The 57,671-nt window shown below is 71.3% G+C and carries 44 protein-coding genes and 3 tRNA genes (1 of these 47 running past the window's edge); 27 read left to right on the top strand and 20 right to left on the bottom strand.

Annotated features, from left to right (window positions below; genetic code table 11):
* On the bottom strand, positions 1–2,151 hold the 5' portion of the coding sequence (locus tag ACIA8D_RS17800) for an AMP-binding protein (RefSeq protein ID WP_399233095.1). 432 nt of this gene lie to the left of the window's left edge; only the first 2,151 of its 2,583 coding nucleotides appear in the window; the start codon lies at positions 2,149–2,151; its stop codon lies off the left edge, out of view.
* Positions 2,151–3,629, bottom strand: coding sequence for an MFS transporter (locus ACIA8D_RS17795; protein WP_399233093.1), 1,479 nt, complete (start codon positions 3,627–3,629; stop codon positions 2,151–2,153). Before ACIA8D_RS17795 ends, ACIA8D_RS17800 begins: the two co-directional genes overlap by 1 nt.
* Before the next feature lie 285 nt (positions 3,630–3,914).
* On the opposite strand from ACIA8D_RS17795, the gene ACIA8D_RS17790 reads away from it, so the two are divergent.
* Positions 3,915–4,946, top strand: a complete 1,032-nt coding sequence (locus ACIA8D_RS17790; protein WP_399233090.1) for a hypothetical protein — start codon at positions 3,915–3,917, stop codon at positions 4,944–4,946.
* 158 nt (positions 4,947–5,104) lie between these two features.
* Here ACIA8D_RS17790 and ACIA8D_RS17785 read toward each other — a convergent pair.
* From ACIA8D_RS17785 to ACIA8D_RS17775, 3 genes are all read right to left on the bottom strand, one after another.
* Positions 5,105–5,178, bottom strand: a tRNA-Ile gene (locus ACIA8D_RS17785).
* A gap of 177 nt (positions 5,179–5,355) precedes the next feature.
* Positions 5,356–5,428: transfer RNA gene (locus tag ACIA8D_RS17780), tRNA-Asn, on the bottom strand.
* Positions 5,429–5,433: 5 nt separating this feature from the next.
* Positions 5,434–5,506: transfer RNA gene (locus ACIA8D_RS17775), tRNA-Asn, on the bottom strand.
* 181 nt (positions 5,507–5,687) lie between these two features.
* Here ACIA8D_RS17775 and ACIA8D_RS17770 point away from each other — a divergent pair.
* The 4 genes from ACIA8D_RS17770 to ACIA8D_RS17755 all read left to right on the top strand — a co-directional run bounded on the left by ACIA8D_RS17770 (position 5,688) and on the right by ACIA8D_RS17755 (position 11,358).
* Positions 5,688–5,999 carry a YtxH domain-containing protein gene (locus ACIA8D_RS17770; RefSeq protein WP_399233087.1) on the top strand — a complete coding sequence of 104 codons (312 nt, stop codon included), beginning with the start codon at positions 5,688–5,690 and terminating at the stop codon, positions 5,997–5,999.
* 67 nt (positions 6,000–6,066) lie between these two features.
* Positions 6,067–7,497: an FGGY-family carbohydrate kinase gene (locus ACIA8D_RS17765; RefSeq protein ID WP_399233085.1), complete on the top strand. Its 1,431-nt coding sequence runs from the start codon at positions 6,067–6,069 to the stop codon at positions 7,495–7,497.
* Positions 7,498–7,642: 145 nt separating this feature from the next.
* The gene (locus ACIA8D_RS17760; protein ID WP_399233083.1) at positions 7,643–9,382 is read left to right on the top strand and encodes an ABC transporter ATP-binding protein; all 1,740 of its coding nucleotides are present in this window, start codon (positions 7,643–7,645) and stop codon (positions 9,380–9,382) included.
* Entirely contained in the window at positions 9,382–11,358 is a 1,977-nt protein-coding gene (locus ACIA8D_RS17755) for an ABC transporter ATP-binding protein (RefSeq protein ID WP_399233082.1), read from the top strand. Before ACIA8D_RS17760 ends, ACIA8D_RS17755 begins: the two co-directional genes overlap by 1 nt.
* 76 nt (positions 11,359–11,434) lie before the next feature.
* Here ACIA8D_RS17755 and ACIA8D_RS17750 read toward each other — a convergent pair whose 3' ends face one another.
* From ACIA8D_RS17750 to ACIA8D_RS17730, 5 genes are all read right to left on the bottom strand, one after another.
* Positions 11,435–12,724 (bottom strand): RNA polymerase sigma factor, encoded by a 1,290-nt coding sequence (locus tag ACIA8D_RS17750; protein WP_399233081.1) that lies wholly within the window; start codon positions 12,722–12,724, stop codon positions 11,435–11,437.
* Between the two features lie 300 nt (positions 12,725–13,024).
* A complete protein-coding gene (gene dnaG, locus ACIA8D_RS17745; protein WP_399233080.1) occupies positions 13,025–14,935 on the bottom strand; it encodes a DNA primase in 1,911 nt (636 codons plus the stop codon).
* Positions 14,936–14,992: 57 nt separating this feature from the next.
* Entirely contained in the window at positions 14,993–16,258 is a 1,266-nt protein-coding gene (locus ACIA8D_RS17740; RefSeq protein ID WP_399233079.1) for an NAD(P)/FAD-dependent oxidoreductase, read from the bottom strand.
* Positions 16,259–16,336: 78 nt separating this feature from the next.
* On the bottom strand, positions 16,337–17,677 hold the full coding sequence (locus tag ACIA8D_RS17735; protein ID WP_399233077.1) for a deoxyguanosinetriphosphate triphosphohydrolase: 1,341 nt from the start codon (positions 17,675–17,677) through the stop codon (positions 16,337–16,339).
* A gap of 46 nt (positions 17,678–17,723) precedes the next feature.
* A complete protein-coding gene (locus ACIA8D_RS17730; protein WP_399233075.1) occupies positions 17,724–18,608 on the bottom strand; it encodes a sirohydrochlorin chelatase in 885 nt (294 codons plus the stop codon).
* 350 nt (positions 18,609–18,958) lie between these two features.
* On the opposite strand from ACIA8D_RS17730, the gene ACIA8D_RS17725 reads away from it, so the two are divergent.
* The 5 genes from ACIA8D_RS17725 to ACIA8D_RS17705 all read left to right on the top strand — a co-directional run bounded on the left by ACIA8D_RS17725 (position 18,959) and on the right by ACIA8D_RS17705 (position 25,045).
* Positions 18,959–19,633, top strand: a complete 675-nt coding sequence (locus tag ACIA8D_RS17725; RefSeq protein WP_399233073.1) for a vancomycin high temperature exclusion protein — start codon at positions 18,959–18,961, stop codon at positions 19,631–19,633.
* Positions 19,634–19,712: 79 nt separating this feature from the next.
* Entirely contained in the window at positions 19,713–21,815 is a 2,103-nt protein-coding gene (locus ACIA8D_RS17720) for a molybdopterin oxidoreductase family protein (protein ID WP_399233071.1), read from the top strand.
* Between the two features lie 182 nt (positions 21,816–21,997).
* Positions 21,998–23,545 (top strand): M4 family metallopeptidase, encoded by a 1,548-nt coding sequence (locus ACIA8D_RS17715; protein ID WP_399233069.1) that lies wholly within the window; start codon positions 21,998–22,000, stop codon positions 23,543–23,545.
* A gap of 228 nt (positions 23,546–23,773) precedes the next feature.
* Positions 23,774–24,325: a hypothetical protein gene (locus ACIA8D_RS17710; protein ID WP_399233067.1), complete on the top strand. Its 552-nt coding sequence runs from the start codon at positions 23,774–23,776 to the stop codon at positions 24,323–24,325.
* 63 nt (positions 24,326–24,388) lie between these two features.
* Positions 24,389–25,045, top strand: a complete 657-nt coding sequence (locus ACIA8D_RS17705) for a class F sortase (RefSeq protein ID WP_399233065.1) — start codon at positions 24,389–24,391, stop codon at positions 25,043–25,045.
* Between the two features lie 265 nt (positions 25,046–25,310).
* Here ACIA8D_RS17705 and ACIA8D_RS17700 read toward each other — a convergent pair whose 3' ends face one another.
* Entirely contained in the window at positions 25,311–25,709 is a 399-nt protein-coding gene (locus tag ACIA8D_RS17700) for an ATP-binding protein (protein WP_399233063.1), read from the bottom strand.
* Between the two features lie 148 nt (positions 25,710–25,857).
* Between ACIA8D_RS17700 and ACIA8D_RS17695 the strand changes: the two genes are divergently transcribed.
* Together ACIA8D_RS17695 and ACIA8D_RS17690 are read left to right on the top strand one after the other, a co-directional pair.
* On the top strand, positions 25,858–26,664 hold the full coding sequence (locus ACIA8D_RS17695) for a helix-turn-helix domain-containing protein (RefSeq protein ID WP_399233061.1): 807 nt from the start codon (positions 25,858–25,860) through the stop codon (positions 26,662–26,664).
* Positions 26,665–26,672: 8 nt separating this feature from the next.
* A complete protein-coding gene (locus tag ACIA8D_RS17690; protein WP_399233059.1) occupies positions 26,673–26,882 on the top strand; it encodes a DUF397 domain-containing protein in 210 nt (69 codons plus the stop codon).
* Here the strand turns inward: ACIA8D_RS17690 and ACIA8D_RS17685 are convergent.
* Entirely contained in the window at positions 26,851–27,633 is a 783-nt protein-coding gene (locus ACIA8D_RS17685) for a sulfite exporter TauE/SafE family protein (RefSeq protein ID WP_399233057.1), read from the bottom strand. The genes ACIA8D_RS17690 and ACIA8D_RS17685 overlap by 32 nt on opposite strands.
* A gap of 297 nt (positions 27,634–27,930) precedes the next feature.
* On the bottom strand, positions 27,931–29,385 hold the full coding sequence (locus tag ACIA8D_RS17680; RefSeq protein ID WP_399233054.1) for a ferric reductase-like transmembrane domain-containing protein: 1,455 nt from the start codon (positions 29,383–29,385) through the stop codon (positions 27,931–27,933).
* A gap of 211 nt (positions 29,386–29,596) precedes the next feature.
* On the opposite strand from ACIA8D_RS17680, the gene ACIA8D_RS17675 reads away from it, so the two are divergent.
* The 4 genes from ACIA8D_RS17675 to ACIA8D_RS17660 all read left to right on the top strand — a co-directional run bounded on the left by ACIA8D_RS17675 (position 29,597) and on the right by ACIA8D_RS17660 (position 35,244).
* On the top strand, positions 29,597–30,859 hold the full coding sequence (locus ACIA8D_RS17675; RefSeq protein WP_399233052.1) for an NAD(P)/FAD-dependent oxidoreductase: 1,263 nt from the start codon (positions 29,597–29,599) through the stop codon (positions 30,857–30,859).
* 1 nt (position 30,860) lies between these two features.
* Entirely contained in the window at positions 30,861–33,410 is a 2,550-nt protein-coding gene (nirB, locus tag ACIA8D_RS17670) for a nitrite reductase large subunit NirB (protein WP_399233051.1), read from the top strand.
* Positions 33,407–33,757 carry a nitrite reductase small subunit NirD gene (gene nirD, locus ACIA8D_RS17665; protein WP_399233049.1) on the top strand — a complete coding sequence of 117 codons (351 nt, stop codon included), beginning with the start codon at positions 33,407–33,409 and terminating at the stop codon, positions 33,755–33,757. The genes nirB and nirD overlap by 4 nt, the downstream gene beginning before the upstream one ends.
* A 242-nt stretch (positions 33,758–33,999) precedes the next feature.
* Positions 34,000–35,244 (top strand): LPXTG cell wall anchor domain-containing protein, encoded by a 1,245-nt coding sequence (locus ACIA8D_RS17660; protein WP_399233048.1) that lies wholly within the window; start codon positions 34,000–34,002, stop codon positions 35,242–35,244.
* Positions 35,245–35,324: 80 nt separating this feature from the next.
* Here the strand turns inward: ACIA8D_RS17660 and ACIA8D_RS17655 are convergent, their stop codons facing one another.
* From ACIA8D_RS17655 to ACIA8D_RS17645, 3 genes are all read right to left on the bottom strand, one after another.
* The gene (locus tag ACIA8D_RS17655; RefSeq protein ID WP_399233046.1) at positions 35,325–36,251 is read right to left on the bottom strand and encodes an oxidoreductase; all 927 of its coding nucleotides are present in this window, start codon (positions 36,249–36,251) and stop codon (positions 35,325–35,327) included.
* Positions 36,252–36,455: 204 nt separating this feature from the next.
* Positions 36,456–39,173: a pyruvate, phosphate dikinase gene (ppdK, locus tag ACIA8D_RS17650; RefSeq protein WP_399233044.1), complete on the bottom strand. Its 2,718-nt coding sequence runs from the start codon at positions 39,171–39,173 to the stop codon at positions 36,456–36,458.
* 417 nt (positions 39,174–39,590) lie between these two features.
* Positions 39,591–40,793, bottom strand: a complete 1,203-nt coding sequence (locus ACIA8D_RS17645; RefSeq protein WP_399233042.1) for an ROK family protein — start codon at positions 40,791–40,793, stop codon at positions 39,591–39,593.
* A 125-nt stretch (positions 40,794–40,918) separates the two neighbouring features.
* Here ACIA8D_RS17645 and ACIA8D_RS17640 point away from each other — a divergent pair, with 125 nt between their 5' ends.
* A complete protein-coding gene (locus ACIA8D_RS17640) occupies positions 40,919–42,274 on the top strand; it encodes an MGH1-like glycoside hydrolase domain-containing protein (protein WP_399233041.1) in 1,356 nt (451 codons plus the stop codon).
* The gene (locus ACIA8D_RS17635) at positions 42,271–44,223 is read left to right on the top strand and encodes a glycogen debranching N-terminal domain-containing protein (RefSeq protein WP_399233039.1); all 1,953 of its coding nucleotides are present in this window, start codon (positions 42,271–42,273) and stop codon (positions 44,221–44,223) included. The genes ACIA8D_RS17640 and ACIA8D_RS17635 overlap by 4 nt, the downstream gene beginning before the upstream one ends.
* Positions 44,224–44,337: 114 nt before the next feature.
* Here ACIA8D_RS17635 and dusB read toward each other — a convergent pair whose 3' ends face one another.
* Entirely contained in the window at positions 44,338–45,519 is a 1,182-nt protein-coding gene (gene dusB / locus ACIA8D_RS17630; protein WP_399233038.1) for a tRNA dihydrouridine synthase DusB, read from the bottom strand.
* Between the two features lie 133 nt (positions 45,520–45,652).
* Between dusB and ACIA8D_RS17625 the strand changes: the two genes are divergently transcribed.
* On the top strand, positions 45,653–47,122 hold the full coding sequence (locus ACIA8D_RS17625) for an MFS transporter (protein ID WP_399233036.1): 1,470 nt from the start codon (positions 45,653–45,655) through the stop codon (positions 47,120–47,122).
* Here the strand turns inward: ACIA8D_RS17625 and ACIA8D_RS17620 are convergent.
* Positions 47,117–47,995, bottom strand: a complete 879-nt coding sequence (locus tag ACIA8D_RS17620; protein WP_399233034.1) for a helix-turn-helix transcriptional regulator — start codon at positions 47,993–47,995, stop codon at positions 47,117–47,119. The two genes, ACIA8D_RS17625 and ACIA8D_RS17620, sit on opposite strands and share 6 nt — an antisense overlap.
* A 110-nt stretch (positions 47,996–48,105) precedes the next feature.
* Between ACIA8D_RS17620 and ACIA8D_RS17615 the strand changes: the two genes are divergently transcribed.
* From ACIA8D_RS17615 to ACIA8D_RS17605, 3 genes are all read left to right on the top strand, one after another.
* Entirely contained in the window at positions 48,106–49,536 is a 1,431-nt protein-coding gene (locus ACIA8D_RS17615) for an MFS transporter (RefSeq protein ID WP_399233033.1), read from the top strand.
* A 100-nt stretch (positions 49,537–49,636) separates the two neighbouring features.
* Positions 49,637–50,653, top strand: coding sequence for an aldo/keto reductase (locus ACIA8D_RS17610; RefSeq protein WP_399233030.1), 1,017 nt, complete (start codon positions 49,637–49,639; stop codon positions 50,651–50,653).
* 25 nt (positions 50,654–50,678) lie between these two features.
* Complete coding sequence (locus ACIA8D_RS17605) at positions 50,679–51,278, top strand: TetR family transcriptional regulator (RefSeq protein ID WP_399233028.1); 600 nt, start codon at positions 50,679–50,681, stop codon at positions 51,276–51,278.
* 346 nt (positions 51,279–51,624) lie between these two features.
* Here the strand turns inward: ACIA8D_RS17605 and ACIA8D_RS17600 are convergent, their stop codons facing one another.
* On the bottom strand, positions 51,625–52,080 hold the full coding sequence (locus ACIA8D_RS17600) for an ATP-binding protein (protein WP_399233027.1): 456 nt from the start codon (positions 52,078–52,080) through the stop codon (positions 51,625–51,627).
* Between the two features lie 173 nt (positions 52,081–52,253).
* On the opposite strand from ACIA8D_RS17600, the gene ACIA8D_RS17595 reads away from it, so the two are divergent.
* Together ACIA8D_RS17595 and ACIA8D_RS17590 are read left to right on the top strand one after the other, a co-directional pair.
* Entirely contained in the window at positions 52,254–53,111 is an 858-nt protein-coding gene (locus ACIA8D_RS17595) for a helix-turn-helix domain-containing protein (RefSeq protein ID WP_399233025.1), read from the top strand.
* On the top strand, positions 53,111–53,341 hold the full coding sequence (locus ACIA8D_RS17590) for a DUF397 domain-containing protein (protein ID WP_399233023.1): 231 nt from the start codon (positions 53,111–53,113) through the stop codon (positions 53,339–53,341). The genes ACIA8D_RS17595 and ACIA8D_RS17590 overlap by 1 nt, the downstream gene beginning before the upstream one ends.
* Before the next feature lie 94 nt (positions 53,342–53,435).
* Here ACIA8D_RS17590 and ACIA8D_RS17585 read toward each other — a convergent pair whose 3' ends face one another.
* Positions 53,436–54,818, bottom strand: a complete 1,383-nt coding sequence (locus ACIA8D_RS17585) for a glycine--tRNA ligase (RefSeq protein WP_399233022.1) — start codon at positions 54,816–54,818, stop codon at positions 53,436–53,438.
* Positions 54,819–55,006: 188 nt separating this feature from the next.
* On the opposite strand from ACIA8D_RS17585, the gene ACIA8D_RS17580 reads away from it, so the two are divergent.
* The 3 genes from ACIA8D_RS17580 to ACIA8D_RS17570 are packed head-to-tail and all read left to right on the top strand — an operon-like array spanning position 55,007 to position 57,635.
* Positions 55,007–55,960: a metal ABC transporter substrate-binding protein gene (locus ACIA8D_RS17580; protein ID WP_399233020.1), complete on the top strand. Its 954-nt coding sequence runs from the start codon at positions 55,007–55,009 to the stop codon at positions 55,958–55,960.
* Positions 55,961–55,977: 17 nt separating this feature from the next.
* Entirely contained in the window at positions 55,978–56,751 is a 774-nt protein-coding gene (locus tag ACIA8D_RS17575; RefSeq protein WP_399233019.1) for a metal ABC transporter ATP-binding protein, read from the top strand.
* Positions 56,751–57,635, top strand: coding sequence for a metal ABC transporter permease (locus ACIA8D_RS17570; protein ID WP_399233018.1), 885 nt, complete (start codon positions 56,751–56,753; stop codon positions 57,633–57,635). The genes ACIA8D_RS17575 and ACIA8D_RS17570 overlap by 1 nt, the downstream gene beginning before the upstream one ends.
* Positions 57,636–57,671: the final 36 nt, after the last annotated feature.

The raw sequence follows: 57,671 nt of genomic DNA, 5'->3' as shown, positions 1-57,671 counted from the left end.
CACGGGGATCGACCAGCCGACCCGGACGAAGATGTCGAAGGCGTCCCTCGGGTTCACCCGGTGGGAACCGGGGTCCGGCGGGTCGATCAGCAGGGCGCGGACGGGGCGGTCGCCGTCACGGTGCAGCCGGCGGGCCACTTCATAGGCGAAGACCCCGCCCAGCGAGAAGCCGGAGACGCAGATCGAGGCGTACCGTTCGGCGCCGTTGTCGAGGAGCACCCGGGCGAGTCCGTCGGCGAGGGCGTCCATGCCCTGGCTCGACAGCTCGGCCGGGGTCTCCATGGCCCACACGGTGTCGTCGGCCGGGAGCAGCCGGGACAGCGCCGCGTAGCGGGTGACCGCGCCCGACAGCGGCGGCAGGAAGACCCACAGCCGCTCCTGGCCCGCCGTCCGCATCGGGACGAGCGTCGTACCGGTGATGTGGTGCGCGGTGGGGATGCCGGACCGGCGGTCCGTGAGCAACTGCGCCAGGGAGTCGAACCGCGGCGACCGGTAGAGCTCGGCGGCGCGCAGTTGCACGCCCGTCATCTGCTGGACCTTCGAGATCAGCTCGATGGCCCGGATCGAGTCGCCGCCGGCCTCGAAGAAGCTCGCCGAGTCGTCCTGCGGCGGCGAACCGAGCACCCGGCTCCAGGCGTGCCGGAGCAGCCCGGTCACGTCCCGCGGATCGAGGTGCCGCGCCGCGTCGGCGTGCCGTGCCTCGGCCCGCCCGCGCAGCTCGGTCCTGTCGACCTTGCCCCGCGTGGTCAGCGGCAGCGCGTCGACCACGGTGAGCTGGGCGGGCAGCATGTAGTGGGGCAGCACGGCGGCGAGCTCCCGCATGATCTCCGAGGCATCCGCGGCCTGCGCGTCGCCGCCCGCGGCGAGCGTCACGAACGCCGCGAGCAGCCGGCTGCCGACGCCGTCGAACGCGACGGCGGCGGCGTCCTGCACGTGGGTCAGGCCCCGCAGGTGCGCGGCGACCTCGTCGAGCTCCACGCGAAAGCCGCCCTGCACCTTGACCTGGGCGTCGAGGCGGCCGTGCAGGGCATATCCGCCCTGGGGGTGTTCGGTGGCGAGGTCGCCGGTGCGGTACGACCACACCCCGTCGATCGCGCGGAACGCCGTCGAGGACGCCGCGTGTCCCAGATAGCCGCGGCCGACGGCGACTCCCTGGATGACGAGTTCGGTCGCGTTCTCGTCGGCGCCGGTCGGGTCGAGGCGGAAGGTGACGCCGTCGATGGGCTCGCCGATGGTGATCGGGGCGCCGGGCAGCAGGTCCTGGTAGCAGACGACGACCGCCGTCTCGGTCGGCCCGTATCCGTTGACGACGCGGGCCCCGTCCGCCGAGGCTCCGGCCCAGGCCGCCACCGCGCCCTGGGTGGGGGCCTCGCCGCCGGCCATCACAAGCCGCAGACCGGGCGCGAGGCGGGTGCGCACGGCGGCGAGCTCCGCGCCGAACTGGTTGAAGACCCCGGTGGGCAGGCTGACCACGGTGACGCCCAGGCGGTCGCAGTGCCCCAGGAACTCCTCCGCCCCGCTGTAGACGAACGCGTCGTCGCGGAAGACCAGTTCGCAGCCCGCCGCCATCGACGTACAGATCTGTTCGAGCGCCAGGTCGAAGGCGATGGAGGAGAAGAAGAGCCGGGTGTCGCGGGACGTGAGCCCGTACCACTCGGCGGTGCCCCGCACATGGTTGTCCAGCGCGGCCTGCTCGACCACGGCCCCCTTGGGGGCACCGGTGGAGCCCGAGGTGTAGCCGACGTAGGCCGCGCGCGACGTCCGGCGGGCGAGCCGCTCGTCCAGCGGCGGGCCCGGCCGCGGCCCGCGCTTGGGCCCGTTCTCGGTGATCACCGCGGCCGGGGCGCAGTCGTCGATGATCAGCTGCTTGCGGGCGGCCGGGAAGTCCGGCTCCAGCAGAGTGAACGCGGCGCGGGCCCGATGGACGGCGGCCATGGCCACGACCGTGTCGACGCCGACCGGCAGATCGATGACGACCACGCTCTCCTCGACCACGTCGAGGCGGCGCAGTTCCGCGGCCAACTCGTCGACGGCCGTGTCGAGTTCACGGTAGGTCAGTCGGCGCGGGCCGTGGCTGAGCGCGATCCGGTCGGGCCGCTCGGCGGCGTGCGCGGCGATCGCGGCACAGAGGGTCACGGGGTTCGGGGACATCAGGCATTCACCTCTTGGGACGTGGCAAGGGCCGGGGAGCGCTTGGCGGGGCGGGGCAGCAGGGCGAGGACGAGGAGGGCGGCGGTTCCCGCCACGGCGGCGCCGGTGAGCCAGGCCTGCGACAGACTGTGGCCGACCGCGTCGGTGAACCAGTGCGCGGCGTGGCCGAACCGGTCCAGCGCCTCCGCGTGGCCCTCGTGCACCGTCCGCGCCCCGACGGGCACCGCGGGTGTCGCGTGGGCGGTGTCGGAGGCGTAACCGGCCGAGAAGACGAGGCCCATCACGGCCACGCCGCCGGCTCCGAAGATCTGCTGGAACATGGCGTTCACCGAGGAGCCGACTCCGGCGTCGGCCGGTTCGAGCGTGCCGACGATCAGCGTGAGGGCGGGCCCGACGGACCAGCCCATGCCCAGGCCGCAGCCCAACAGGCCCACGGCGAGCAGCGGATAGCTCCCCTCGGTGGCGGCGACGGCGCTCACCGCGCAGCCCACGGAGGCACCGGCCAGGCCCGCCGCCACCAGCACTCGGGGCCCGGTCGCGGCCACCATGCGGACACAGGTGAAGGAGGCGACCGCGAGGCCCCCCGCGAGCGGCAGCAGGCCTGCGCCCGCCTGCAACGGGCTCCACCCCAGTCCGTACTGGGTGAACTGGCCGGCCAGGAACACGGATCCGAACAGCGCGAAGAACAGCCCCGACATGGCGACGACTGCTCCGGTGAACTGCCGCTTCCGCAGATAGGCCAGGTCGAACAGCGGCCGCCTGGTGCGCCGCTGGTGCGCGACGTAGCCGATGAGTGCGAGCACGGCGACGAGGCCGAGTCCGGAGCGTACGGGGGCGGGGACCCGGTCGTCGGTGGCGAAGATCACGGTGGCGGCGAGCGCCGAAACCCCGAGGAACAGCAGGAACGCCCCCGCGGGGGCCGGACGCCGGGTCGCCCCGGCGGGCCGGGACCGGTCGACGAGCAGCGCGTTTCCGGCCAGCGCGACGATGCCGACGGGGACGTTGATGAGGAAGATGGAGCCGTAGGCGAGGCGCGTGAGCAGGAGCCCTCCCAGCACGGGGCCGATCGCGACGCCGAGACCCACCACGGCGGGCCACAGCGCGAGCACCCGGCCCCGCCCGCGCGCGGTCAACTGCTGCGCGAACAGCCCGAAGATGCTGGGCACGACGAACGCAGCGCCGATTCCCATGCCGGTCCGGGAGATCACAAGGGCCGCGACCGAGGGCGCGAGCGCCCCCAGCACCGACGCCGCGGTGAAGACGCCGACGCCGATGGCGTACGAGCGGCGCGGGCCGATGCGGTCGACGATGCTGCCGGCGACGATGAGCGAGGCGGCGAAGACCAACATGTACGCGTCGATCGCCAGTTGGACATCGGGCGTGCCGGCATTCAGGGACGCGGAAATCTTGGGGACCGCGGTATTGATGATGGAATTGTCCGCGGACACCATGAACAGACTCAGATACGCGGTCGCCACCACACCAATGGTGCGCGAACGTTGATGTGGCTGGCGCGAGGCCGACGGCATGCGCTTCTTCTCTCGTTTACGGGAGCGGTGTCGTGCGGAGAATCGCGGCGTCGCGGCAGCTCCACGCCGGGAAGCTAACAGCCGATTTCTTCGCCGGTCCATCGTCGGTGACCGCGATCACACGCAATGCCCGACCCTTTCGACGCTGCCTCAAAAAGCTGGACGGGCCGCCGAATTACGCTTTCGCTACCGGCACGACGCGACCCTCGCGATCCCTTCACCCTGGAGTCCCCCATGACGGTTGAGGCTGTTGCCGCCCCCACGTGGACCATCGAGCCGGAGTTCACGTTCACCGACGCCGAACGCGAGGCCCTGGAGGCCGCGCTGAGTACGGTCACCGCGAACCCGTACCGCCTGTACGAGGCCCACCGCTTCCAGGTGGGGCAGCTCAGGGCCGAGGGCGCGGTGCCCGAGCGGTTCGTCCGCTACGTCGAGACCCTGGCCGCGCGCGACCGGGCGGCCGAGCCCGTCGTCGTCCTGAAGAATGTGCCGCACGACCGCGACGTACCGGTATTCGACTTCGACCAGCCGGTCCGCTCGAAGTACGAGGTGAAGAAGACCTTCGTCGCCGAGGGATTCCTGGCCCTGTTCGCCCTGCTCGCGAACACCCCTGCCATCGGATACGTGAACGTCAATGACGGGGACGTGTTCCAGGACATCTATCCGCAACGCCGTCTGCAGGAAAGCCAGTCACAGAAGGCGCTGAAGCAGATCCATTTCCACAAGGATCTCGCCAACCATTTCGTCCGGCCCGACCAGGTCTACATGGTGGGTATGCGCAGCAACCCCGTGAACGAGGTCTACACGTCGTTCGTGCGGAACATCGATGTGATCGAGTCCTTCTCCGCGGACGAGCTGGAGCTGCTGCGTGCCGCCGAGTTCTACACGCCCTTCGACGATCTGAGCACCATGGGTGGCGGCCGGGTGACGCTCGGCGAGGCCGATATGCACCCGATCATCGGCGGCCGCGGCCCGGAGGACCTCCGCTTCTTCGAGAACCGGACGGTCGGGGTCACCGACGCCGCGAAGGCGATCGTCCCCAAGGTCGCCGAGACCCTGCACCGCCTCAAGCAGCGCGTCTTCATCGAACCCGGCGACTTCGTCATCACCTACAACAACCACACGATTCACGCCAAGGAGGTCGTCGAGGTCGGCGACCCCGAGGCCCTGCAGACCCGCTGGATCATCAAGACCGTCAACGTCGACGACATGACCCCGCACCGCCCGCACCTCGTCCCCGGCACCGACCATCTGATCAACGGCTGACGGCCCGCCGGGCGCCACCAGGACACCACTGACCCCACCGGCTCCACCGGCCCCACTGGCTCCGCGAACGAGTGACAGATGGCCCGTCACGGTTTCCGTGACGGGCCATCAGGTTACGTACGAGCTGCTCGCATCGTTTCTGCGCCGCGTACGTGCGGTGGGGCGGGTGGGACTCGAACCCACGGCCGACGGATTATGAGTCCGCTGCTCTAACCGGCTGAGCTACCGCCCCGTCTCGGCGTGGCGCGTACAAGTGTGCGCGCCGTCTGCCGCAGCATAGCCGCTCATACGATCTCCTGCCTCGGATGGTCCGGCTCTGCACGACCATGAGGACTCCGTCCGCGCGCGGACGGTTCCACCAGGCAAGAAAAAGCCCCCCGGAGCGGACTCCGGAGGGACTTGTTCACTGCTCTCCCGACTGGACTCGAACCAGTAACCTGCCGGTTAACAGCCGGCTGCTCTGCCAATTGAGCTACAGGAGATCGAGCTCCCCCGACTGGACTCGAACCAGTAACCTGCCGGTTAACAGCCGACTGCTCTGCCAATTGAGCTACAGGGGAATGACCTCGTTGCTTCGAACGAACCCACCTGGGTACTCGCCAGGCGGCGTGCGCTCGCTGCGACACATACATTAGCGCAAGGTGGGGGGTGGTCCGCCAATCGGTACCCCTCAAGTGATCGACAAGCTCCTGAACGACCGCACCGACCACGAACGCCTCGCTACGGAAAGGGTGGCCGACCATGCGCTATCGGCTCACATTCATCGCCGGTCTGGCCCTGGGTTACGTACTGGGCACGAGGGCCGGACGGGAGCGCTACGAGAAGCTGAAGAAGTCCGCGCGCGAGATCGCCCAGAACCCGGCCGTGCGCAACACGGCGGAGTCTGCGGCGCAGCAGACGCGCAACGTCGCGGGCAAGGCCTTCCACTCGGTGAGCGAGAAGGTCGAGAGCAAGGTGCCGGACTCGGTCGCCGACCGGGTGCGGACGCTGCGCGAGCGCGGCGGCCCCGGCGACGAAGGGGCGACCGACGACTGGGGCACCAGCAACACCTGACGCCCCGGACCCCACGGCCCGCGCCCGACGGCACAGAAGCGTCCGCCGGTACGGCAGAATTTCAGTCATGGGGATAGTCGCCGGGCTGGACAGTTCGCCCGAATTTACGCGCATAGTCGTTTGTGACGCCGACACCGGGGCCGTGCTGCGGCAGGGGTACGCCCCGCACCCGCTGGAGGCACCGGAGGGCGGCGGGCGGCCGTCCGACGTCGATCCCCAGGCGTGGCTTCTCTCACTCGGCGAGGCCGCGGGCGGGGGGCTGCTCGAAGGCGTGCAGGCCATCGGGGTGTCCGCGCAGCAGAACACCGTGGTGCCGCTGGACGCGCAGGGCAACACCGTGCGTCCGGCCCTGGTCGGCGGGGACAAGCGGGCGCAGGTCGCGGCCGCGGACCTGGTGGACCGGCTCGGCTCGCGCGAGGCGTGGGCCGAGGCCGTGGGCAGCGTGCCGCAGGCGGCGCTGCCGGTGACCAAGCTGCGCTGGCTTGCCCGGAGCGAGCCCGAGAACGCCGAGCAGGTCGCCGCCCTGATGCAGGCGCACGACTGGCTCGTGTGGCAACTGCTCGGCCGGCCCGCGCGGCGGACCACCGACCGCGGGGGGGCCTCCAGCACCGGGTACTGGTCGGCGGCGAGCGCCGCGTGGCGGCCCGACCTCGTGGAGCTGGCGCTCGGCCACCAGGTGGCGCTGCCCGAGGTGATCGGCCCCGGCGAGGCGGCCGGGCGGACCCCGGAGGGCCTGGTCATCTCGGCCGGGACCGGGGAGACGATGGCCGCCGCGTTCGGGCTCGGCGTGCAGTCCGGGGACGCCGTGGTCTCGCTCGGGGCCTCCGGTTCCGTGATGGCCGTGCACCACGAGGCGCTCGTGGACTCCAGCGGATCCATCACCTCGCTCGCCGACGCCACCGGGATGCACCTGCCCGTGGTGCACACGTCGAACGCGGTACGGGCGCTGCGCGGCACGGTCGACATGATGGGGCTCGACGGCGGCCTCGAGGAGCTGTCCGAGCTGGCCATGAAGTCGACGCCGGGCGCCCACGGACTCGTACTCCTGCCCTATCTGGAGGGCGAGAAGACGCCGAACCTGCCGCACACCGCGGGGACGCTGAGCGGGCTGCGCCGGGAGTCGATGAAGCCCGAGCATCTGGCGCGGGCCGCGTTCGAGGGCATGCTGTGCGGACTCGCCGACGCCATGGACGTACTGCGCGGCCGTGGCGTGGAGATCCGGCGGGTGTTCCTGCTGGGCGCCGCCGCCGAGCTGCATGCCGTGCAGAGCGTGGCGCCGGCCCTGTTCGAGGCGCAGGTCGTGGTGCCGCAGGCCGCGGACTACGCGGCGATCGGCGCGGCCCGGCAGGCCGCGTGGGCGCTGAACGGGCAGCTGCCGCAATGGCAGGGCGCGGCCGCGCAGGTCTTCGAGCCGGGCGACGAGCTGCCGGTGGGCCGGGCGGTGCGGCAGCAGTACCGGGCGGTGCGGGACCAGATCCACCCCGGCGCTTTTGCCTGAGCCTTGGTTAATTCGGTTGAGGTAACGCGGGTGGAGTGTTCGACGATGGGGGTCCATGCGTACGTCGCCGCCCGGCGGCGCACGCGTCGATCCCCCTCCCCGAACACCGCTCCTCCCACTACCGCCGACCACCGAGAGACCGAGCGTGCTCATAAGACTTCTGCGGACCTACCTCAGTCCGTACAAGAAACCCATCGGGCTGCTGGTGCTGCTTCAATTCCTGCAGACCTGCGCCTCGCTGTATCTGCCCACCCTGAACGCCGACATCATTGACAACGGTGTCGTGAACGGTGACACCGGCTACATCCTGGAGTTCGGCGCCCTCATGCTGGGCGTCACCGTCGTCCAGGTCGTCTGCAACACCGGCGCCGTCTACTACGGCGCGCGGACCGCCGCCGCGGTCGGCCGGGACCTGCGGGCGGGGATATTCGACCGCGTGCAGTCCTTCTCGGCCCGAGAGGTCGGCCAGTTCGGCGCCCCGTCGCTGATCACCCGCACCACGAACGACGTGCAGCAGGTCCAGATGCTGGCCCTGATGACGTTCACACTGGTGGCCTCGGCGCCGATCATGTGTGTCGGCGGCGTCGTCATGGCGCTCGGCCTGGACGTGCCGCTGTCGGGCGTGCTGCTCGCCGTGCTGCCCGTCATGGCGATCGTCCTGTCGCTGATCATCCGTAAGATGCGGCCGCTGTTCCGGTCCATGCAGACCAAGCTGGACACGGTGAACCGGGTGCTGCGCGAGCAGATCACCGGCAACCGTGTGATCCGCGCATTCGTCCGCGACGACTTCGAGAAGGCCCGGTTCGGAGCCGCGAACCGGGAGCTGACCGACGTGTCGGTCGCCACCGGCCGGATCATGGCACTGATGTTCCCGTTCGTGATGACGATCGTGAACGTCGCGTCGATCGCCGTGGTCTGGTTCGGTGCGCACCGCATCGACAGCGGCGGCATGCAGATCGGTGACCTGACCGCGTTCCTCGCGTATCTGATGCAGATCGTGATGAGCGTGATGATGGCCACGTTCATGTTCATGATGATGCCGCGTGCCGAGGTGTGCGCCGAGCGCATCCAGGAAGTGCTCGGCACCGATTCGAGCGTCGTGCCGCCGCGGCCCGAGGACTCGGTGCGTGAACTGCGCCGCCACGGCCACCTGGAGCTGCGGGGCGCCGACTTCGGCTACCCGGGCGCCGAGGAGCCCATCCTGCGCGGCATCGACATCACGGCCCGCCCCGGTGAGACCACGGCGATCATCGGTTCGACCGGCAGCGGCAAGTCGACGCTGCTCGGCCTCGTACCGCGGCTGTACGACACCACGGCCGGCTCGGTCCACGTGAACGGCGAGGACGTCCGCGGGATCGACCCCGCGCTGATGGCGAAGACGGTCGGGCTCGTACCGCAGAAGCCCTACCTGTTCTCCGGCACGGTCGCCACGAACCTGCGCTACGGCAGCCCGGACGCCACCGACGAGGAGCTGTGGCACGCGCTGGAAGTGGCGCAGGCCAAGGGCTTCGTCGGCGAGCTGGAAGGCGGACTCGACGCACCCATCACCCAGGGCGGCACCAACGTCTCCGGCGGTCAACGCCAGCGCCTCGCCATCGCGCGCACGCTCGTGCAGCGGCCGGAGATCTACCTCTTCGACGACTCGTTCTCCGCGCTCGACTACGCGACCGACGCGGCACTGCGCCGGGCGCTCGGCGAGGAGACGGCGGAGGCGACCGTGGTGATCGTGGCCCAGCGGGTCGCGACGATCCGCGACGCCGACACGATCATCGTGCTCGACGAGGGCCGCGTCGTCGGCACCGGACGCCATCACGAGCTGATGGCCGACAACGAGACGTACCGGGAGATCGTTCTCTCCCAGCTGACGGAAGCGGAGGCCGCCTGATGAGTGGGCCCATGGGGCGAATGGCGGCCGGTGCGCCCGGTTCGCGTTCGATGGACTTCAAGGGGTCGGGCAAACGCCTCCTGAAGCGGCTCGCCGCACACCGCGCGGCGGTCATCGGGGTGCTCGTCTCCGTCGTGATCAGCGTCGGCCTCTCGGTGGTCGGACCGAAGATCCTCGGGCGCGCCACCGACCTGCTGTTCGGCGGGATCATCGGCGGGCGGATGCCGGCCGGGCAGACCAAGGAACAGGTCGTCGAGGGCCTGCGGGCCAAGGGTGACGGCGGCATGGCCGACATGCTCGGCAGCGTCGACTTCACCCCGGGCCAGGGCGTCGACTTCACCGCGATCGGCGAGGTGCTGCTGCTCGGCCTCGCCGTGTTCGCGGTCGCGGGTCTGACGATGATGATCGGCACACGGCTCGCCAACCGGACGATCAACCTGGCGGTGGGGCAGCTCCGCGCCGAGTTGCAGGACAAGCTGTCGCGGCTGCCGCTGTCGTACTACGACAAGCAGAAGCGCGGCGAGGTGCTGAGCCGGGCGACCAACGACATGGACAACCTCGGGCAGACGCTCCAGCAGACGATGGGGCAGATGCTCAACTCGCTGCTGACCGTCATCGGCGTGCTCGCGATGATGTTCTGGATCTCCTGGCTGCTCGCGCTGGTCGCGCTCGTGACGGTGCCGCTGTCGGTGTTCGTCGCGGCGAAGGTCGGCAAGCGTTCGCAGCCGCAGTTCGTGCAGCAGTGGCGGGCGACCGGCGCACTGAACGCGCACATCGAGGAGATGTACACCGGCCACAACCTGGTGAAGGTGTTCGGCCGGCAGCAGGAGTCCGCCGACCAGTTCGCCGAGCAGAACGAGGAGCTGTACCAGGCCGCGTTCAAGGCGCAGTTCAACAGCGGCATCATGCAGCCGCTGATGTTCTTCATCTCGAACCTGAACTATGTGCTCGTGGCCGTGGTGGGCGGTCTCCGGGTGGCCAGCGGCTCGCTGTCCATCGGGGACGTCCAGGCCTTCATCCAGTACTCGCGCCAGTTCTCGATGCCGCTGACACAGGTCGCGTCCATGGCGAACCTGGTGCAGTCGGGTGTCGCCACGGCCGAGCGGGTCTTCGAACTGCTCGACGCCGAGGAGCAGTCGGCGGAGCCGGTGCCCGGCGAGAAGCCGGACCACCTGCGCGGGCACGTCGAGTTCGAGCACGTGGCCTTCCGCTACGAGAAGGACAAGCCGCTCATCGAGGACCTGTCGCTCACCGCGGACCCCGGTCACACGGTGGCGATCGTCGGGCCGACGGGCGCGGGCAAGACCACGCTCGTCAATCTGCTGCTGCGGTTCTACGAGGTCACGGGCGGGCGCATCACGCTCGACGGCGTCGACATCGCGAAGATGTCGCGGGAGGAGCTGCGCGCCGGGATCGGCATGGTCCTCCAGGACACCTGGCTGTTCGGCGGGACCATCGCGGAGAACATCGCGTACGGGGCCGAATCAGAGGGTGCGGCGCGCAGCGCCTCCGGCAAGGGCGGTGGTGGGCGACGGGCGGGCGTCACCCGCGAGGAGATCGAGGCGGCGGCGAAGGCCGCGCACGCCGACCGGTTCATCCGGACGCTGCCCGACGGGTACGACACCGTGCTCGACGACGAGGGCACGGGTGTCAGCGCCGGTGAGAAGCAGCTCATCACCATCGCGCGGGCGTTCCTGTCCGACCCGGTGATCCTGGTGCTCGACGAGGCGACCTCCTCCGTCGACACCCGGACCGAGGTGCTGATCCAGAAGGCGATGGCTCGGCTCGCCTCCGGGCGTACGTCGTTCGTGATCGCGCACCGGTTGTCCACGATCCGTGATGCGGACACGATTCTCGTCATGGAGAACGGGGCGATCGTGGAACAGGGCTCGCACGATGCCCTTGTCGCTGCGGACGGGGCGTATCAGCGGTTGTACGAGGCGCAGTTCGCGCAGGCGGTCGCCGAGGTGGACTGATTCTGCTGCCCAGCCGGGGTTGCGGTCGCGGGGCTCTGCCCCGGGCCCCGCGCCTCAATCGCCAGCGGGGCTTGATTTAGTCCAGGTAACCCCTCAACTGGTCCGCGAACGCGTGGTCGCGGAGTTTGTTGAGGGTTTTCGACTCGATCTGGCGGATGCGCTCGCGCGTGACGCCGAAGATGCGGCCTATCTCCTCCAGGGTGCGCGGGCGGCCGTCCGCGAGCCCGTACCGGAGCTGGACGACCTTGCGCTCGCGCTCGCCGAGCGTGGAGAGCACCGCCTCCAGGTGCTCGCGCAGCAGCAGGAAGGCCGCCGATTCCACGGGGCTCGTCGCGTCGCCGTCCTCGATGAGGTCGCCGAGGGCGACGTCGTCCTCCTCGCCGACGGGGGCGTGCAGGGACACCGGCTCCTGGGCGAGGCGCAGCACCTCGCTGACCCGCTCGTGCGGCAGGTCGAGGTGGGCGGCGACCTCCTCGGGGGTCGGCTCGTAGCCGCGCTCCTGGAGCATGCGGCGCTGCACGCGGACGACCCGGTTGATCAGCTCCACGACGTGGACCGGGACGCGGATGGTGCGGGCCTGGTCGGCGAGGGCGCGGCTCATGGCCTGGCGGATCCACCAGGTCGCGTACGTCGAGAACTTGTAGCCGCGGGCGTAGTCGAACTTCTCGACCGCGCGGATCAGGCCGAGATTGCCCTCCTGGACCAGGTCGAGCATGGTCAGTCCGCGGCCCACGTAGCGCTTGGCGACGGAGACGACCAGACGCAGGTTCGCCTCGATGAGGCGGCGCTTGGCCATCCGGCCCATGACCACCAACCTGTCGAGGTCGAGGGCCAGTTGGGAGTCGAGGTCGGGGGCGTGGGCGAGCTTCTCCTCGGCGAACAGGCCCGCCTCCACGCGCCGCGCGAGCTCCACTTCCTCGGCCGCCGTGAGCAGCGGGATCCGGCCGATCTCGCGCAGGTACTGGCGGAACAGGTCGGAGGACGGGCTGCCGCTCTCGGTACGGGCGCCGCGCACCGGCTCGGGCGGGTCCACCGACCCCTGGGAGGACCCGGCCGGCTCCTCCGGCTCCGCCTCGGGCTGGTGCGCGACGCGGTTCTGCGCGGGCACCGAGGCCAGTACGTCGCCCTGCGGCACGGCCCCCTTGGGCGCGGCTGCGGGATCGGCGAGGGCCTGCGCTGTGCTGTCGCTCTGGGTGAGGGTCTGGGTCTGCACGGGGGCGACCTCCAAAGTGATCGCATCTGAGGCGTGCGGCAGGGGGGCGGGAACGGCAGCCACGCCGCCGTCCTTCCCGTACGCGATGAGCGGAACCGCGGGGGTGTCGGACCCGTTGTCCAGGCTCCGGCCGCGCTCCGAGGACTCAGGCACCGCAACCCAGTGTGGAGTACGACACAGTGCCGCCACGAGGGGCGTGCGTTGACTTTTTGAGTCCGGTGCGTGACCGGGCGGTTACCGTGCTGGACGGTTACCCACCTTTCCCCGGTCCGAACGACACCAAACGGCCCCCGTCGACCCACGCCTCGGGGCTCCGCCCCGGACCCCGCTGCTCAATCGCCGCAGGGGCTTGAAAGATCGCCTCAATCGCCGGCGGGGCTTGATAGATCAAGCCCCTGCGGCGATTGAGGCGCGGGGTCCGGGGCAGAGCCCCGAGGCCGGAGGACGGCGCGGCTAAAGAGCGTCGGCGCCCCGTTCGCGGAGCGCTTGGCCGTACTGCTGCAACACCCACAACTCGTTCTGCACCGCGGCCAGTTGGTGCGGGTCGCCGCCCGCGCCGAGGCGGGTGAGCGTGCCCTGGACGTCACGGATCCGGCGGTCGACGGCGCGCTTGCGCACGGTGACCAGCTGCTCTCCCGCGTACGCCTCGTCGACGGTCTTGCGGCGGATGGCCTCGACGGCGAGCTCGGTCACCATCGCCCGCACCGCGTCGTCGGGCGCCGCCTCGCGCACCGAGACCAGGTACTGCTGCGGGTCGTGGACGCCCTGCTCGGCGCCGCCCGCGTCCATGACGGCCTGCCGGACCGCCGCGTACGGGTCGGCCGTGAACTCGTCGACCCCGTACGCGTCGAAGGCCGGGGAGACCAACTGCGGGTACTGAAGCGCCAGTTTGAGCAGTTCGCGCTCGGTCGTGAACACCGGGTTGCGCAAGGTGAGCGCCGGTCCGCCGAAGGGCCGGGCCGGCGCCGCGGCGGGGGCGTCCTGCGGGCCGCCGCGTCCGGGGCCTGCGGGCGCGGGGCCTCGGCCGCCGCGCTCGCGGGCCCAGCGGGCGAGCTGCCCCACCCGCTTGACCACGAACTGGGTGTCCAGGATGCCGAGCATGCCGGCGAGCTGGACCGCGACCTCGTGCTGCGAGGCGCTGTTCTTGATGCGGGCGACGACGGGCGCCGCCTCGTCGAGCGCGGCGGCGCGGCCCGCGGGGGTCTCCAGGTCGTAGCGGGAGACGATCTGGCGCAGCGCGAACTCGAAGAGCGGGGTGCGGGGTTCGACCAGGTCGGCGACCGCCTCGTCGCCCTTGGCCAGGCGCAGGTCGCACGGGTCCATGTTGTCCGGCGCGATCGCGATGTACGTCTCGGCTGCGAACTTCTGGTCGTCCTCGAAGGCGCGCAGGGCTGCCTTCTGGCCCGCCGCGTCGCCGTCGAAGGTGAAGATCACGCGGGCCGAGCCGTTGTCCATCAGGAGCCGGCGGAGGATCTTGATGTGGTCGTTGCCGAACGCCGTGCCACAGGTGGCGATGGCGGTCGTGACGCCCGCCAGGTGGCAGGCCATCACGTCCGTGTACCCCTCGACGACGACCGCGCGGGAGGACTTGGCGATGTCCTTCTTGGCGAGGTCGATGCCGTACAGGACCTGGGACTTGCGGTAGATCGGCGTCTCGGGCGTGTTCAGGTACTTCGGCCCGTTGTCGTCCTCGCGCAGGCGGCGGGCGCCGAAGCCGACGACCTCGCCGCCGATGTCGCGGATCGGCCACATCAGGCGGCCGCGGAACCGGTCGATGGGGCCGCGGCGACCCTCCTGGGAGAGCCCGGAGAGCAGGATCTCCTTGTCACTGAAGCCCTTGCCGCGCAGGAAGCGCGTGAGGTGGTCCCAGCCCGCCGGGCTGTAGCCGACGCCGAAGTGCTGGGCCGCGGCCTGGTCGAAGCCGCGCTCGGCGAGGAACGCCCGGCCGATCTCGGCCTCGGGCGACTCCAGCTGGTCGACGTAGAACTGCGCGGCGACCTTGTGCGCCTCGACCAGGCGGATCCGCTCGCCGCGCTGGTGGGTGGGGTTGTACCCGCCCTCCTCGTAGCGCAGCGTGATGCCCGCCTGACCGGCGAGGCGCTCCACCACCTCGGAGAAGGAGAGGTGGTCGACCTTCATCACGAACGTGATGGTGTCGCCGCCCTCCTGGCAGCCGAAGCAGTGGAACAGGCCCTTGCTGGGGCTGACCTGGAAGGAAGGCGACTTCTCGTCGTGGAACGGGCACAGACCCTTGAGGTTTCCGCCGCCCGCGTTGCGCAGCTGCAGGTACTCGGACACCACGGCGTCGATCGGGACCGCGTCCCGAACCGCCTTCACGTCCTCGTCATTGATCCTGCCTGCCACGCGGCAAGTCTACGGTGCCCCTCTGACACTCCCGTCACCGCTCCACAAGGTCGTTTGTCACTGTTCGACAAGATCACCGAGGGGAACCGAGGGGTCCGAGAGCCGCTCGACGCCGGGCCGCGCCCCGGACCTGATCAGCCGCTGGATCTGCTCCGTGACGTCCCACACATTCACGTTCATCCCCGCGAGGACCTGCCCGTCCTTCAGCCAGAACGCGATGAACTCGCGCTTGCCGGCGTCCCCGCGCAGCACCACCTGATCGTACGAGCCGGGCGGCGCCCAGCCCGAGTACTCCAGGCCCAGGTCGTACTGGTCGGAGAAGAAGTACGGCACGCGGTCGTAGCTGACGTCCTTGCCGAGCATGGCGCGGGCCGCGGCCGGGCCGCCGTTCAGCGCGTTCGCCCAGTGCTCGACGCGCAGCCGGTCGTCGAAGAGCGGGTGCTGGATCGCCGCCACGTCGCCCGCCGCGTAGATGTCCGGGTCGGACGTGCGCAGCGTGGCGTCCACGGCGATGCCGCCGCCGTGCGCCCGGTCGGCCAGGTCGAGGCCCGCGGCCTCGGCGAGCGCGGTGCGCGGGGCGGCGCCGATGGCGGCCAGCACGTCGTGCGCCGGGTGCTCCTCGCCGTCGTCGGTGAGGGCGGCGAGGACCATGCCGTCCTGTCCGGTGATCTCGGTGAGCCGGGCGCCGAAGTGGAAGCGGACGCCGTGGTCGCCGTGCAGCTCGGCGAAGATCTGGCCGAGCTCGGGGCCGAGCACGGAGTGCAGCGGCGTGGCCTCGGGCTCCACGATGGTGACCTCCGCCCCGTACTCACGGGCGGCCGCGGCGACCTCCAGGCCGATCCAGCCGGCGCCGGCGATCACCAGATGTCCGTTGTCCCTGCCGAGCGAGGCCAGCACGTTCTTCAGGCGCTCGGCGTGGGCCAGGCGGCGCAGGTGGTGGACGCCCGCGAGGTGCGTGCCGGGGATGTCGAGGCGGCGCGGCTCCGCGCCGGTGGCGAGCAGCAGCTTGTCGTAGCGGACGACGGTGCCCTCGCCGAGCCGCACGGTCTTGTCGGCGCGGTCGATCGTGGTGACCGTCTGGCCGAGGTGCAGCTCGATGTCGTTGCTCGCGTACCAGGCCGGTTCGTGGACGAAGACGCTGTCGCGCTCCTCCTTGCCCTGGAGGTAGCCCTTCGACAAGGGCGGCCGTTCGTACGGGTGGTCCCGTTCGTCACCGATGAGGATCACCCGCCCGGTGAACCCCTCCGAGCGGAGCGTCTCGGCGGCCTTGGCTCCTGCGAGCCCTCCCCCGACGATGACGAACGTCTGGTCCGCGTCGACCACTTGATGCCTCCTCATTGCCATGCCGTCATATGCGAGCGTCCCGCACGCAGCGTAATGCGGGAAGGGGGCGTGGCCCGATCAGGGCATCTTTTCGTCACGCCCAGTGGTCGCGTCTCCCCCTCGATGATCCCCGCCGACGGTGAGCCGCGCATGAAGGGAACGCGCCGAGGCGTCGGTCAGCGAGGCCATCTGATCGACGATCACGCGCTTCTTCGCGCGGTCGTCGGGCGCGGCCACGAACAGCGCGCGGAACTGCGGGTCGAGTCCTTCGGGCGCGCGGGAGGTCAGGGCCTGCGCCAACTCGGCGACCACGACGCGCTGATCGGCCCGCAGCCGCTCCTGCTGGGGGCGCTGCATCACATACCGGTCGGCGACCGCCTTGAGCACCGCGCACTCGTACCGGGCGGCGCGCGGCACCACCAGCTCCGCCGCGTAGCGAGTCAAACGGCCCGTGCCGTGTCTCGCGCGTGTCGCGCCCTCCGCGGCGAGGCAGAACCGCCCGATCAGCTGGCTGGTCGCGTCCTTGAGCCGGGCCTGGGCGACCGCGGTGCCGTCGTAGCCGTGCGGCCACCACTCCTGGTCGAGGAGCCGGTCGAGGGCGGCGGCGAGCTCGGCGGGATCCGTGCCCTCGGGCACGTAGCGGCCGACGGCGACCGCGAAGATGTCGGCGCGCTCGGGCTCCGCGTGCAGCATGTTCGGGTCCAAGTGCCCTGCGTGCAGGCCGTCTTCCAGGTCGTGCACGGAGTACGCCACGTCGTCCGACCAGTCCATGACCTGCGCCTCGAAGCAGGTGCGGCGGCCCGGGGACGTCTTCCTGATCCAGTCGAAGACCGGCCGGTCGTCCTCGTAGACCCCGAATTTCTGGGACTCGGGATCACTGGGGTGCTCGCCGCGCGGCCACGGGTACTTCGTCGCGGCGTCCAGCGCGGCCCGCGTCAGGTTCAGACCCACGCTGGTCAGCTCGCCGGACTCCGCGCTGCGGATGAAGCGCTTGGGCTCGATGCGGGTGAGCAGGCGCAGCGACTGCGCGTTCCCCTCGAAGCCGCCGCAGTCCTCCGCCACCTCGTTGAGCGCCTGCTCGCCGTTGTGCCCGAAGGGCGGGTGGCCCAGGTCGTGCGACAGGCAGGCCGTCTCGACGAGGTCGGGGTCGCAGCCGAGCGCGGCGCCCAACTCGCGCCCCACCTGGGCGCATTCGAGGGAGTGCGTGAGGCGGGTGCGCGGGCTCGCGTCCCAGTGCCGGCTGCGGGTGCCCGGCGTGACGACCTGGGTCTTGCCGGCGAGGCGGCGCAGCGCCGACGAGTGCAGCACCCTGGCCCGGTCGCGCTGGAACGCCGTGCGCCCCGGGCGCTTGTCGGGCTCGGGTGCCCAGCGCTCGACGGCCGCCTCGTCGTACGTGTCACTGCCTACGCTGTCTTCCATGGCCCGACAGTACGGGCAGCCGCTGACAATCGGGACCTGCGGTGGCTCAGACGGACGCGGTACGCGCCACGTCGGCGTACGCGGCCGTGGCCGGGGCCCGGTCGTAGCGGTGCAGGACGAGGCGGGCCAGGGCCGAGTGGGTGCCCAGGGGCGCCGCCGCGATGCCGGGCGCCACCGCGGCGGCTTCCGAGGCGAAGCGGCCGGGGGCGGTGAAGTACGAGGCGACGGCGATCCGGTCGCGGCCGTGGGCGGCGAGGGACCGGGCGGCCGTGGCGATGTCGGGGGCGGCGGCGGACGCGTAGCCGGGGACCACGGGGACGCCGAGGCGGTCGGCGAGGAGCGCGGCCGTGCGGCGGACGTCGGCGGCGGCGCCCGGGTCGCGGGAACCGGCGGCGGCGAGGACCACTCCGCCGCGGCGGCGGTCCCGGTCGGTGGAGCGTCGCGGCCAGTCGGCCTCGACGAGCCGGTCGTGGAGCGCCTCGACGAGCAGCGGGTGCGGGCCGAGGGGGTCGGCGACGCGGGTGCGCAGGTGTCCCGCGGCATCGGCGGCCCGCGGCAGGTCGTGCTTGACGTGGTGGCCGCGCGAGAGGAGCAGCGGCACGAGGACGGCCCGCCCGGCGGGCAGCTCGGCGAGGGTGTCGTCGAGCAGCGGCTCGTTCAGCTCGATGTGGCCGAGGCGGACGGTGAGGCCGGGGCGCCGCTCGCGTATCCGCTCGACGAGCGCGGAGACGGTGGCCAGGGCCCGTGGGTCGCGGCTGCCGTGTGCCACGAGCACCAGGGCCGGGGGTTGCCGGTGGCCGCGCAGCGGGGAGACGTGGCTGAGTCTGCTGCCGAGCTGGTCGCTGATCATGGTGAGGAGTCCCGCCGTGCCGACTGTGTGATCCAGGTGGGTCGTGCCGTGGTCCGTGGGGCCGTACGACTCGTCCGTCATGGACAGATCGTGCCGGGTGGGGGTTGCCAAGCTGTTGCGGCCGGGTGACGGGGGGTTGCCGCGCGTTCACCGTTCGGCCCCGCCTCGGGTGAGCCGCACCGGCGTTGCGCCCTCGGGCTCCGCCCCGGACCCCGCGCCTCAATCGCCGGCGGGGCTTGATGTTGCCCACCCGCCGTACGGGCTGGATTTTTCCCACCCGCCGCAGGGGGACTTGCTCTTTCAAGCCCCTGCGGCGATTGAGCAGCGGGGTCCGGGGCGGAGCCCCGAGGCGTGGGGGCGGGGGCGTGAACCGTTGGAGGGGTGGGGGCGTCTGATTCAGCGTTGAGTCACGTCTGCCCCGGGGGACCCGAATGCGTCTGCCACGTACCAGGAAGGCCCAGCGCAGGACGGCGCAGGCGATCATGGCCGGCTGCGTGCTGGCGCTGCTGCCCGCGACCTGGTTGTTCACCTCCACCGGGGACCGGCTCAGGACGATGACGGACGTCCCCCGCACCGACGTGGCCGTGGTGTTCGGAGCCGGCCTGTGGAACGGGGAACCCTCGCCGTACCTGGCACACCGGCTCGACGCGGCAGCGGAGCTGTACCGCGCGGGAAAGGTCCGCGTCCTGCTGGTCACGGGCGACAACAGCCGTGCGGAGTACGACGAACCGGACGCCATGCGCGCGTACCTGACCCGCCACGGGGTGCCGTCACGCGCCGTGGTCAGCGACTACGCGGGCTTCGACACCTGGGACTCCTGCGTCCGCGCGAAGAAGATCTTCGGCGTCGACCGGGCCGTCCTGGTCACCCAGGACTTCCACGCGCGCCGCGCGGTGGCACTGTGCGGCGCCGCGGGCATCACCTCGTACGGGCTCGGGGTCGCCGAACCGCACGACGTGACCTGGTACGCGGGCGGGGCGCGGGAGCTGCTCGCCGCGTCGAAGGCGGCGCTCGACGCGACGGTGCGGCCGGACCCGCACTTCCTGGGGCCGCGGGAGCACGGAGTGCGCGAGGCGCTCGGCGCGTCGTCCTCACGCCGTCCGTAGGGCGGCCGGGAGGTGCTCTTCTCTGCCGCGTAACCGGGCGCGCGCCGACCGGCAACACACCCGGTGCACCCTCAAGGGCATGCTCAACACGACGGCGACGCCCACCCACTGCCCGTACTGCGCCCTGCAGTGCGGCATGAACGTGCTGCCGGGCCCCGCGGTCGAGGGCCGCGCGGACTTCCCGGTCAACCAGGGCGCGCTGTGCGGCAAGGGGCAGAGCGCCGCGTCCGTGCTCTCTTCCCGGGTGCGGCTCACGGAGCCGCTGGTGCGCGACCCCGACACGGGCCGGCTCGCACCCGCCACCTGGGAGGAGGCCCTCGACCGGGTCGCGGACGGTCTTGCACGCGCGCGTGCCGGGCACGGAGCGGACGCGTGCGGCGTGTTCGGCGGGGGCGGCCTGACGAACGAGAAGGCGTACGCGCTGGGCAAGTTCGCCCGTATCGTGCTCGGCACCTCGCAGATCGACTACAACGGCCGGTTCTGCATGTCGTCGGCGGCGGCCGCGGGGCAGAAGGCCTTCGGGCTCGACCGGGGGCTGCCGTTCCCGCTGGAGGACATTCCGCGCGCCGGCTGTGTGATCCTGGTCGGTTCGAACCTCGCCGAGACGATGCCGCCGGCGCTGCGCTATCTGTCCGAACTCAGGTCCAACGGCGGCACGTTGATCGTGATCGACCCCCGCCGCACCCGCACCGCGGAGCAGGCGGACCTGCATCTGGCGCCCCGCCCCGGCACCGACCTGGCGCTCGCGCTCGGGATGCTGCACCTGGTGGTGGCGGACGGCCGGGTCGACGAGGAGTACGTGCGCGACCGTACGCGGGGGTGGGAGGAGGCCCGGTCGGCGGCGATGGCGCACTGGCCGGAGTACGTGGAGCGGGTCACGGGGGTGCCGGTGCCCCAACTGCGGGCGGCCGCCTCCATGTTCACGGGAGCCGAGCGGGCGATGGTGCTCACCGCGCGCGGGCCCGAGCAGCAGTCCAAGGGCACGGACACGGTGGGCGCGTGGATCAACCTGGCGCTCGCGACGGGGCGGCCGGGCCGGCCGTTCTCCGGTTACGGGTGTCTGACCGGTCAGGGCAACGGTCAGGGCGGCCGCGAACACGGCCAGAAGGCCGACCAGTTGCCCGGGTACCGCAAGCTCACGGATCCGGCGGCGCGGGCGCATGTGGCGGAGGTCTGGGGTGTGGACCCGGACTCGCTGCCCGGCGCCGGGCGGTCGGCGTACGAACTCCTCGACGCGCTGGGCGGGGACATCCGGGCGCTGCTCCTGATGGGCTCGAATCCGGTGGTGTCGGCGCCCCGGGCCGCACACGTCGAGTCCCGGATCCGCTCGCTCGACTTCCTGGCGGTCGCGGATGTCGTGCTGTCCGAGACGGCCGAACTGGCCGATGTGGTCCTGCCGGTGGCGCAGTGGGCCGAGGAGACGGGCACGGTCACGAACCTGGAGGGCAGGGTGCTGCTGCGGCGCCGCGCCCTTGCACCCCCTACGGGGGTGCGTACGGACCTGGACGTGCTCCAGGAGCTGACAGCGCGGCTCGCGCCCGACCTGGAGAAGGGCTTCCCCACGGATCCGCGGGAGGTGTTCGACGAGTTGCGGCGGGCGTCTCAAGGCGGGCCCGCGGACTACTCCGGGATCAGCTACGAGCGGCTGGAGCAGGGCGAGGGCGTCTTCTGGCCGTGCGCCGCGTCCGACGACTCCGGCACGCCTCGGCTCTTCCTCGACCGGTTCGCCACGGAGGACGGCCGGGCGCGGTTCGTGCCGGTGACGCACCGGCCCGCGGCGGAGGAACCGGACGCCGCCTACCCGCTGTACCTGACGACGGGGCGGGTCGTGGCCCAGTACCAGTCGGGGGCCCAGACGCGACGCGTGGCGGAACTCAACAAGGCGGCTCCGGAGGCGTTCGTGGAACTGCACCCGAGGCTCGCGGCCCGGCTGGGCATCGCCGAGGGCGACGCGGTGACGGTGACCTCGCGCCGGGGCCACGCGGAGGCACCGGCACGCGTGACGCCGTCCATCCGCCCGGACACGGTCTTCATGCCCTTCCACTGGCCGGGCCCCGGCCGCGCCAACACCCTGACCAACCCGGCCCTCGACCCGACGTCGCGGATGCCGGAATTCAAGGTGTGCGCGGTACGGGTGGAGCGAGCCACATCAAGCCCCGATTCAAGCCCCTGCGGCGATTGAGCTGCGGGGTCCGGGGCAGAGCCCCGCGGCCGCAACCCCGGTACGGCGAAACCGGGCCCCACCCGCACCTTCACAAGTCCGGCACCGCGGATCCATGGACTCCATTTGTCATGGCCCCCTAAAACTGAATCAGCGTCAGGAACCTGCCGGTCCTCGCCCCACCGTCCCCACGGAGCCGCCTGATGAGACCCGTACGGACCATCACCGCCCTGGCCACCCTCCTCGCCGCCACCCTCGCCCTCGCCCCCACGGCGACGGCGGCCCCCGCCTCCGCCGAGGCCACCTCCGTACGGGACGTGATCACCGACCCCGACGGCTCCCGGCACATCCGCTACGACCGCACCTACGACCAACTCACCGTCCTTGGCGGGGACTTCGTCGTCCATGAGGCGGCCGACGGCACGTACGAGGGCACCGACCGCGCCGTCCCCGGCAGCGTCTCCGTCCCCAGCACCACGCCCCGCCTGTCCGCCCCCAGGGCCGCGGACCTCGCCACGTCGCTCCTGCGCGAGGCCAACCCCGGCGCCGTGCTGCACAGCCTCGTGGCCAAGCCGCAACTCGTCGTGGACGCCCTGCACGGCAGTCCCAAACTGGCCTGGCGCACGACCGCCGCCGCCAAGGACTCGCTCGGCAATCCCACGGCCCGTACGGTCCTCACCGACGCCATCACCGGCGCCGGGATCGACTCCTGGGACAGCCTCGAAACCGCCACGGGCGACGGCCGCTCCCTCTACTCCGGCACCGTCCCCCTCACCACCAGCCGCGCCTCCTCGGGCGGCTACGAGCTCAACGACGCCACCCGCGGCAACACCTACACCGGCGACGCGGGCAACAAGACCGACACCTGCGTCCTCGGCATCTGCCTGGAGCGCGCCCCGGCCAAGGTCTACACGGACGCCGACAACCACTGGGGCACCGGAAAGACCGCCGACCGGAGCACGGCCGCCGTGGACGCTCAGTACGGCACGGACCAGACCTGGGACTACTACAAGGACGTGCACGGCCGAATAGGCATAGCCGACGACGGCAAGGGCTCGTACAACCGCGTCCACTACGGCAAGGACTACAACAACGCCTTCTGGGACGACAACTGCTTCTGCATGACGTACGGCGACGGCGACGGCAAGACGTTCGGCCCGCTGGTCGCCCTCGACGTCACGGGCCACGAGATGTCCCACGGCGTCACCTCGTCCACCGCGGCCCTCACCTACTCCGGCGAGTCCGGCGGCCTCAACGAGGCGACCTCCGACATCTTCGGGGCTCTCGTCGAGTTCCACGCGAACAACGCCTCCGACCCCGGCGACTGGCTCATCGGCGAGAAGATCGTCAAGCCCGGCGCGAAGACGGCGGCGCTGCGCTTCATGGACAGGCCGAGCATGGACGGCAAGTCGGCGGACTGCTGGAACAAGAACGTCGGCGGGCTCGACGTGCACTACTCCTCCGGCGTCGCGAACCACTTCGCGTATCTGCTCGCCGAGGGCAGCGGCCCGAAGACGGTCGGCGGCGTCCGCGACGACAGCCCCACGTGCGACAAGTCGAAGCTCACCGGCATCGGCAAGGAGAAGCTCGGCAAGATCTGGTACCGCGCGCTGACCATTTACATGACGTCCTCGACGGACTACAAGGGCGCACGCACGGCCACCCTGAAGGCGGCCAAGGACCTGTACGGGTCGGGCGGCAAGGAGTACGCGGCGGTGGCGGCCACCTGGTCGGCGGTGTCCGTGAACTGATGGAGCATCACTCGCGTGCCGACTCCGTCACCCGGTCGCACGCCTCCCCGCTCCTTTCGGATACTTTCCGGCGGACACGCCGGTGACCTGCTGGAACGTACCCGTCGGACCGTCAGAAGGGTGCTCCGCGCGGCCCTCCTGACATCACATCAGGAGGCGGCCGGGCCCGACTGGCACTTGTCTCGTCCTTGGCAGGGCGCGCCCGACGCCCGCGAAGGAGCTTGGACGATGCGCGTGCGCAGGGGCATGGGCCGACCGCTGACCGCGGCGGCGTTCCTCACCACCGCGGCCGCCGCGACGGTGCTCGGCGTCGGCGTCCCCGCGACCGCCGCGCAGGGCGGCCTGGAGGTCTACCCGGCGACGGCCGCACCGGGCGACCGGGTCACGGTGGACACCACCGCGTGCGGCGGGAGCGACACGGCGGCCGGCGACGCCAGCGCGGTCGGCGCGGGCACCTTCACGCTGGCGCCGGACACGGGCGACCCGGGCGCGTCGAACGCCACGGGCCGCTTCCGGATCCCCGTGTCGGCGCAGCCGGGAACGTACGAGATCGTCGCGCGGTGTGCGGGCGGCCCCGAGGTGACGGGCGACCTCATCGTCTCCGTGACCGGCTCCGGCGCCTCGGTGGCCCAGCTCCCCAAGGGCCATGTGGACACGGGCGTCGGCGGTGCGCTGGGCCCCGAGCCCACGCGGACCTCCGCGGGCGTCGCGGCGCTCGCGCTGGCTGCCGCGGGCGGCACCTGGCTGCTGCATCGCAGGGCGCGCGGCGACCGCTTCTGAGGTCCGGTCCCGCACCACCCCGCCCCGTGATCGAGTGACGAACTGCGAGGAACCCCAGCCCCCATGCGCAAGCCCACGCGCACCGGCCCGCGCACGCGTGCCACGAACCGTGCCAACGCCGCCACAGGTGCGGCCACCGCCCTGGCCCTCGCCACCGGGGCCTGGCTCCTCGCCAGCGGCGCGGAGGGGCAGCCGCCGCCCCAGCCCTCCGCCGCGCAGGCCCGCGTCGACCGGGACCGCGAGGCGCCCGCCGCCGCTCCCCTGGCCCCGTCCCCGCCGGACCGCATCCGCATCCCGTCCATCGTCGTCGACGCCCCGCTGATGGGCCTGGACCTGACCCGCTCCGGCAGCCTCGACGTGCCTCCGGCCGACAGGAAGAACCTCGCGGGCTGGTACGAGTCGGGCACCAAACCCGGCGACACGGGCACGGCGGTGGTCGCGGGCCACGTCGACAACGCGCGCGGCCCGGCCGTCTTCTACGCCCTGGGCTCGCTCGAACGCGGCCGCACGATCGAGGTGCGGCGGCGGGACGGTTCGGTGGCGGTGTTCACGGTCGACACGGTCGAGGTCTACGACGCGCGGCACTTCCCCGACACGAAGGTCTACGGCGCGGCCCGCCGCCCCGAACTCCGGGTGATCACGTGCGGGGGCCCGTACTCCCGGAAGACGGGCTACCAGGGCAACGTGGTCGTCTTCGCCCACTTGACGAGCAGCCGGTAGCCCTGGGCCTCTGACTTCTCGTACTGGCCGGAAGTGCGGCCTCGCTCGCGCTGCTTCTGGGAACGGCTGTCCGAGGCCGTCGACGGCCAACGGCCCCACCGGTTGTTGCTCACCGGCAACGGCAGCTCGAGTACAGCCCACTCGTCGTCCGTCAGATCCCCCGACTGGCCATCACCCGGTGAACAGCCCCCGGGCCTCCATCACATGCACGGCCCGCTCGGCCCACACCGTCAACTGGTCGCCGTCCGTGCACGCCATCACGCGTTCACGGACATCGTCGGGCACGGGGATGCCCCGCCACTCCAGAATCCGCAGGGTCATCTCGGCCCGGTCCTCGATCCGGCCTTCCTCGCGGCCCTCTTCGCGGCCCTCTTCGCGCAGGCCCTCGGCGACGGGGTTCCGGAAGAAGCAGTTCTTCGTTGTCGGTGTCCCACGCGCCGAGGCGCAGCACGCCACCCGCACAGCGCAACCGCAACGCCGCGGGCCCCTTCGTGTGCCGCACGGCGTTGCCGACCAGCTCGGCGACGAGCAGCTCCGCGGCATCCGCCAGGCGGATCAGGCCGTGCATCGTGAGGATCAGTCGCAGCGTGCGGCGGCAGATCGGCACGGCGCGGGGGTCGTTGGGGATGTAGAGGCTGTACTCCCACGGTTCGGCTTCGGGCATGGGGCGTCAACTCCGTCGAGGTGGGGGTGGGTTCGCGAAACGGCGACCGGTGGCATGTCACATCCGCCGTGGCACGGCGAAGCGGTGCGCTTCCGGCACCCGTCAATCCACACGGTGTGCGGTGCGCCGCTGACGGCATGGCCACAATTTGGGACCGTGCAAACTGCGCGAGGCTGCGGGCCTCAAAGGGATCGCGGCGGCCGAACTGCTCGGAACCGACTCAGCCCAGATCAGTCAGATCGAGGCCGGGACCGCGGGCGTCAGCGAGGAGCGCGTACGACGGCTCGCCGCACACTGCTCCTGCACGGACCAGGACTTGGTCGACGCCCTCGCCGCAATGGCCGGCGACCGGACGCGGGGGTGGTGGGAGGAGTACCGCGGTTCACTTCCCACGCCGTTCCTCGACCTGTCCGAGCTGGAGCATCACGCGTCGTTCCTGCGGGAGGTCCAGTTCCTGTTCATCCCCGGACCTCTCCAGACGGAGGACTACGCCCGCGCCGTCTACACCTTCCGGGTCCCCGAACTCCCGGAGGAGGATGTCGAGTTGCGAGTTCGGCACCGGATGCAGCGCAAGGTGCTCCTCGAGGGCCCGGAGCCCATCCCGTACGAGGCGGTGGTCCACGAGGCGGCACTGCACATCATGGTCAATGACCGCGCCGCATCACAGGCCCAGCTCGCCAGCCTCCTCGCACGCTCGGAAGCAGGCCACGTCAGCGTGCGCGTCATCCCCTTCACCCTGCAAGGGTTCGCAGGTGCGGCGAGCACCACGACGCACATAGGCGGTCCGATCCCCAAGCTGGACACCGTCGTTCGCGACGCACCCCACGGGGCCGCACTCATTGATTCCGAGGCCCAACTCGACGCGTTTCGAACGCTCTTCCGTAAAGTGGAGGCAATGTCACTCACCCCGGATCGGTCACGCGACCTCATCCGCAGGATCATGAAAGAGCTGTGAGGCACCCTATGGAAACCCCCGACAACTGGTGGAAGTCGTCCTACTCGGGGCCCGGCGACGGCGACTCGTGCGTGGAGATCGCGGAACGCCAAGCCCGCGTAGCGATCCGCGACTCCAAGGCCCCCACCCGCGGCGCGCTCACCTTCCCCGCCCCCGCGTTCACCGCATTCGTCGAGGCCGTCGTCCTCACGCCACCCACTGCTCGTACGCCATCTTGACCACCAGCGAGCACACCACCGTCAGCAGCACCACTCGTACGAAGCCCGCGCCCCGCTTCAGGGCCGTGTGCGCGCCCACCATGCCGCCCGCCAGGTTGAACACCGCCATCAGGCCCGCGAGTTGCCAGTAGACCTGGCCCTTCCAGGCGAACATCGCCAGCGCACCCGCGTTGGTACAGCAGTTGACGATCTTGGCTGTGGCGGAGGCCGTCACCAGGTCGAGGTGGAGGATCGCGGTCAGGGCGAGGACGAGGAACGTGCCGGTTCCCGGGCCGATCAGGCCGTCGTAGAAACCGATGCCGAGGCCCGCGAAGCCGATGGCGGCCCAGATCCGGCGGGGCGAGGCCGGGACGGCGGTCGGCGCCGTGCCGAACGACGGGCGGAAGATCACGAACGCGCCCACCGCCACCAGCACCACCATCACGATCGGCTTCAGCACCTCCGTGCTCATGCCCGTCGCGAGCAGCGCGCCGAAGGTCGATCCGGCGAGGGCCGCGACGCCGATGCGCACCGCGAGGCGTACGTCGACGGGGGCCTTGCGGGCATACGTGACGGCCGCGCCGGTCGTGCCGACGATGGCCACCGCCTTGTTGGTGCCGAGGGCGTGGCCCGCCGCGGCGGAGTTCGGCAGGCCGAGGAGGAGGGCCGGGAGCAGGAGCAGTCCGCCGCCGCCCACCACCGCGTCGACCCAGCCCGCCGCGAGCGCGGCGATACACAGGACGACGACGGTGGTCAGGGATATGTCAGGCATGATCAGGACTCTATGGGTGGGATGCCTGCACGACTCCGGGGCCCCCGGAAGGCTGAGGTTGATCTGAGGGTTCCGTACCGGTATGTGGGACGGACCGGTCCGGGGCCGGGGGCGCTGCCGGCGCGACGGTCAGCGCGAGGCACGTCGCGACCAGGGCGCTGGCCGAGGCGAGCCCGGCGGTGAGCATGCGGCGGGCCTGGATCGTGGGGGCGTGTGCGGTGCGGGTGGGTCTGGTGTGGCGGCCCATGAGGCGGGTCTTCTCTTCTCCGGAGGGGGCGGACATGGCCAGTACGTGCGTCAGTACGTGAAGGACTCCGCATGGATGCGGGGCTCGGGGACGCCCGCCCTCACCAGCGCCGCCGTCGCCGCCTCCGTCATCCCGGGCGGTCCGCACAAGTAGACGTCGTGGTCCGGCAGTTCGGGCACCAGTGCGCGCAGCGACTGCGGGGCCAGCGGGTCGAAGGACGTGCCGGAGGAGCCGAGGAGGTAGTGCAGGGCCGCTCCTCGGGTGCGGGCTATGGATTCCAGCTCCTCGCGCAGGACGAGGTGTTCGGTGGTGCTCGCGCGGTAGAGGAGCGTGATGTCCCCGGGGTCGCCGGGGAGCGTTTCGAAGAGCGCCCGCAGCGGCGTAATGCCCACTCCCCCGGCCAGCAGCAGCACCTTGCGGCGGGTGCGGCGGTGCGCGGTGAGCGCGCCGAACGGGCCGGTCGCGACCACCCGTACCCCAGGACGCAGCCTCCGCACCCTGCGCGTGTGGTCGCCGACCGCCTTCACCGTGATCCGGACGTGGTCCCCGTCGACCGGCGCCGACAGGGAGAAGGGGAGCGCCGTGTGCCACAACCGCCGTGTCAGGAACCGCCAGCGGAAGAACTGGCCCGGTTCCGCGCACAGCCGCCCCAGGTCGGTGCCGCGCATCAGGACCGAGGCGACGCCGGGCCCCTCCTGCCGTACGTCGACGATCCGCAGCCGGTGCCGCAGCGCCTGCCGCACCGGCACGACGAGCCGGTACCAGACCAGCAGCACCGCGACGGTGGCGTGCAGCAATGACCACAGGCCGAGGGCGACGGGGTTCGACGCGATGTCCGGGCCGGGGAGCTGGTGCGCGAAGGCCAGCCCCGCGGCGACGTACGTCAGCAGGTGCAGCCCCCGCCACGTGCCGTGCCCGACGCGGCGGCGGACGGCGCGGGCGCTGCTGACGCCGACCACGGCGAACAGCGCGGTGCCGGCCGCCGCGGCGGCGAGCGCCGGGTAGCCGAGCAGCTCGGTGACGGTGCCGAACAGGTCGGCCCCGGTGTGCGCCGCGTAACCGCACAGGGCGAGCACGATGTGGGCGGCGCAGAGAGTGAGGACGTGGCGGCCGCCGCGCGCGTGGTGGCGGGCGAGGCGGTCGGCGCCGATGCCGTGCTCGACGGCGGGCACTCGGGCCATGAGGAAGAGCATGACCAGGATCCCGTACCCGGCGAGCAGGCCGGTGAGGTGGGCGCCGGTCGTGAACAGCGCGTCGATCCGTGTGGACGGGCGGACCTGCGCCAGCCACAGGGCGGTCACGAGGAGCGCGCCCGCGCGGATCCCGGCGCGCAGCCCGTGCGGGGTGAGCCGGGCGGGCGCGGCGGGCCGCACGCGGGGTGCCCTGCGGGGGCGCGGCGGGATCGGCGGGGCCTTGCGGGGCTTCTCGGTCTGGCTGCGGTAGGACGCCAGAGCGGGGTAGCGGGCGAGTTCGGGGTCGAAGGGCTTGGTGGTCACGACCGGCACACTAGGCTCGGCAGGACCCGGATTCCGGCTGGTCAGCGCCGTACTGCCGATCCTTAAGGCGCCCTTGAGGACGGACTGAACACGGGTTAAGCCGCCCGCGAGCCACCCACGATCCCCTCACATCCGCCCACCGGCCCCGCTGAGCCCACCGTTCCCCCCGGGAAACCATCGGGACGCCACCGGGAAACACCCGCCCCGCAGTCTGCGATGCATGACCGCACCGTACGAGCAGGACGGCGCCACGACCGGACCCGGCACCGGCCCCGGCCGCGTCGTCGTCATCGGCACCGGCCTCGCCGGCACCCGCGTCGCCCACCGCCTCGGCGGGCGCGCGACGCTGATCGGCGAGGAACCGCACGCCCCGTACAACCGCGTGCTGCTCGCCGAGGTGCTGGCCGGGACGTACGCCCCCGAGGTCATCGAGCTGCCCCGCGCCACCGGGCCGCACCTGCGCACCCGCGCCGTCCGGATCGACCGCGAGCGGCGGCTCGTGCAGTGCGAGAACGGGGACGAGGTCGGCTACGACACCCTCGTCCTCGCCACCGGCTCGAACCCCGTACTTCCGCCGCTGCGCGGCCTGTTCGCACCGGACGCCACCGAACTGCCGGGCGGCGTCCACGCGTTCCGCACGATGGACGACTGCCTGGCGCTGACCGAGGCGGTCGCCGAGGGCACCCGCGCCGTCGTCATCGGCGGCGGGCTCCTCGGTGTCTCGGCGGCCCGCGCGCTCGCCCGGCGCGGCGCGCAGGTGGTCCTCACCCAGCAGTCCGAGCGGCTGATGGAGCGCCAGCTCGACCCGAACTCCTCCGAGCTCGTCCGCCGCCACCTCACTGACCTCGGCGTGGAGATCCACACCGAGTGCCGGGTGCGCGGCGTCGGCGTCGTCGAAGGACACGTACGCCGCGTCGAGCTGCACGACGGGTACGTGCTCGGGACCGACGTCACCGTCCTCGCCTGCGGTGTCCGTCCCCGAGTCGGCCTCGCGCAGGCCGCGGGGCTCGACGTCCGCAAGGGGATCGTCGTCGACGACGCGCTGCGCACCAGCGATCCGCGCATCCGCGCGGTCGGCGACTGCGCCCAGCACGCCGACACCGTCTACGGCCTCGCGACCCCGGCCCTGGAACAGGCCGACGCGCTGGCCGACCTGCTGACCGGCACGGACGCCGCGTACACCGGCACCCGCACGCTCACCCGGCTCACCCTCCCGCATGAGGCCGGGCCGCTGGACCTCGCCGCGTTCGGCGAGACCGAGGCGCTGCCCGGCGACGACATCGTGCAGCTCGCCGACGCCACCCGCGGCACGTACCGGAAGGTCGTCGTGCGCGGCGACCGGCTGGTCGGCGGGGTGCTGGTCGGGGAACTGGCCACGGTCGGCGCGCTCGCGCACGCCTGGGAGTCCGACGAATCGCTGCCCGCCGACGACGCCGTCGGCGCGCCTCTGCTGCACCTGCTCACTCACGACGGAGGCCTCTGACATGCCGACCGACAAGGCACTGCCCACGATCGTCCTCATCGGCCACGGCATGGTCGGTCAGCGCTTCCTGGAGGCAGCCGCCGAGCGCGGACTCACCGGGACGCACCGCGTGGTCGTCCTGTGCGAGGAGCCGCGACCCGCCTACGACCGCGTGCACCTCACCTCGTACTTCTCGGGCACCACGCCCGAGGAACTGTCCATGAGCGACCCGGAGTTCATCGACAAGCACGGCATCGAGCTGTACGTCGGCGATCCCGCGGTGGCCGTCGACCGCGAGGCCCACACCGTGCGCGCCCGCTCCGGTCTCGAAGTCGCCTACGACACGCTCGTGCTGGCCACCGGCTCGTACCCGTTCGTCCCGCCGGTGCCCGGCAAGGACGCGACCGGGTGCTTCGTGTACCGGACGATCGACGACCTGTACGCGATCGAGGAGTACGCAAAGAACAACGCGACGGTCGGCGCCGTCGTCGGCGGCGGCCTGCTCGGACTTGAGGCCGCGGGAGCCCTCCAAGGGCTCGGACTCGCCACGCACATCGTCGAGTTCGCGCCGCGCCTGATGCCGGTGCAGGTCGACGAGGGCGGTGGCGCCGCCCTCCTGAAGACCATCTCGGACATGGGGCTCGACGTGCACACGGGCGTCGGCACCCAGGAGATCGTCACCGACGGGGAGTCGGGCGCCGTACGGGGCATGAAGCTGTCCGACGGCAGCGAACTCGCCACCGACCTCGTCGTCTTCTCCGCCGGTGTCCGCCCCCGCGACCAGCTCGCCCGCGACATGGGCCTCACGGTCGGCGAGCGCGGCGGTATCACCGTCGACGAGCGGTGCCGCACCAGCGACCCCGACGTCCTCGCGATCGGCGAGTGCGCGCAGGCCTCGGACGGCCGGGTCTACGGACTCGTCGCCCCCGGCTACGAGATGGCGCTCACGGCCGCCGGCACCATCGCCGACGAGGACGCGTCGTTCACCGGCGCCGACCTCTCCACCAAGCTCAAGCTGCTCGGCGTCGACGTCGCCTCGTTCGGCGACGCGCACGGCGCCACCGAGGGCTGCCTCGACGTCGTCTACTCGGACTCGCGCTCGGGCACGTACAAGAAGCTGGTCATCGGCGGCGAGGGCGAGCTGCTCGGCGGCATCCTCGTCGGGGACGCGGAGGCGTACGGGACGCTGCGCGCGCTCACCGGCACTGTACCGCCGATCGCCCCCGAGCAGCTGGTCCTCCCGGCGGGCGCGGGCGCCCCCGCCCAGCTCGGCCCGGAGGCGCTGCCCGACGACGCGGTCATCTGCTCCTGCCACAACGTCACCAAGGGCGCGATCTGCGAGCACACCTCGCTGCCCGAGGTGAAGAAGTGCACCAAGGCCGGTACGGGCTGCGGGAGTTGCGTCAAGCTCATCGGCCAGCTCCTGCCGAAGTCCGGTGACGACGGACTGTGCGGCTGCTTCGCGCACACCCGCTCGGAGCTGTACGAGATCGTGCGCGTCAAGCGGATCACGACGTACGCGCAGCTCCTCGACGAGCACGGCCGGGAGGGCGCGCGCGGCGGCGAGGGATGCGAGATCTGCAAGCCGACCGTCGGCTCGATCATCGCCTCGCTCGCCCCGTCGATCGGCGCGGACGGCTATGTCCTCGACGGCGAGCAGGCGGCCCTCCAGGACACCAACGACCACTTCCTCGCCAACCTCCAGAAGAACGGCTCGTACTCGGTCGTGCCCCGGATCCCCGGCGGCGAGATCACCCCCGAGAAGCTGATCGTGATCGGGGAGGTGGCACGGGACTTCGGCCTCTACACGAAGATCACGGGCGGTCAGCGCATCGACCTCTTCGGCGCGCGGGTCGACCAACTTCCCATGATCTGGGCCCGATTGGTGGACGCCGGCTTCGAGTCCGGGCACGCGTACGGCAAGGCGCTGCGCACGGTGAAGTCGTGCGTGGGGCAGACCTGGTGCCGCTACGGGGTGCAGGACTCGGTGAGGATGGCGATCGACCTGGAGCTGCGCTACCGGGGCCTGCGCGCGCCGCACAAGCTGAAGTCGGCGGTCTCCGGGTGCGCCCGCGAGTGCGCGGAGGCCCAGTCGAAGGACTTCGGCGTCATCGCCACCGCCAACGGCTGGAACCTGTACGTGGGCGGCAACGGCGGCATGACACCGCGCCACGCCGACCTCCTCGCCCAGGACCTGAGCGACGCCGAACTGATCCGGCTCATCGACCGGTTCCTGATGTTCTACGTCCGCACCGCCGACCGCCTGGAGCGCACGGCGGCCTGGCTGGAGCGGATCGACGGCGGGCTCGACCACGTACGGGACGTAGTCGTGCACGACTCGCTCGGCATCTGCGACGAGCTGGAGGCGCTGATGCGCGAGCACGTCGCGCACTACCGCGACGAGTGGTCCGAGACCATCAACGACCCCGAGCGCCTGTCCCGCTTCGTCTCCTTCGTGAACGCCCCCGACACCCCCGACCCGACGGTCCGCTTCATGCCCGAGCGCGACCAGATCAAGCCCGAGCTGCCGCTGATTCCCCTGGCCTCCGTGGAAGGACTGGCTGTCCGATGACCCTTGCTCCTGAACTGACGACCACCACGACCCTCGTGCAACTCGACGTGGACGGCGAACCGTTGGTCGTGTGCGAGCCGGCCCGGCTCAGCTCGGGGCGCGGTGTCGCCGTCCTGCTGCCGGACGGCCGGCAGGCGGCGGTGTTCATGGACCGCGCGGGCCGCGTGTACGCGATCGACAACACCGACCCGTTCACCGGGGCGTCGGTGCTCTCGCGGGGGCTGCTCGGCGCGGCGCAGGGGCGGCCGTTCGTCGCCTCGCCGCTGCTGAAGCAGCGCTTCGACCTGGAGACGGGGCGGTGCCTCGACGACGACGAGGTCGCCGTCCGTACGTACGCGGTGCGTTGAGAACAGCAGTGACATCAGTCACAGAGAAAACACAGGGATAGAGAGCAACTTTCACACTCTGTCCATATTTCACCTTCAGTAAGCACAGAACACCGCTCACACCCGGACAGAAAGCCCCGCACGGGCGCCCTCGAACCGCCTTAGGATCTCGGCCTCAGCGCTTATTCGCGCCTTACTCCGACCCGAACAGAGGGCGTCCCGTGCAGATCCGTCAGATTCTCGCGACAGCCGCAGTCGCCGCCGTGACCGCGCCCGTCGCGCTGCTGTCCGTCTCTCCGGCGTTCGCCGACACGAAGCCTGCGGCCCAGACCGAGCAGAAGCCCTCCATATCCGAGCTGCGGAAAGCGGTGAAGGAGGCGCGTCAGGCGTACAGAGCGGCCGTGGCGGCCGAGAAGGCGCTCCAGCAGGAGTTCGACGCCACGACCGACCCGAGCCACCCGCTCATGGTCGCCGTCGCCGAGGCGAAGAAGGCCGCCGACGACGCGGCGGCCGCGAAGACCACCGCGGACGCGGCCGTCACCGCGGCGGAGGCGAAGCTGGCCGAAGCCAACGCCGGCGAGGACGCGGACGCCAAGACCGCCGCCGAGGAGGCGCTCACCGACGCCAAGGCCGCCGCGACCGAGGCCGCCGCCGCCAAGACGGCCGCCGACGCCAAGGTCACCGCCGCCGAGACCGCCCGCGACGACAACCGGGTGGCCATCGCCCGGAAGATCGACAAGGCCCAGGACGACGTCAAGACCGCGCTCGCCGCGAAGCAGGCCGCCGAGAAGGCGCTCGCCGACGCGAAGGACGAGGCGGGCGAGCCCGGCGACCCGGAGGAGCCCACGGACCCCGAGTGCTCGGACGTGGCCGCACTCGCCCCCTCCGTTTCCGGCCTGCCCTCCAAGATCGCCGCCGGTTCCACCGTCGACTTCCGGCTGCGCCTGAGCAACAACACCGGCCGGACCCTCGACGAGGTGCTGCCGTTCGTGGCCGTGGGCGCGGTCGACAAGTCCGACAAGGACATCAGCGGCAAGCTGCACCTCAAGTCCAAGCAGAACGGCCAGTGGAAGTCCGTCCCGCAGGACGACTTCGCCGGTGCGTTCAACGACGTGAAGGCGGGCGCGCACGTCGACCTGCCGCTGCGTCTGTCCATCGACCGCTCGGCCCCGGCCGGCTACGGTGCCACCCTCGCCATCGGTACGTACGGCAACAAGGACGAGACCTGCGGCACCGGCGACCTCGGCGTCTACGAGTTCACCATCAACCCGGTCGGCGCCGGCAACTCCACCACCCCCGCCGGCGAGGGCAACAAGCCCAAGCCGCAGGGCAGCGCCTCCCCCGTCGCCAACTCCGGTTCGGGCAACGGTTCCACGGACGGCTCCCTCGCCCACACCGGCTCCTCCTCCGCCCTGCCGACCATCGGCCTGGCGGGCGGCGCCGCTGTCGTGCTCGGCGCCGGCGCGGTGTACGTGGTGCGCCGCCGCAAGGCCGAGGCCAACAGCTGATCGCGGCACCATGACCGACGTCGGGCCGGCACCCCTGCTGGAGGGGGCGCCGGCCCGACGTCTCTATCGGCCCAAGAGCCCTATCGGTCCAGCGCCTTGAAGTCCACGCCGGTCAGCTGCTCCGACGCGGCCCAGAGCCGCTCCCCCGCCGCGTCGTTGACCGTCCACGACGCCCGCCAGGACTTGACGGGGGCGCCGCGCCACATCGCCACGCGCGGGCCGTAGAAGTCGTCGGGCCGCACGTCGGGGGCCGTGGCCGCGCGCAGCGTCGGCAGCGCCCCGGCCGCCGCGGGCTGCCCGAAGTACCGGTTGCCGACCTCGAAGAACCGCTCCATGCCCCTGCGGCCCTCCATCTGGGCGCTGCGCGCCTGGAGTTCGGTCGCCGCGTACCCGGGGTGCGCGGCCGCCGCGACGAGGTGCGCGCCCGCTTCCCGCACCCGGCGCGTCAGTTCGTGCACGAACAGCAGGTTGGCCGTCTTGGACCGCCCGTAGGCGACCCAACGCCCGTACTTGCGCTCGCTGTTGAGGTCGGCGATGTCGATGTTGGCCAGGGCGTGCAGCGCGCTGGAGACGGAGACGACGCGGGGTGCGGGCGCCGCGAGCAGACCCGGCAGCAGCAGACCCGTCAGGGCGAAGTGCCCGAGGTGGTTCACGCCGAACTGGGTCTCGAAGCCGTCGGCGGTGCGCCCGAACGGGAGCGCCATCACGCCCGCGTTGTTGACGAGGAGGTCGAGCGGGCGGTCCTGGCGGGCCTCGGCGAAGGCGCGTACGGAGGCGAGGTCCCCGAGGTCGAGCGGGGCGAACTCGGCCCGCGCGCCCGACACTTCGGACGTCAGCCGGTCCAGGGCCACGGTGCCGCGCGGCTCGCTGCGGCAGGCCAGGACCACGTGGGCGCCCGCGCGGGCCAGTTCGCGTGCGGTGACGTAGCCGATACCGGTGTTGGCGCCGGTGACCACCGCCGTACGGCCCTGCTGGTCGGGGATGTCGGTCGCGCTCCAGCCGCTCATGGGGTCGGCTCTCCTTCGGGGGGACGTCGTCTGTGGGGAGTTACCGAAGGGTACGCACGCACGGAAAAGGGCGGCACCCCCCGCACAGGGGTGCCGCCCTTTCGTAGATACCGGGGCCGCCGCGAATCGGTGAGGGTCGGGGACTCGCGGCGGCCCCGGAGTTCAGGGCCCGTCAGGTGGGGCCGGACGGGCTCCGGCCGGCGGTCAGCGGTGGTCGCTGCCCTCGGAGCTGCTGGCCGCGCGGCCGGCCTCCAGGCGGGCGACCGGGATGCGGAACGGGGAGCAGGAGACGTAGTCGAGTCCGACCTCGTGGAAGAAGTGGACCGACTCGGGGTCGCCGCCGTGCTCGCCGCAGACGCCGAGCTTGAGGTCGGGCCGCGTGGCACGCCCCGCCTCGACGGCGGACTTCACGAGCGAGCCGACGCCGTCCTTGTCGATCGTCTCGAACGGCGACACCCCGAAGATGCCCTTCTCCAGGTACGCGGTGAAGAAGCTGGCCTCCACGTCGTCGCGGGAGAAGCCCCAGACCGTCTGCGTGAGGTCGTTGGTGCCGAAGGAGAAGAACTGGGCGGCCTCGGCGATCTGTCCGGCCGTGAGGGCGGCGCGGGGCAGCTCGATCATGGTGCCGATGGCGAGCTTCAGCTTGACGCCGGTGGACTCCTCGACCTCCGCGATGACCTGGTCGGCCTCCTCGCGGACGATCTCCAGTTCCTGGACGGTGCCGACGAGCGGGATCATGATCTCGGCGCGCGGGTCGCCCTTGGCGTTCTTGCGCTCGGCGGCGGCCTCGGCGATGGCGCGGACCTGCATGGTGAACAGGCCGGGGATGACGAGGCCGAGGCGGACACCGCGCAGACCCAGCATCGGGTTCTGCTCGTGCAGCCGGTGCACGGCCTGGAGGAGGCGCAGGTCGTTCTCGTTGTTGTCCTTGCGGGACTCGGCGAGCGCGACGCGCACCGACAGCTCGGTGATGTCGGGCAGGAACTCGTGCAGCGGCGGGTCGAGCAGGCGGACGGTGACGGGCAGGCCGTCCATCGCCTCGAACAGCTCGACGAAGTCCTGCTTCTGGAGCGGCAGGAGGAGCTTCAGGGACTCCTCGCGCTCGCTGTCCGTGTCGGCGAGGATCAGCTTCTCGACCAGCTCGCGGCGGTCGCCGAGGAACATGTGCTCGGTGCGGCACAGGCCGATGCCCTGGGCGCCGAAGCGGCGGGCGCGCAGCGCATCCTCGGCGTTGTCGGCGTTGGCGCGTACGCGCAGGCGGCGTACTCGGTCCGCGTAGGCCATGATCCGGTGCACGGAGCCCACGAGTTCGTCGGCGTCGTCGGCGCCGGCGTGCATGCGGCCCTCGAAGTACTCGACGACCGGGGAGGGCACGACGGGCACCTCGCCGAGGTAGACCTTGCCGGTGGAGCCGTCGATGGAGACGGTGTCGCCCTCTTCGACGACGGTCTCGCCGATGGTCATGCGGCGGCGCTTGGTGTCGACCTCGAGTTCCTCGGCGCCGCAGACACAGGTCTTGCCCATGCCGCGGGCGACGACGGCCGCGTGCGAGGTCTTGCCGCCGCGCGAGGTCAGGATGCCCTCGCAGGCGATCATGCCGTCGAGGTCGTCGGGGTTGGTCTCGCGGCGGATCAGGATGACCTTCTCGCCGGAGCGCGACCACTTGATGGCGGTGTACGAGTCGAAGACCGCCTTGCCGACCGCCGCGCCCGGGGAGGCGGCGATGCCGCGGCCGAGCAGCTCGACCTTCGCCTCGTCGTCGAAGCGCGGGAACATCAGCTGCGCGAGCTGGGCGCCGGAGACGCGCTGGAGGGCCTCGGCCTCGTCGATCAGGCCCTGGTCGACGAGCTGCGTCGCGATGCGGAAGGCGGCACCGGCGGTGCGCTTGCCGACGCGGGTCTGGAGCATCCACAGCTGGCCGCGCTCGATGGTGAACTCGATGTCACAGAGGTCCTTGTAGTGGTTCTCAAGGGTCTCCATGATCTGCATGAGCTGGTCGTACGACTTCTTGTCGATCTGCTCCAGCTCGGCGAGCGGCACGGTGTTGCGGATGCCCGCGACGACGTCCTCGCCCTGGGCGTTCTGCAGGTAGTCGCCGTAGACGCCCTGGTGGCCGCTGGCCGGGTCGCGGGTGAACGCGACGCCCGTGCCGGAGTCGGGGCCGAGGTTGCCGAAGACCATGGAACAGACGTTGACGGCCGTGCCGAGGTCGCCGGGGATGCGCTCCTGGCGGCGGTACAGCTTGGCGCGGTCGGTGTTCCACGACTCGAAGACCGCGTTTATGGCGAGGTCCATCTGCTCACGCGGGTCCTGCGGGAAGTCGCGCCCGGCCTCGGTCTTGACGATCTTCTTGAAGCGCGTGACGAGCTTCTTGAGCTCGGCGGCGTCCAGGTCGGTGTCGACCGTGACCTTCTTGGCGACCTTGGCCTTCTCCAGAGCGTCCTCGAAGAGCTCGCCGTCGATGTCGAGGACGGTCTTGCCGAACATCTGGATGAGGCGGCGGTACGAGTCCCAGGCGAAGCGGTCGTCGCCGGCCTGCTTGGCGAGGCCCTGCACCGACTTGTCGGAGAGACCGATGTTGAGGACGGTGTCCATCATGCCCGGCATGGAGAACTTCGCGCCCGAACGGACCGACACCAGAAGGGGGTTGTCGGCCTGGCCGAGCTTCTTGCCCATCTTCTTCTCGAGCGCATCGAGGTGCTGGGTGACCTCGTCACGGAGTGCCACCGGCTCCTCGCCGCTGTCGAGGTAGACCTTGCAGGCCTCGGTGGTGATGGTGAAGCCCGGAGGGACGGGAAGGCCCAGGTTGGTCATCTCGGCGAGGTTCGCGCCCTTGCCGCCGAGGAGGTCCTTGAGGTTCTTGTTCCCCTCGGTGAAGTCGTAAACGAACTTCGCTACCTGAGGATCTTTGTTTTCCGACACGGGTCTCGACTCCTCGAGGCTCGGGTGGCTGCCCTGACGGCGAGGAACATACCCAGATCCAAGGCCTGTGGGTACGTCCACTCAGCTGTCATACGGGCGTAACCACCCGTCCGCCAGGAGATCGAAAGCGATGGACGGGAGGGGACTCTCTTGACCTTTCGTTCATTACTTGAAGGCACTACCCCCGTAGACCCCCTTCGTTGCTCACATGAGCGCGTCCTGCTCGTTTGTGCGTTCAGGGCGTAAACGATCGAGCATTGGCACTGAGTGCCAGGGGTTGGAGAAGTGCAGACGGGCCCTAGCCGCTCATCTGAGCGCAACCCCGATCAGGGGTGGCGAGAATCACGCCGTTTGAAACCGCTCCCGGACGGTCCCGTTCCAGCATGCGGACGCCCCTCCGGGGACGAAACGGGCGTGTCACAGGCCTCGCGCGGCCAGTCGCCGCTCGGCCCGCGCGGGGGCGTACAGCTCCTCCACCACCAGCGCTCCCGCTCCGATGAGCGCGGCGCGCTCACCGAGCCGGGAGGTGACCACGTCGAGGTGCGCGGTCGAGCGGGGCAGCGCCCGTTGATACAGGAGTTCACGGACTCCCGTGAGGAAGGCGGTTCCGGCCAGATCTCCGGCGATCATGAGAACGCCGGGGTTGAGGAGCGTCACGACGGTCGCCAGGACCTCGCCGACGCCGCGCCCCGCCTCCCGCGCGAGCCGCAGCGCCTCCGGGTGCCCGGCGGCGAGCAGCTCGCGCACGTCCGAGCCGGAGGTCGCGGGGACGCCCTCCTCGGTGAGGCGGCGCGCCACGGCCCGGCCGCTGGCGACCGCGGCCAGGCAGCCGTACGAGCCGCACTTGCACAGCGCGTCCGCGCCGTCCGGCACCCGGATGTGCCCGATGTCGCCGGCGCCGCCGTCGATGCCCCGGTAGACCGCGCCGTCCACGACGACGCCCGCGCCGATCCCGGTGGAGACCTTGACGAGGGCGAAGGCGCGGCAGTCGGGGTGGGCGGTGCGCTGCTCCCCGTACGCCATGAGGTTGGCGTCGTTGTCGACGAGGACCGGGACGTCCGCCGGGATGCCCGCACCCTCCGTGGCCGCGCGGGCGAGCCGGCCCACGATGTCGTAGCCGTCCCAGCCCGGCATGATCGGCGGCTGGACGACGCGGCCGGAGCCGAAGTCGACGGGCCCCGGCACCGCGAGGCCGATCCCGCACACCAGGCCGGGCTCGCGGTCCGCCTTCCGCAGCAGGTCGCCGAACCAGCCGCCCAGTCGGGACAGCACCCGCTCGGGCCCGCCCTCGATGCTGAGGGTGTCCATGTGCTCCGCGAGCACCTCGCCGGTCAGGGACAGGACGGCGGCGCGGGCGTGCCGGGTGTCGAGGTCGGCGGCGAGCACCACGGCGTGCGCGTCGTCGAACTCCAGGTGGATCGAAGGGCGGCCGCCGAGGCGGGAGTTGACCGGCCCCGCGGCGCCCTCGCGCAGCCAGCCCGCGCGGAAGAGCCGGTCGAGGCGCTGGCCGACGGTGGCCCTGGACAGGCCCGTGACTTCTTGGAGGGCGCCTCGCGTGGTCGCTCTGCCGCTGCGCACCAGGTGCAGCAGCTCTCCGGCGCTCGCCTGATTCCCCGCCATGCCGTCGTGGCCCCCTTGCGTTCATCAACTCTGCGTTACATTCTAGGTTTTGCGCGTTAAATGGACGTAACCCTATGCGGCGAAGCACGTAACCAACACCCGTTGGAAGGGGTGTGGGAGAGCCTGTGGAGCACACGACCGAGCGGCGCGGAGGCGCGCTGCGGCCCGCCCGGCCCCGCTCCTCCTTACGGGACCGCGCCGCGGACGTGCTCGCGGCGAACTGGACGGGGACCTCGACCGTCCCCTCGCGCACGCTCTACCCCCACCAGTGGTCGTGGGACTCGGCGTTCATCGCGATCGGCCTGCGCCATGTCTCCGCGCTGCGCGCCCAGGGCGAGTTGGAGACCCTGCTCGCCGCGCAGTGGGGCGACGGCCGGATCCCGCACATCGTCTTCAACCCGGCCGTCGCGCCCGACGCGTACTTCCCGAGCCCCGACTTCTGGCGCTCCTCCACCGCGGGCCGCGCCGCGGGCGCCCCGGCCGCCGTGCAGACCTCCGGCATCGTGCAGCCGCCCGTGCACGCGCTGGCCGCCTGGCTGGTGCACCGCGCGGACCCGGGCCTGTCCCGCTCCCGCGGCTTCCTGGCGCGCGTGTACCCCGGCCTCGCCGCGTGGCACCGCTACCTCCTGCACCACCGCGACCACGGCGGCGCGGGCCTCGTCTCGGTGATCCACCCGTGGGAGCAGGGCATGGACAACAGCCCGTGCTGGGACGCCCCGCTGCGCCGGGTCTCCCCCGCTCCGGACCGCTCGTTCCGCCGCGCGGACCTGGAACACGGCGCGGCGCGGGACCGGCCGACGGACCTCGACTACGGGCGGTACGTACGCCTCGCGGCCGACTACCGGGATGCCGGATACGCCGACGGCGGCGGGGAGTTCGCCGTCGAGGACCCGTCCTTCAACGCCCTGCTCGCGGCCTCCGAGCACGCGCTGGCGCGGATCGCCTGCGAGCTGGGAGCCGCGGGAACGGCGCGGCACGCGCGCGCGGAGCGGCTGACGGCGGCGCTGGTGCGGCGGCTGTGGGACCCGCGGGCCGGGATGTTCTTCTGCCGTGACCTGCGCGGCGAGGGCGGACTCGTCCCTGAGTACGGCGTCTCCGGCCTCCTCCCCCTGATCCTGCCGACGCTGCCGCACGCGGTGGTGCGCTCGCTCGTGGACACGGCGTGCGGACCGCACTTCGGCGTCGGCGATCTGGTGCGGATGGCGCCCAGCTACGACCTCGCCGGTCCGGCCTTCGATCCGCACCGCTACTGGCGCGGGCCGGCCTGGTTCAACACCAACTGGCTTCTGGAGCACGGCCTGCGGCTGCACGGCGAGCACGCGCGGGCCGCGCGCTTGCGCACCGCGATGCTCGACGTCGCCGGGGCCTCGGACTTCGCCGAGTACGTGGATCCCCGCACGGGGGCGGGCCGCGGCGCCCGCGGCTTCGGCTGGACGGCCGCGCTGACGCTGGATCTGCTGGCCGAGAGGACGTCGCGATGACGGATGGGTACGGACACGGGCAGGGCCGCCATCTCCTGGTGCACGGTGGGACGTTCGCGGCGACGGACCCGTCCGGCGCGCTCACGGCGGTGCGCGACGGCTCCTCGCCGGACGGCCTGTTCGTACGAGACGCGCGCCATCTGTGCCGCTGGCAGCTCACGGTCGACGGGGCGGCGCCGGAGGTCCTCACCCCGATGTCGTACGAGGAGGAGGGCGTCGGCCGCTGCGTGCTCGTGCCGCGCGGCGGGCGCCAGGAACCGTCGGCGTACACGCTGTTCCGCGAACAGGCGGTGGCGGAGGGCTCGTTCGTGGAGCTCCTGAAGGTCGTCTCGAACCGGCCGGTGCCGACGACGGTGCGGATCGCGCTCACGGTGGACGCCGACTTCACCGACCAGTTCGAGCTGCGCTCCGACCTCCGTACGTATGTGAAGACCGGGGCGGTCCGCACGCGCGAAGTCCTCGACGACGGCGTGGAGTTCACGTACGCGCGGGGCGACTGGCGCTCGTCGACGACGGTGACGGCCGAGCCCGCGCCGGACGCGGTGGAGGAGACGGGGACCGGGGCGCGCCGTCTCGTGTGGACCCTTGACCTCGTGGGGCAGGGCGGCGCGGAACTGACGCTGCGGGTCGTGGCGCGCCCCTCGGGGGCGGGCCCGGTCCGGGCGGCGGCGAGCCCAGCGGCCGTGGCGGCCGAACTGGCCGATACCGTCCGGGAGTTCACGGAGGGCGTCGAGCTGGCGGGCGCGTGGCCCGGGCTCGCGGACGCCTGTACGCGGGGTCTCGCCGATCTCGCGGTGCTGCGGGTCCCGGCGGCCGGTCCCGACGGGGAGCGGCATCTGGTGCCGGCGGCAGGGGTGCCGTGGTTCCTGACGTTGCTGGGCCGGGACGCGGCCCTGACCTCGCTCTTCGCGCTGCCGTACCGGCCGGAACTGGCCGCGGCGACGCTCCCCGTCCTGGCCGCGACGCAGGCCACCGAACCGGCGGCGGGCGCGGTGGCCCAGCCAGGCAAGATCGTGCACGAGGTGCGGCACGGCGAGCTGGCGCACTTCGGGCAGGTCCCCTTCGGCCGCTACTACGGCTCGGTGGACGCGACGCCGCTGTTCCTGGTGCTGCTGGGCGCGTACGTGGAGCAGACCGGTGACACGGCTCCGGCGCGACGCCTGGAGTCCCACGCGCGGGCGGCGGTGGGCTGGATGCTCGACCACGGCGGCCTCACCTCGCGCGGCTATCTCGTCTACCGCGCCGACCGGGGCGGCCTCGCCAACCAGAACTGGAAGGACTCCCCCGGCGCGATCTGCTCGGCGGACGGCGGCCGGGCGACGGGTCCCGTGATGGCGGCCGGGGCGCAGGGATACGCCTACGACGCGCTGCGCCGCACGGCGACGCTGGCGCGGACGGTGTGGGACGACGCGGTGTACGCGGATCTCCTCACGCAGGCGGCGTCGGACCTGCGGGACCGCTTCGTACGGGACTTCTGGATGGCGGAGGACGGCTTCCCCGCACTGGCCCTGGACGGCGAGGGCCGCCAACTGGACGCGCTCGCCTCGGACGCGGGCCACCTGCTCTGGTCGGGCCTCCTCGACAAGGAATACGGGGAAGCGGTGGGCCGCCGCCTCCTTGAACCGGACTTCTTCTCCGGCTGGGGCGTCCGCACGGTGGCCGCCGGCCAGGCGGCGTACCACCCGCTCTCCTACCACCGCGGTTCGGTCTGGCCGCACGACAACGCGCTCATCGCCCTCGGCCTCGCCCGGTACGGGCTGCACGACGAGGCGCGGGTGGTGGCGGAGTCCCTCATCGCGGCGAGCGCCTGCGGCGGGCGCCTGCCGGAGGTTTTCGCGGGCTACCCCCGCTCGGCCCACCCGGCCCCGGTGCCGTACCCCCACGCGTGCACCCGCGAATCCCGCTCAGCGGCAACACCCTTGGCGCTGCTCACGGCGGTAGGCGGCTGAGGCACGGCTTACCAAGGCTCGGTCGGCATGATCAAGCCCCGCCGGCGATTGAGGCGCGGGGTCCGGGGCAGAGCCCCGAGAGCGCAACCACGGTGCCGCGCAACGGAAGACCCGTCACCCCCCAGACGTGTCGAGTTCCGCGTCCTCGGAGACCCCCGCACAGTCCCACGGATCCTTCAGCCACCCGTCCGGCAGGACCACCCGGCCATTGCCCGACGTACGGCCGCGAGGCCCGTCCGCACCGGCCGGCCACCCCTGGTCGAGGTCCAACTCGTCGAGCCCGGAACGGAGTTCCTCCAGGGACGAGGTGGTCGCGAGCCGCTTGCGCAGCTCGCCACCGACCGCGAAACCCTTGAGGTACCAGGCCACGTGCTTGCGGAAGTCGATGACCCCGCGCGACTCTCCCTCCCGTCTCCCACCGCCACCCTCAACCGAGGACCTACGGTCCGCCCCTCCCTTTCCGTACCACTCACCGAGCAGCGAGGCGTGCCGCACCATCGCGTCGGCCACCACCCGCAGCGTCGGCCGGACCCGCTCCTCGCGGCCCTCGAACGCCGCCACCAGATCCGCGAACAGCCACGGCCGCCCGAGGCAGCCACGCCCCACGACCACACCGTCGACCCCGGTCTCGCGGACCATGCGCAGCGCGTCGTCCGCCGACCAGATGTCGCCGTTGCCGAGGACGGGGATCTCGGGGACGTGCTCCTTGAGGCGCGCGATGGCGTCCCAGTCCGCCGTGCCGCCGTAGTGCTCGGCCGCCGTGCGCCCGTGCAGCGCGATCGCCGTGACGCCCTCCTCGACCGCGATGCGGCCCGCGTCGAGGAACGTGATGTGGTCGTCGTCGATGCCCTTGCGCATCTTCATGGTGACCGGCAGGTCACCCGCTCCCGAGACCGCTTCCTTGAGGATCGCCCGCAGCAGATTGCGCTTGTACGGGAGCGCCGAGCCGCCGCCCTTGCGGGTCACCTTCGGGACCGGGCAGCCGAAGTTCAGGTCGATGTGGTCGGCGAGGTCCTCCTCCGCGATCATGCGGACGGCCTTGCCGACGGTGGCCGGGTCGACCCCGTACAGCTGGATCGAGCGAGGCTTCTCGGTCTCGTCGAAGTGGATGAGCTGCATCGTCTTCTCGTTGCGCTCGACCAGCGCCCGCGTCGTGATCATCTCGCTCACGAACAGGCCCTTGCCGCCCGAGAACTCCCTGCACAGGGTGCGGAACGGTGCGTTCGTGATCCCTGCCATGGGTGCGAGTACCACGGGGGGCTGCACCAGGTGGGGGCCGATGGTCAGGGCGGACATCTCAGGGCTCTCCGGGACGGACGACGGGTGGGGGCAAGGATCCATTGTCCCTCACTCCCCGCGCGGCCTCGGCCGAGCCCGTGCGGGACACCGTGCATGCCCGCTCACAGCGGATCCGGCTACCGTCGGACACATGCCCGATGCACGACAAAACCTGACCCACGGCAGGCGGATGCTCGTCCTGGCGATCTGCTGCATGAGCCTGCTGATCGTCAGCCTCGACAACACCGTCCTGAACGTCGCCCTCCCGTCCATGGCGAAGGACTTCGACGCCACGCTCTCGGGCATGCAGTGGACGATCGACGCCTACACGCTGGTCCTCGCCGCGCTGCTGATGCTGGCGGGGTCGACGGCCGACCGGATCGGGCGGCGCAAGGTCTTCACGATCGGCCTGACCGTCTTCACGGTGGCGTCCGTGGCCTGCTCGCTCGCGCCGAGCCTGGAGGCGCTGGTCGCGTTCCGGATGCTCCAGGCGGTCGGCGGCTCGATGCTCAACCCGGTCGCGATGTCGATCATCACGAACACCTTCACGGACCCGCGCGAGCGGGCCCGCGCCATCGGTGTGTGGGGCGGCGTCGTCGGCATCTCGATGGCCGCGGGCCCGCTGGTCGGCGGCCTGCTGGTGGACTCCGTCGGCTGGCGCTCGATCTTCTGGATCAACCTGCCGGTGGGCCTCGCGGCCCTGCTGCTCACCCTGCGCTACGTTCCCGAGTCCCGCGCCCCGAAGGCCCGCCGCCCCGACCCCGTCGGCCAGCTCCTGATCATCACGCTGCTCGGCTCGCTCACGTACGCGATCATCGAGGCGCCCGACGCGGGCTGGACCTCGGTCCGGATCCTGATCTTCGCGGCGCTCGCGGTCGCGGCCCTGATCGGCCTCCTGCTCTACGAGCCGCGCCGCGAGGAACCCCTCATCGACCTGCGGTTCTTCCGCTCGGCCCCGTTCAGCGGCGCCACCGTGATCGCGATCTGCGGCTTCGCGGCGCTCGGCGGCTTCCTGTTCCTGTCGACGCTGTACCTCCAGGACGTGCGCGGCCTCGACGCCCTGCACGCGGGCCTGTGGATGCTGCCCATGGCGGCGATGACGCTGGTGTGCGCGCCGCTGTCGGGCCGCCTCGTCGGCAGCCGGGGTCCGCGTCTGCCGCTGCTCGTCGCGGGCGTGATGATGACGGCGAGCGGGGTGCTGTTCGCGGCGTTCGACGCCGAGACCTCGAACGTCACGCTGGTCGTCGGCTACGTCCTGTTCGGCATCGGCTTCGGGTTCGTGAACGCCCCGATCACCAACACCGCGGTCTCCGGGATGCCGCGCGCCCAGGCCGGGGTGGCGGCCGCGGTCGCCTCCACCAGCCGCCAGATCGGGCAGACCCTCGGCGTCGCGGTGATCGGCGCGGTCCTCGCGTCCGGCGTCGCCGAGTCCTCGTACGCCGCCACGTTCGTCGCCGCCAGCCGTTCCTGCTGGTGGATCATCGCGGGCTGCGGCCTCGCGGTCCTCGTCCTCGGCGCGCTGACCAGCGGCCACTGGGCCCGGGAGACGGCGCGCCGGACGGCGGACCGCCTTGAGGATGCGGAGGACGCCGAGCTGACCCGGGCAGCCACCCGGTCATGAGGTCCGGCGGGCCGCCAACTCGCCGAGTTCCTCAAGGCGTTCGCGGGACGTGTCGTCCGCCGGTGTGTACGTGACCATGCGGGCGCCGCAGTCCCGGCCGAGCCACAGGTCGGTGTGGACGACGGAGACCGGGCCCACGTGCCGGTTGCGGAAGCGCTTCACCTTGCTGGGCACGGACTGCACCACCTCGTGCCGCTCCCACAGCTCGCGGAACTCGGCGGACCCCTCGGTGAGCCGCCGCAGCACCACTTTCCAGGCGGGCTCGGCCAGATGCTCGGCCATGCCGGAGCGGAACTTGGCGGCCATCGTCCGCAGCACGTCGTCGAGGCCGATGATCGAGGACCGCCACTCCTCGTGCGTGAACGCCAGCAGCATGCAGTTGCGGTCCTCTGGCAGGATCTCGTCGAGGTCGCAGAGCAGCATCCCGTAGGTGCGGTTGTAGGCGAGGATGTCGTACCTGCTGTTCTGTACGCAGGCGGGGACGGGCTCCAACCGGTCCATCAGGTCGAGCAGTTCGGGCGTCAGCGTGGCGCAGCTCGCCGCCGGTGTCGGGTCGATGGCCCCCGCGAGGCCGAACAGATGGGCCCGCTCGCTCCGGTCGAGCCGCAGGGTGCGGGCGAGCGCGTCGAGGACCTGCGCGGAGACCTGGATGTCGCGGGCCTGCTCCAGCCACGTGTACCAGGTGACGCCGACCGCCGAGAGATGCGCGACCTCCTCACGGCGCAGACCGGGGGTACGGCGGCGCCGGCCGCGCGGCAGCCCCACGTCCTCGGGCGCGATCCGCTCGCGCCGGCTGCGCAGGAAGGCCCCCAGCTCGTGCCGCCGGATGTCGGCCGAACCGCCGTCCCGTACGTCCGTTGCATCCCGTGTCATCGTGGCCACTCCCCCAGGATGGACCCGCCCCGAGCCTGTTTCCAGGTGGCGCTTGTACCAGGACAAGCACACTCTGGTACCCGTCTCGGGTGCGGACGACGCTCGACGGCATGACGACCCACATCCAGGCACGGCCCATCCGTGCCGGTGACCGGACCCCTCCCGTACTCGGCGGCCTCGGACTGCTCACCGTGCTGCTCGGCGCGGCCCTGCCTCTGATCGACTTCTTCATCGTCAATGTGGCCCTGCCGACCATCGGCCACGATCTGCACGCGAGCGAACCCGTTCTCGAGCTCGTCGTCGCGGGCTACGGGATCACGTACGCGGTCCTCCTCGTCCTCGGCGGGCGGCTCGGTGACCTTCTCGGACGGCGCCGGCTGTTCCTCGTGGGGACGGCGGTCTTCGGACTCACCTCGCTCGCCTGCGGCCTCGCGCCGACCGCCTGGACGCTGGTCGCCGCCCGGATCGCGCAGGGCGCCGCGTCCGCGCTGATGCTGCCGCAGGTCCTCGCGACGATCCAGGCCACGACGAGCGGCCCGCACCGCGCGCGGGCCATGAGCAAGTACGGCGCGACGGCCGGACTTTCGATGGTGGCGGGGCAGGTGCTCGGCGGCCTGCTCGTCTCGGCGGACCTCCTCGGCACCGGCTGGCGCTCGGTGTTCCTGGTGAACGTGCCGGTGGTGATCCTGGCCCTGGTGCTCGCCGCCCGTGCGGTCCCCGAGACCCGCTCCGAGCGGCCGGAACCGGTCGACGTGCCCGGGACGGTGCTGCTCGCGCTCGCCCTGATCGCGCTGCTCGCGCCGCTGACCGAGGGCCGGGCGGCCGGCTGGCCGCTGTGGACGTGGGTGTGCCTCGCGGCGTTCCCGTTCCTCGCGTACGCCTTCTACGCGGTGGAACGCGCTGCCGATCGCACGGGACGCACCCCTCTCGTACCTCCCTCGCTGTTCCGACTGACGTCGCTGCGGCGGGGGTTGGCGATGATCGTGCCGTTCTCCATCGGCTTCAGCGGCTTCATGTTCGTGATCGCGGTGGCGCTCCAGCGCGGCGAGGGCCTCGGCGCGACGCGGGCCGGTCTCGCACTGACCCCGATGGCTGCGGTCTTCTTCGCCACTTCGCTGGCGGGGCCGCGCCTGGTGGCCCGGTGGGGCGCGCGGGTCGTCACGGTGGGCGGCCTGCTGCACGCGGCGGGGGTGGCGCTGATCGCGTTCGCCGCGTGGCGGACCTGGCCGGACCTCGGGATCCTGGAGCTGCTGCCGGGCGCGGTGCTCGCGGGCGCGGGCCAGGCGCTCCAGCTCCCGATCCTCTACCGGATCATCCTCTCCGAGGTGCCCGCGGCGCGGGCGGGCGTCGGCAGCGGCGTGATGACGACGACGCAGCAGGCGGCGCTCGCGCTGGGCGTGGCGACGCTGGGGTCGCTGTTCCTCTCCGTGGCGCCCGGCGCGGGCATGCGCGACGCCCTGGTGACGACGCTGCTCGTCCAGCTCGCGGCGGTGGCGCTGACGACGCTCCTGAGCGTCCGGCTGCCGCGTCGGATCGCCTGACAGCGTGCACACGTCGCATGACAGATGACAGATATTGAAATCTGTCAGCTGTCATGCGACGCTGGAGTCAGCCACCCGAAGGAGCTTCGAAGGAGCCCTCATGAGCACCGCCCTCCCCACCCGCACCCTCGGCACCACCGGCCCCCGCACCGCCGCCCTCGGCCTCGGCTGCATGGGCATGTCCGCGCTGTACGGCGAGGCCGACCGCACCGAGTCCGTCGCCACGGTGCACGCCGCGCTGGACGCCGGGGTCACGCTTCTCGACACCGGCGACTTCTACGCCATGGGCCACAACGAGATGCTGCTCGGCGAGGCCCTGCGCACGGCTCCCGCCGCGGCCCGAGAGAACGCGCTGACCAGCGTGAAGTTCGGCGCCCTGCGCGGCCCGGACGGCTCGTGGAACAGCTACGACGCCCGCCCCGAGGCCGTGAAGAACTTCGCGGCGTACTCGCTCCAGCGACTCGGCGTCGACCACATCGACATCTACCGGCCCGCCCGCCTCGACCCCGAGGTGCCGATCGAGGAGACGGTCGGCGCCATCTCCGAGCTCGTCGAGCAGGGCTACGTACGCCACATCGGCCTGTCCGAGGTCGGCCCGGACACCATCCGCCGGGCGGCGGCGACGGCCCCGATCTCGGACCTCCAGATCGAGTACTCGCTCATCTCGCGCGGCATCGAGGACTCGATCCTGCCGACGGTCCGCGAGCTGGGCATCGGCGTCACCGCGTACGGCGTGCTCTCGCGCGGCCTGATCTCCGGCCACTTCGGCCGCGACCGCAAACTCGGCGCGGGCGACTTCCGCGCCTTCAGCCCGCGCTTCCAGGGCGAGAACCTCCAGCACAACCTGGACCTCGTCGAGCAGCTCCGCAAGATCGCCGAGCAGAAGGGCGCGAGCGTCGCGCAGATCGCGATCGCGTGGGTGGCCGCCCGCGGCGAGGACATCGTCCCGCTGGTGGGCGCCCGCCGCCGCGACCGCCTGACCGAGGCCCTCGGCGCGCTCGACGTCACGCTGGACGCCGCCGACCTCGCCGCGATCGAGGAGGCCGTGCCCGCCGACGCCGCGGCCGGCGAGCGCTACCCGGCGGCCCAGATGGCACACCTCGACAGCGAGCGCTGATCAGCGGCCCGGTAACTTCGTAGCCATGGCCCCCGAGACCCTGACCCCCGAGCGCATCCTCGCCGCGACGGAGGACGTGCTGCGCAGGCACGGTCCCGCGAAGGCGACCGTGGTCGACGTGGCCCGCGCGCTCGGGGTCAGCCACGGCTCGGTGTACCGGCACTTCCGTACGAAGGCGGAGCTGCGCGGCGCGGTCACGAAGCGCTGGCTCGACCGCACGACGGCTCGGCTCGCGGAGGTCGTCGCGACGGACGAGCCCGCGGCCACCAAGCTCCGCGACTGGCTGGCCACCCTCTTCGAGGCCAAGCGCCACAAGGCGGGCGACGACCCGGAGCTGTTCGCCACGTACACCGTCCTCACGGACGAGCAGGGCGGCGTGGTGGACGCCCATATCGCCGAACTCACGGGGCAGTTGACCGCGATCCTGCAACAGGGCGTGACCACTGGCGAGTTCGACATCCCGGATCTGCCCGCGACAGCCCGCGCCGTCTTCGAGGCGACCGCCCACTTCCACGACCCGGTGTACGCGCCGGAGTGGTCGCGCCCGGAGGCCCAGGCCGCTTTCGACGCGCTGGTGTCCCTCGTCGTGCGCGGGATCGCGGTCCACACATCCCCGGCCTCCTGATCGGCATGCACCCGCTCTCGGCCATGCTTTGCGCACGTTTTCGGCACAACCGGAAGGCTTTCCTCGCCACGCGCGGCCACGAGAACGGCGAGTACCAGCAGCAATACCGTTGGCCATGGGTCAAGTTCGGCCGTGACGCCCCGCCAAACGCCTGACCGAATTCACATTGGTGCCACTGTGATGTTTTCGCGGCCGCTCGTACGCTCCGCACGAGGGCGGGACCACGCACCGTGTCCGCCCCTCGTATTCCGGCCCGTAGGAAGACAGCGCCCCGGACCCCGGCGCGGACCCGCGTGCACCCGACGCGACCCCGCAGAGGATTCGGTTGGACACCCACAGACGCACGTCAGGCGGCCCCGCCCGATTCGACGTCACCCAGTGCCAGTTCGGCCCACACCACCTTCCCGGTGGCCGTCGGCAGCACGCCGACGGCACGGGCGTGCGCCGACACCAGGAACAGGCCCCGGCCGCCGGTCTCGAGGAAGTCCGGCGGCGCCGTCGGGATGACGAAGAGCTCGGGGGACGTGTCCGTCACTTCGAGGCGGACGCCCCTGGCGGTGCGGCCGATGGCGAACTCGAAGGTGCGGTCCTCACAGTGCCGCACATTGCTGCACAGCTCCGTCGCCACGAACGCGGTGTCGTACACCAGCTTGTGCAGACCCCAGCACCGCAGGCGGGCACCGACGATCCGGCGGATCTGCTCCAGGCGGTGCGGGCTGTACTCCATACGGATCGAGCACGGCTGATCGAGCATCTCGAACACCTCGATCACTTCGATCTCGTCCGTCGACTGGTCCTGCATTACCCCTCCGGGGTCCCATGACGGTGAACTCGCTTGCGGACAAAGGGCGCTGCATCGCCATCCTGGCGCCGAAACTATGCCTTAGGCAAGCATTACGCGTGAGTCGGCATATTGATGGAGCGGTACGGCATATGACAGTTGTGTGGCCTGAAGGCGCGGGACATCATGTGCCCATGCCCCAGAGCGAGATGCCCACCATGCGCAGCCGTCGCCTAGGAGCCGAGCTGCGACGACTGCGCTCCGAAGCCGGCCTGAAGGTGAATGACGCGGCGGTGGCGCTCGAATGCGGGCAGCCGAAGATCAGCCAGATCGAGACGGGGAAGCGGGGCATCCGCCAGCTCGATCTGACAACCCTCCTCAATCTCTACGGAGTTGACGACGACCGGCAGCGCACCAATCTCAAACGGCTGGCCCGCGACATACACCAGGTGGACTGGTGGTCGGGCCAAGGACCGCTGCTGAGCGACGACTTGCGCGACTATCTCACCTTGGAGGCCGACTCCTCTCTGGTGCGCTCCTTCGAACCTTCGGTGCTGCCGGGACTTCTGCAGACCGAGCAATACATGCGCGAGATATTCACCGTGGGGGCCGCGGAGGCCCGCGTCGAAACCCTCGTGAAGACGCGGATGCGGCGCAAGGAACTGCTCGTGGGACCCGAGGAATTCCGCCTGAGAGTGGTCATCGACACGCCCGCGCTGCACCGCATCCCGGGCCCCCGGGAACTGATCCGTCAGCAGTTTGAACATCTGATGGAAACAGGCGAGATGTCCAACGTCACCATCCAGGTCCTGCCCCTGGACATCACGCTGCCTCTCGCGCAATACGCTCCGTACACGCTGTTCACGATGCGCGGCGAACCGCCCGTACAGGTCGCGTGGCTGGAGCACATGACGGGCGGCACGCTCCTCGAGCAGCGCCCCGACGTAGAGATGTACGCAAAGGCCTGGGACGACCTGACGGCCGCCGCGCTGTCCCCCGCACAGTCCCGCCGGTACATCAGTGACCGAATCAAGCAGGAAAGCGGGTCGTGATGCCCCCCACCTCCGCCCCCACCGCCTCGCTCGCCGAAGTCGGGTCAGCGGTCTGGCGAAAGAGCACGTTCAGCGGCGCGTCCAACGGCTGCGTCGAGCACGCCGAACTCGCCTCGGGCCGGCGCGCGGTCCGTGACACCAAGCACCGGGAATTCGGCGCGCTCGTCTTCGAGTCCCCGGCGTGGCACGCCTTTCTTTCGGGGATCAATTCCGGAGCCCTGCCGCGCTGAAAGAGCAGCCGCACGGCGCGAGTTCGACCGAAACGAAACGCCCCGGCCCGCCGTGGAAACGGTGGGCCGGGGCGTTTCGTGCGCCGGGTGCCGGTCAGCAGCCGACCAGGCGGCTGGCCAGGTAGCCCTCGATCTGGTCGAGGGAGACGCGCTCCTGCTTCATGGTGTCGCGCTCGCGCACGGTCACCGCGTTGTCCTCGAGCGTGTCGAAGTCGACCGTGACGCAGAACGGCGTACCGATCTCGTCCTGGCGACGGTAACGGCGGCCGATGGCGCCGGCGTCGTCGAAGTCGATGTTCCAGTTCTGCCGCAGCGCCTGCGCGAGGCCCTTGGCCTTCGGCGACAGCTCCGGGTTGCGGGACAGCGGCAGGACCGCGACCTTCACCGGGGCGATGCGGTGGTCGAAGCGCATGACGGTGCGCTTCTCCATCTTGCCCTTGGCATTGGGCGCCTCGTCCTCGACATAGGCGTCGAGCATGAAGGCCAGCATGGCGCGGCCGAGGCCGGCCGCGGGCTCGATGACGTACGGCGTGTAGCGCTCGCCCTTCTCCTGGTCGAAGTAGGAGAGGTCCTGGCCGGAGGCCTTGGAGTGCGCGGACAGGTCGTAGTCGGTGCGGTTGGCGACGCCCTCGAGCTCGCCCCACTCGCTGCCGCCGAAGCCGAAGCGGTACTCGATGTCAGCGGTGCGCTTCGAGTAGTGGGAGAGCTTCTCCTTCGGGTGCTCGAACCAGCGCATGTTCTCCTCGCGCATGCCGAGGCCCGTGTACCAGTTCCAGCGCTGCTCCATCCAGTACTCCTGCCACGCCTCGTCCTCGCCGGGCTTGACGAAGAATTCCATCTCCATCTGCTCGAACTCACGGGTGCGGAAGATGAAGTTGCCGGGCGTGATCTCGTTGCGGAACGACTTGCCCGTCTGCGCGATGCCGAAGGGCGGCTTGCGGCGCGAAGTCGTCTGCACCTGGCTGAAGTTGGTGAAGATGCCCTGCGCGGTCTCGGGGCGCAGGTAGGCGACGGAGCCGCTGTCCTGCGTCGGGCCGAGGTGCGTGGAGAGCAGACCGGAGAACTGCTTGGGCTCGGTGAACGTGCCCTTGTTGCCACAGTTGGGGCAGGACAGGTCGGCGAGGCCGTTCTCGGGCAGGCGGCCCTTCTTCGCCTCGTACGCCTCCTCCAGGTGGTCCGCGCGGTAGCGCTTGTGGCAGGAGGTGCACTCGGTGAGCGGGTCGGTGAACGTGGCGACATGGCCGGAGGCCTGCCAGACCTCGGTCGCCAGGATCACCGAGGAGTCAATACCGACAACGTCCTCGCGCGAGGTGACCATGTAGCGCCACCACTGGCGCTTGAGGTTCTCCTTCAGCTCCACGCCCAGCGGCCCGTAGTCCCAGGCGGCACGCTGACCACCGTAGATCTCGCTGCAGGGGTAGACGAAGCCACGGCGCTTGCTGAGGCTGACGATGGTGTCGATCTTGTCGGCGGCCACGGTGCTCTCTTCATTACGACGACGGTGAGCGCGCTGGATACGCGCTCCGGGAGCGAATGCCTCAGGTTACCGGCGGGCCCACCCCCCGAACCAAATCGGTTCCGGGGACAGAGCGGGACCGAGCGTGACGAAGACCTCGACGGACGCCTTGTTGACAACGGTTTCCAGTTTTGTTGAAAATGACTGTCATGAACGTACGACGATCCCGCCGCCTGATACCCGTCGCCGCCGCAGCTCTCGGCCTGACCGCTCTGACCGCGTGCTCCACGTCCTCGGCCGACGACCAGGGCAGCGACGGCAAGCTGAGCGTCATCGCCTCGTTCTATCCGATGCAGTACCTCGCCCAGGAGATCGGCGGCGACCACGTCGACGTCACGAACCTGACCGAGCCCGGCCAGGAGCCGCACGACCTGGAGGTCAGCGCCAAGCAGCGCGCCCAGCTCGAGGAGTCCGACGCCGCGGTCTACCTGAAGGGCCTGCAGCCCTCCGTGGACGAGGCCATCGACCAGTCGGACATCAAGACCAAGGTCGACGCCGGCACCCTGACCTCCCTGGAGAAGCACGGCACCGAGGTCGACGGCCACGACCACGGGCACGGCGAGCACACCCACGACGAGGACGCCGCCGACCCGCACATCTGGCTCGACCCGGTGAAGTACGCCGAGGTCGCCGAGGGCGTCGGCAAGGCCCTCCGGAAGGCCGACCCCGACCACGCGGCCGACTACAAGAAGAACACCGCGGCCCTGGTCGGCAAGCTCGACGAGCTGAACACCAAGTTCGAGAAGGGCCTCAAGGACACCAAGTCCTCGACCTTCATCACCACGCACGCCGCCTTCGGCTACCTCGCCGAGCGCTACGGCCTCACCGAGGAGGCCATCAACGGCCTGGACCCGGAGAGCGAGCCCAGCGCCGCCCGCGTCAAGGAGCTCCAGAAGACGGCGAAGCACGACGGCGTGGGCACCGTCTTCTACGAGACGCTCGTCAGCGACAAGACGGCCAAGACCCTCGCGGGCGACGCCAAGCTCAAGACCGACGTGCTCGACCCGATCGAGGGCATCACGGAGAAGTCCAAGGGCGACGACTACATCTCGGTCATGGAGTCGAACCTGGCCGCGCTGCAGAAGGCGCTGGGCACCAAGTGACCACGGAGGAGAGCGACATGGGTGAACGGGAAGCCGTCGTCTCGCTGAGCGGAGTGACGGCCGAGCTCGGCGGACGCCCCGTGCTGCGCGGCATCGACCTCACCGTGCACCGCGGCGAGGTCGTCGCCCTGCTCGGCGCGAACGGGTCGGGCAAGTCCACCGCCATCCGCGGCGTGATCGGGCAGGTCCCGCTCACCGGCGGCGGGATAGAGATCTTCGGCACGCCGCGCCGGCGCTTCAAGGACTGGGCGCGCGTGGGCTACGTACCGCAGCGCACGACGGCCGCGGGCGGCGTGCCCGCGACGGTGGCCGAGGTCGTCTCGTCCGGGCGGCTCTCGCGCGCGAGATTCGGCCTGCTGCGCAAGGCCGACCGGGACGCGGTGACCCGCGCCCTGGAGCTCGTCGGGATGGCGGACCGCGCCAAGGACTCCGTGGACGCGCTCTCCGGCGGGCAGCACCAGCGGGTGCTCATCGCGCGCGCCCTGGCCGCCGAACCCGAACTTCTGATCATGGACGAGCCGATGGCGGGCGTCGACCTGGCCAGCCAGGAGATCCTCGCGGCGACGCTGCGCACGCAGGTCGCGGCCGGCGCCTCGGTCCTGCTCGTGCTGCACGAGCTCGGTCCCCTGGAGCCCCTCATCGACCGCGCGGTCGTGCTCCGCGACGGCTGCGTGCTGCACGACGGCCCGCCCCCGAAGGCCGTCGGCCAGCACGCGCTGCCCGGCCACGACCACGTGCACCCGCACACGCACGCGGCCGCCGAACCGATCCGCACAGGACTGCTGAGCTGATGGAACTCCTCTCGTACGACTTCATGCGGCGGGCCCTGCTCGCCGCCGTCCTCGTCGGCATCACCGCCCCGGCCGTCGGCATCTACCTCGTGCAGCGCCGCCAGGCCCTGATGGGCGACGGCATCGGCCACGTGGCGATGACAGGTGTCGGCCTCGGCTTCCTCCTCTCCACCTCCCCGGTGTGGATGGCGACGGCCGTCTCCGTACTCGGCGCCGTGATCATGGAATTGATCCGCTGGTACGGGAAGACGCGCGGCGACATCGCGCTCGCGATGCTCTTCTACGGGGGCATGGCGGGCGGCGTCATGTTCATCAACCTCGCGCCCGGCGGCTCCAACGCCAACCTCAACTCGTACCTCTTCGGCTCGCTTTCGACGGTGTCGCAGGACGACGTCCTCGCCATCTGTCTGCTCGCGGCGTTCGTGGTGCTCGTGACGGTGGGCCTGCGCAGGCAGCTGTTCGCGGTCAGCCAGGACGAGGAGTTCGCGCGGGTCACGGGCCTGCCGGTGCGCGCCCTGAACCTGCTGATCGCGGTGACGGCGGCGGTCACGGTGACGGTCGCGATGCGCGTGGTGGGCCTGCTCCTGGTCTCCGCGCTGATGGTGGTGCCGGTGGCGGCCGCACAGCAGCTGACCCGCAGCTTCAAGGCGACGTTCGTGATCTCGGTGGCGCTCGGCGTCGTCGTGACGATCGGCGGCACCGCGACCTCGTACTACCAGGACGTGCCGCCCGGCGCGACGATCGTGCTGCTCACCATCGCGGCCTTCATCGTCCTCGCGCTGCTCGCGAAGCCGCTCGCCCGGCGCAGGGCGCGATCCGTCCCGGTGCCTGCCGGGGACCCGGCCGAGTGCCCGATCCCGGAGCAGGCCACCGCCAAGGTCTGAGCCACCTACAGCGCCGCCTGGCACAATGGCGGGCGT

Source organism: Streptomyces sp. NPDC051684 (genome assembly GCF_044453445.1).
GTDB lineage: Bacteria > Actinomycetota > Actinomycetes > Streptomycetales > Streptomycetaceae > Streptomyces.
This window is presented reverse-complemented; position numbering and strand designations above follow the sequence as displayed.

Coding starts and splice junctions, on each gene's coding strand:
- ACIA8D_RS17730 (WP_399233075.1), bottom strand. CDS start 18,608: ATGACGGACGAGTCGTACGGCCCCACGGACCACGGCACGACCCACCTG.
- ACIA8D_RS17600 (WP_399233027.1), bottom strand. CDS start 52,080: ATGCAGGACCAGTCGACGGACGAGATCGAAGTGATCGAGGTGTTCGAG.
- ACIA8D_RS17700 (WP_399233063.1), bottom strand. CDS start 25,709: ATGCCCGAAGCCGAACCGTGGGAGTACAGCCTCTACATCCCCAACGAC.
- ACIA8D_RS17790 (WP_399233090.1), top strand. CDS start 3,915: ATGACGGTTGAGGCTGTTGCCGCCCCCACGTGGACCATCGAGCCGGAG.
- ACIA8D_RS17765 (WP_399233085.1), top strand. CDS start 6,067: ATGGGGATAGTCGCCGGGCTGGACAGTTCGCCCGAATTTACGCGCATA.
- ACIA8D_RS17595 (WP_399233025.1), top strand. CDS start 52,254: ATGCCCCAGAGCGAGATGCCCACCATGCGCAGCCGTCGCCTAGGAGCC.
- ACIA8D_RS17725 (WP_399233073.1), top strand. CDS start 18,959: ATGCGTCTGCCACGTACCAGGAAGGCCCAGCGCAGGACGGCGCAGGCG.
- ACIA8D_RS17655 (WP_399233046.1), bottom strand. CDS start 36,251: ATGAGCGGCTGGAGCGCGACCGACATCCCCGACCAGCAGGGCCGTACG.
- ACIA8D_RS17770 (WP_399233087.1), top strand. CDS start 5,688: ATGCGCTATCGGCTCACATTCATCGCCGGTCTGGCCCTGGGTTACGTA.
- ACIA8D_RS17690 (WP_399233059.1), top strand. CDS start 26,673: ATGGAAACCCCCGACAACTGGTGGAAGTCGTCCTACTCGGGGCCCGGC.
- nirB (WP_399233051.1), top strand. CDS start 30,861: ATGCCGACCGACAAGGCACTGCCCACGATCGTCCTCATCGGCCACGGC.
- ACIA8D_RS17610 (WP_399233030.1), top strand. CDS start 49,637: ATGAGCACCGCCCTCCCCACCCGCACCCTCGGCACCACCGGCCCCCGC.
- ACIA8D_RS17625 (WP_399233036.1), top strand. CDS start 45,653: ATGCCCGATGCACGACAAAACCTGACCCACGGCAGGCGGATGCTCGTC.
- ACIA8D_RS17645 (WP_399233042.1), bottom strand. CDS start 40,793: ATGGCGGGGAATCAGGCGAGCGCCGGAGAGCTGCTGCACCTGGTGCGC.
- ACIA8D_RS17755 (WP_399233082.1), top strand. CDS start 9,382: ATGAGTGGGCCCATGGGGCGAATGGCGGCCGGTGCGCCCGGTTCGCGT.
- ACIA8D_RS17570 (WP_399233018.1), top strand. CDS start 56,751: ATGGAACTCCTCTCGTACGACTTCATGCGGCGGGCCCTGCTCGCCGCC.
- ACIA8D_RS17635 (WP_399233039.1), top strand. CDS start 42,271: ATGACGGATGGGTACGGACACGGGCAGGGCCGCCATCTCCTGGTGCAC.
- ACIA8D_RS17615 (WP_399233033.1), top strand. CDS start 48,106: ATGACGACCCACATCCAGGCACGGCCCATCCGTGCCGGTGACCGGACC.
- ACIA8D_RS17575 (WP_399233019.1), top strand. CDS start 55,978: ATGGGTGAACGGGAAGCCGTCGTCTCGCTGAGCGGAGTGACGGCCGAG.
- ACIA8D_RS17590 (WP_399233023.1), top strand. CDS start 53,111: ATGCCCCCCACCTCCGCCCCCACCGCCTCGCTCGCCGAAGTCGGGTCA.
- ACIA8D_RS17580 (WP_399233020.1), top strand. CDS start 55,007: ATGAACGTACGACGATCCCGCCGCCTGATACCCGTCGCCGCCGCAGCT.
- ACIA8D_RS17720 (WP_399233071.1), top strand. CDS start 19,713: ATGCTCAACACGACGGCGACGCCCACCCACTGCCCGTACTGCGCCCTG.
- ACIA8D_RS17735 (WP_399233077.1), bottom strand. CDS start 17,677: ATGGAAGACAGCGTAGGCAGTGACACGTACGACGAGGCGGCCGTCGAG.
- dusB (WP_399233038.1), bottom strand. CDS start 45,519: ATGTCCGCCCTGACCATCGGCCCCCACCTGGTGCAGCCCCCCGTGGTA.
- ACIA8D_RS17715 (WP_399233069.1), top strand. CDS start 21,998: ATGAGACCCGTACGGACCATCACCGCCCTGGCCACCCTCCTCGCCGCC.
- ACIA8D_RS17705 (WP_399233065.1), top strand. CDS start 24,389: ATGCGCAAGCCCACGCGCACCGGCCCGCGCACGCGTGCCACGAACCGT.
- ACIA8D_RS17620 (WP_399233034.1), bottom strand. CDS start 47,995: ATGACACGGGATGCAACGGACGTACGGGACGGCGGTTCGGCCGACATC.
- ACIA8D_RS17710 (WP_399233067.1), top strand. CDS start 23,774: ATGCGCGTGCGCAGGGGCATGGGCCGACCGCTGACCGCGGCGGCGTTC.
- nirD (WP_399233049.1), top strand. CDS start 33,407: ATGACCCTTGCTCCTGAACTGACGACCACCACGACCCTCGTGCAACTC.
- ACIA8D_RS17675 (WP_399233052.1), top strand. CDS start 29,597: ATGACCGCACCGTACGAGCAGGACGGCGCCACGACCGGACCCGGCACC.
- ACIA8D_RS17685 (WP_399233057.1), bottom strand. CDS start 27,633: ATGCCTGACATATCCCTGACCACCGTCGTCGTCCTGTGTATCGCCGCG.
- ACIA8D_RS17605 (WP_399233028.1), top strand. CDS start 50,679: ATGGCCCCCGAGACCCTGACCCCCGAGCGCATCCTCGCCGCGACGGAG.